The organism is Chryseobacterium gilvum (assembly GCF_025628965.1).
GTDB classification, from domain to species: domain Bacteria; phylum Bacteroidota; class Bacteroidia; order Flavobacteriales; family Weeksellaceae; genus Chryseobacterium; species Chryseobacterium gilvum.
In genome coordinates this window covers 692,056-749,726 of the sequence record NZ_JAOTEN010000001.1, presented here as the reverse complement: position 1 = coordinate 749,726, position 57,671 = coordinate 692,056, and the positions used below count along the sequence as shown (strand labels likewise).

Sequence of the window (57,671 nt, the reverse complement as noted above, 5' to 3'; positions counted from 1 at the left end):
CTGAGCTTGCATCTGCAGCGAAGTTACACCCACTCCATGATGCGCCTTGGTACGCCCTAAAGCAGCTGCCTGAATTATCATAAATAATCATTCCGCTAACAGGTGTGGTAATGGAGGCTGTATTGGCTATTCTGGTTACAAGTAATGCTTTGTCTGAACTCTCTATCTCAAGAAGTGTACTAGGCTGTATTGTTGCTATGGTAAGAGGATTATCCCCTATCTTCACCTGAGCATGTATAGAGGCCGTAAAATAAAAAGCCAGCGGCATTAATATTTTAGTTAATTTTTTTTTCATTGTATTTGTATATGTGTTTTTATTAAACTCTTAGTTATTATATCAGCTACAGCCAATCACTAAAATATAATTTATGATATGTGATTAACACATTTCATTTTCTTAAATAACACTGTAAAACAACCTTTAGACATAAGATACATAATGATACAGGCTTAAAACTAAGCCTGTATCCTGTATCATTGCATACTTTAAAAATTAAGCTGTATAGTTTTGGGAACTATTAGATCAGGATTACTTATATCCAGAAAAATGGGTTCAGCAAAATTCTTTCTCATCATTCTTGTTTTCTTTTTGTGTCTTTAGAATCTCTAACAAAAATATTACTATTACCTGTACAAACAATTTAATAAGAATAATCGTACATGATAAATACCAAAATTATCACATAAAAAAAGAAAATTAGTTTTAATAACCATTCATAATAAACCTATATCAGTGGGTTTTTACAATAATTAGTAAGGCGTAGCTTCAATTACAAATTGTTCCTACGAATACTTAAATTATCATAAATTTAAGTCAAAATAAAAATTATCATAGAACGATTTTATTTTTTTAGCATGAAATTTTACTGAATGCATTAACATATTGATTGTAAATACTACCAAATGTAATTTGATAAAAATTATTTTTTTTGAGATTCTTTCAATAAGTTTATAAATTTTGAAGGCACAATACCAATCTGTTTTGTAAATATTCTGGTAAAAACTTCATACGATGAAAACCCGCATTCTTTTGCCAGATATGCAATCTTATAATTCAGATATTCTGGGTTAGTAGAAAGCTTAAGAATAATATAATTAATTCTCAACTCATTAACGTAGGCATTGAAAGTAGTCCCTTTTTTGGTTCTGATTACATTAGACACATATGAAGCATTTGTATTTAAATTGCTGGCAAGAGAATTTAACGAAATGGATGGCGATAAAAACAGCTCATTTTTTTCAAAATCATCCAGTCCTTGTAAAATTCTTTTTTCAGCCTCATCACTTATTTTAAGTTTAGGCAAATCTGCAGAATTTTCTTGAATGGAATCTTTAATTTCTACATCAGAATGCGGTGAAGTTATATTTTCCTCTTCTGATCTGATTTCTGATATTATATTTTCGAAGAGTTTTCTTTCTTTTCTTATTTTTTTAAAATTAAAGTATATCAATCCTATAGAAATGAAAAGTAAAAAGCATATAGTATACAATAAATAATTGTTGCGCTTTTTTTCAGTTTTCAATTCGAAGTTTAAGGGCTTTACCATATCTACATCGCAAAGCTTTGCGATAAACTCAGCTTTTGACTGATAATTATATTTTTGCGCCATCTCCATATAATGATGAGCATATTTATTATACTTTTCTCTTTCTCCGAGAATTTCTGCATCGTATGCTGCAATTTTGTACAACTCAAGTTCAAAATTTGCAAAGCTGTAAACCAGCGTTTTATTCTGTAATGCTTTTTCACAGTATTTTAATGATGTCTTATAATCTTTCTTCCTTTCGTAGCATACTGCTAAATAAAACAAAGCTTTAAATTCGTCAGTTTTAGAACCACTGATATATTTTTTGTGAAATTCATCTATTTTTGCAATCGCGTCATCATATTTGTTTTTCAGTATAAGATATCCTACTTGTTGTGACCAGATTCCCGACGGCAATCTGAAGCCTTGCTCTTCGTACTTTTTAAGAAGATTGATATAATATAAGGATGAATCAAGTTTTTTCTGATAACTGTAGCAATTGATAACATCTACATAATGACTTATTTTAACTTCATTAAGATTTTTAATTTTTTCTTTGCTAAGATTTTTATTATGTAAAATATAGTAATCGATCTGTTCAGATATCTTCAAATTGTCTCTGATTACTTTTTTAAAATCTCCAACAATAATATAGATAAGATTATGTTGTTTTGTATTTATAAAATAGTCATAATTCAGTTTGGTATTCTGAGATGAAATCCTGTTCATTTCCTTATAATAACAAAAAGCTGTATTGCTCTGGTTTTTGAGTGCATACAGACAGGAAATATAATTAAGACTCATGATCTGTATTGAGGTATACTTACTTTTTTTGTGCAAATTTCACTGCATTGATATAGAAAGAGACGCCTTTATCAAAATCATATTTAGAATAATAATTTCCTAACATATAATGACCCTCGGCTTTTAAAGAATCTGAAGGCCGTTTGATAAGAGCTTCGCCATATACCAATATATTATCATAATTATAAGAACCTGCGATTTGTGCTTTTTCGAGAAGCTCTTTTCCTGAATAACTGTCTAAAGAATCAGTTTGGTGTGCAAAAGTAAATGATGAATACAGTAAGAAAACCAAGCATATATTCCGCAAGGAATAGCTTAAGATGATTGTTGTTTTGAGGAAATCAAACAAACGAATCAGGAAACATCTGATCATAATTTTTTTTCATTTGGGTTTTTGCAAATATCTGAATTTTTATTACTTATTATGCCTTTTTTGTATACTATTTTAAAATTTAACATATTATCTATAGATAATACAACAAAAAATCCTGCTATGGAGCAGGATTTAAAATTATAGGGAAGTTGAAATTCTTATGGTTTCGAAATCAGTTTACCTCCTTGTTTTTGGCCGTTTTTACTTTTCAGCTGATAAAAGTAAATACCGGCAGGAAGATTCATCTGCATTGTATTTATTTTATCCGACAGGTTCGTTTTCAAAACTTGTGTTCCTGAGGCGTTAAAAATAACTAATTCCGATCCTACAGTCTTCTCATCTAAAGCTACATGTAAAACAGATGAAAACGGATTAGGATAAAACTGAACTGTATTTTTAACTGCATTTACCGAATTTACCGCTAACGTTGCAGAACATCCTTCAGTCATTTGTGCATTAATGCTTGAAGTTGCTACAGCACCACTTGTGCTAAGAACTCGGCCTTCAATAACAACACCGGTATTAAGATTAACTGCGCCGTTATTTCCGACTACAGTACCTTTAAAGCTTGAATAATCATTTAGATTAACAGCTCCGTCTATTTTCCAGAATACATTTTTTGCCTGTGCACCATTTTGTAAAACTACAGAAGCATAGGTACTGGTAGATAAAGCTCCGTTGATTTTAATCACAAATACAGCATTTGGATTATTCTGTGCATTTAAAATTACTGCCCCGTTAAGAACTGTCGCGGCATTCAGCTGGTACGTGTGTGGAGTAAGAACCAGATTCTGACCGAATGCAGCAGGATAAAGCAATTCGATATCGGTAGGTAAAGTATTAAGATATGTGTACACATTATTTAAATCCAAAGCACACAACGCAGTAGAGCTATCCGGACTTGAATGGATAGTACCTGTTACATTATTTGCATTAAAACCAGTAGTAAGTCCTACATTAGAACCAATATCACCGGTTACTAAAGAAACACCTGAGTTGGTAACCGTACCGTTTCCTGTAAATATTGTATAACATGCAACAGAATTTAATACTGGTTTAGCCGGTCCGGTTAAAACTACTGAGCCACATCCGATTGGTTTAGTTACCGTTACACCAGAAACAGTTACCGCTCCTGTCGTTGATAAAGCACGGCCTTCAAGTGATGCCCCGCTGTTAAAAACAATCGCAGCATTATTGGCAACTATAGTTCCTTTCATTGCCGTATTTGTTGCCAGATTTACAAGACCTTCTACTTTCCAAAACACATTACATGCTAAAGCGCCGTTGGTAAGTATAACCTGCGACCCTGCTGCGGAAGATAAAGCACCCTGTATTTTAAAGATAAAAACCGAGTTTGCATTTCCACCACCGTCGAGGATCAGATTATTGTTTAAAGTTGCGCTTTGACCGATGGAATAGGTTCCAGCCGGTAAAGTTTGTCCGTTCCCTAACAGCGGTGCCGGAAAATAATTAGGAATTGCTGCATTAAGCTGATTGTATGCAATCGTTAAGGAAGCTGCGGCAGCAGCGGCGGAACCATCTGCGTCATGCATAACACCATCAACATTTCCGAAATTGGTGCTCGAACCGTTATTGGTACCTACATCACCGGTAAGGTGTGATAATCCTGTGTTACTTACCGCTCCATTAGATGAAAATAGAGCAAAGTTAGCTGCAGCACCCAATACAGGAGCCTGAGCCATTATTGCTGAATTAAAGAAGATCAAGGCAAATAACGCTGTGAATTGTAAAATTTTTGTCATTATATTAGTTTAAGTTGAAAAATAGTTATTTCAACTATATCAATCAATGCTAAAACTATACCAATAATTAAATATTTTTACAATTAATTAGTTAATAAAAAATAATTTATTAAAAAATAGTAAAAATAATTCCTTTATATTAAAAATAATTTAAAAAATTAAAAAGTTTATATATTGAATTATTTTAAAAAAAATAATGAAAAAATTAAAATAAGTTGTAATACGCGCACTTATTCAAAGAAAAAATCGTGTAGTGCTACAAGCTTGGTTGATTGCTAATACTAAAAAAAATTCCGAATTTGAGCACATGCTCAAATTCGGAATATCCGTGTGTTATTATATTTCTGTAGAGAATTATTTCACAGCTGCTTTCGCTTTTTCAGATTCCATAAGGTGATGCTCAAGAGTAGGAACTGTTTTACCTGCGAAAGATTTCAAAGAAGATTCTGTGCCGGAAGAAGCTTCTTTTTTGAATTCTGCAACATCTTTCTGATGATCACTTACCATAAGATCGGTATACATACGGTCAAATTCTGCTCCTTTTTTTGCTTTCAGATCATCATATTTTTTTTGCTTTTCAGCATCTAAAGCGGTTGGCAACGTATAATTTACAGCAGTCGCCCATTTTTTCAGTTCATCATTGGCTTTGCTGTGATCATTTACCATCATTGTTCCCAATGATTTTACTGTCGCACTGGAAGCATTGGTTGCCGCAAGTTTACCCATCATTACCTCCATCATTCCGCCTTTGGCAGCAGCATCTGCAAACTTTTTATCCTGATCGCTGAGAGAAGCTGTTCTTGCAGAAGCATTTGGTGTGGTCGCTGAATCGCCTACCATTCTTGGAGAATCCATTGCCGGTTCAGACGGTGTCGCTACTTGCTGGCTGTCTGCAGATTGATCAACAGCCGTGGTCTCGTGTTTTTTACATGCCATTAATGCAGCTACGGCAAAAATGGTTAAAATTGAATTTTTCATAATAATTATTTAAGTTGGTATAGATAAATTGCAATATATTAATGCACACACGTATTGTTAACAATTTTTCTGCCAAAGTTTTAGCAAATCACATTTTAAATAAAAAATTAAAAAATTTGGCATTATAGTAGTATGATCTGACAGCTAAATCATATCATATGAGAAATCGAAAAATTGTTATTTATCATGCTTCCGGTGCGCATACTTTAGAAATTCCTTCAGATAAATTTGAAGATGTTCATCAGAGGATTAATGAGTGTATTAAGGGGAAGAAAAAAAGTTTTATAAGTAAAAACGCAGACGGATCAACGACCATTTTCCCTTCTGAAATGCTTAAGAACAGCGTGATTACTATTGATCTTTTCCAGGATTCTGCAGAGAACAATACTAAAATATAAATTATAAACGACATTCAAACTCAGTCCGGCAATTTTAAAATCTCAAATATATATTTTTATACAATAGCCGCAATATAGCTGCGTCTTTTATAAGCCCGCATGTATGAAAGGATTTGCAATTTTTTTTATAATTATGAGATTTAAGGGATCAGTATCGATGGGTTATGGTAAGAAAAAACCCGTATTGCGAGCATGAGATCTGCATTCTCTTATTTCCTATGATATATCCTGTGAATATCCCCATTTTTCCTTTCATAATGAGCTGATGCATTTTTCTAAAATCTTTTTCATCTTTATAAAAGGCCGGAATAATGTTGTTAATTGAGGTAGGCTCATGAATGTCGAATAAGCCTGCAATATATTCAGATTTTTCGGTTATGTTTTCAAGACCCGTAATTGATCTTGGAAAATTCATCCTGTAAGACTCTCCGTCATACAGCCAAATATACCGATTATTCTTATTAAAAATATTTATTTTAAAATATTCGGAAATTTTATACTCTGCGGTCAGATTTGTTTGCATTTTTAATCTGCCTGAGATTAAAGTAAGCATGAGAACAAGAGTTTTTTCATGATATAAAATTTAGATTATTGCCCTGAACCAAATTACAACTTACAATTGTGTAAGCATAAAAAAAACCTCTTTAATCAGATTAAAGAGGCTGTGCGTTTTTTTAAGCTTTACACATGGCATCCCAAGTAGTCCAGAAGTGAGCATTGATCGCTCCCGGAGCAGGACTTGTGCTGTCAGCAACAATTCCCACCATCGAAGCGCAGTTGGAGTTGCAACCGATCTGGTTTTTGCTTCCCTGCTGTGGAGGAATTTCCCGCCACGTACCGGTAGATCCGCTTAGCATTTCTACTTTAATATCAAAAATACCCGATAGATTCGGTGTTTTAATTTGCTTGGTTGGATTTTCACTTGAAATAGAATCCATAAAATTTCCCTGCGAAAAAGTCACCCTCCATGTGGTGATCATTTTAACAGTATCATTCTGAGGGGAAATATACACCCAAAACTGAGCGCCTCCTCCTAATTGAACCTGACCTGCTGAATTGGCATTTACATTTGTTTCTTGCATACTAAATTTGTTTAATGGTTATTGGTTTTTGATATTTCAAAGGAACAAAGAAGGAAGTATGTTTTTTAGAGTATAAATCGCCAATTGAGGGCTACAGTATTTTTACGTATAAAATAAAGTGAACATCAATGAACTTTTTGAATTAGGAAGATTTTACAATACTTTTGAATATTTCAGTTAAATGACTTTCTGAATTCCAAGGGTGATATATCCGTTTTAGCTTTAAATAATTTACTAAAAGACTGAGAATGTTCAAACCCCAATTCATACGCAATTTCACTTACAGAAAGTTCTGTTGTGGAAAGCCTTTCTTTGGCTTTTTCAATCAGCTTTTCGTGAATATATTGCTGTGTAGTTTGTCCGGTCAGCGTTTTCAGGAGACTTCGCATATATAGCGGCGACATATTTAATTCATCAGAAAGATATTGAACACTTGGTAAACCTTTTGCTTTAAAATCATCTTTTTCAAAATAATCATTAAGCAAAATTTCCAACCGTTCTAAAAATTGATGATGCGCTTTGTGACGCGTAATAAACTGTCTCTGATAAAATCTTTCGGAATAATTCAAAAGAGTTTCCAGTTGAGAAATAATTATATTCTGGCTGAATTTGTCAATACTGGTCTGATATTCCTGCTTGATGTTTTCAGTGACTTGCTGGATTTTTGTTTCTTCATCTTCAGATAGAAATAAAGCTTCGTTGACCGAATAATCAAAGAATTCGTATTTCTTGATTGCGCTTGCCAATGGTGTGTTCCAAAGAAAATCCGGATGAATCATCATCATCCATCCGGAAGGATCTTTCCCTTGTTCTTCCCGTATAACACTCAGAATCTGATGAGGTGCCATACAAAACATAACGCCTTCATCAAAATCATAATCCTGTTGCCCATATCGGTATTTATGATTCATATCCCGTTTGACAGAAATCATATAAAAATCAAACATTAAACTTTGCTTTCCGCTTTCCAAAGCGGGCGCCATATCATCAAAATTAATCACACTGATGAGCGGATGTTTTGGCTTTGGCAAACCACGCAAGGTGTGAAACTGAGAAATGGTTTTTATTCTTATCAGCGAGTCAGACATTGTTTTAGGATTTAATCAAATGTAGTGAATACAAAAATACAGATTATTGTATTTCAGAGAAATAAACATCGCTTTTTAAATCTTCCATTAAAGTTGGATGTTGTGGTTCCCAACCTAAAGTTTTTTTGGTTTCTTCACTTGAAGTCAAATTGCTAAGTTTAGCAAAATGGGCAAACCAGCCAAAATGGTCTGCTGCTTCATCATTTGTAATAGAAACCAAAGGAACCTGTAATCTTTCAGCAATGAATGCAGCAATATCTTTAAACGGAATTCCCTGCTCTCCAGCGGCGTGATATCTTGTACCGCTTTCAAATGGTTTTTCTAAAGCCAACCGGTATAATTTTGCGGCATCTAATTTATGAACTGCCGGCCAGAAATTATTACCATCATTGATTACTGCAGATTTTCCTTTTTCTTTTGCAATTCTTATTAGTGTGGGGACAAAACCAATGATGTCACCTTTTCCATGAACTGATGGTGATAATCTCACAACTGCCACTTTTACGCCTTTTGCGGCGACGGCATCGGCTGCATTTTCGGTGGCAATTCTGGGATGTGGATTTACTGAGCGGTCTGTTTCTATGGTAAGTCCGTCTTTAGAAAAAAGTGCAGTTCCTGATGTGATGAGAAAAGGTTTTTCCGTCCCCACTAAAGCTTCGCCTATCGATTCAATAACTTTTCCGTCAAGTATGCACATCTCCTCAAATCTTGTAAAATCGTGTACAAATCCCAAGTGAATCACTGCATCTGAAGCGATAGCTCCCGATTTCAAACTTTCAAAATCATTTAGATCGCCGCGGTGTGCTTTTGCTCCGGCCGCAATTAATTTGTTTACTGATTCTTCCGAACGGGCCAATCCCAAAACCTGGTGCCCATTGGCTAATAATTCCTGTACTACGGCAGTTCCTACAAAACCTGTAGCGCCTGTAACAAATACTTTCATTTTGATAAAATTTAATACAGCAAAGTTCAGATTTCGTTTCTTTGCTGTTGTATCCAAAAAGTATTTTCTTGTAGCCTAAAAATTTTTAAAATCATTTCCTGAATCCTAAAGGTGCAATGTCTAATCTGATCATTAAGTTTCAGATAGATCACAAAATAGGTAATATATATATATCGTGACCTATTTTGATTTTTAATACCAACGCAAAAAAACGCTGTAAACATTGATGTTTACAGCGTTTTAGCTTATTTTTAGTATTTCTACCAGCGGAGAGAGAGGGATTCGAACCCCCGGACCTGTTACAGTCAATAGTTTTCAAGACTATCGCAATCGACCACTCTGCCATCTCTCCCAAAACTCCGATATGATCGTCATTTTTGGTGGTGCAAATATAAGATGTTTTTTTATTCCGGCAAATAATAATTGAAATTTTAAATTAGAAAGTTTAAAAGGAAAACAGCATTTCCAAATTAAAAATCCGATGACGAAGTCCTGCCTTAACAATGTTTTTAAATGACAATAGTTATATTGGTATAGAACGCATGAATAAGCTGGAAATCAGATATGATCATCATCAAGTTTTGTTGGAATGCAGGTTGATAGTATTTTCAATGACCTGATTTTTAAATAAATAAACGGGCTGTTTTAAAAATATTTAATTTTTTTTAAAGTATTAAAAACCATATCCCGATTTATCTCGTATATAGATAAAGATCCAGATTAGATGTGTTCTAAAGGATTATAGTTCTCATTCGAGAAACTTTTTGGTTATGTCTCCGGTATTAGTACCGGAGATATTTTTTTAAAATTCGCGAAAAGTTTTTAACAATCTAAAACTTTGAATCATAGCAGTTAAAAAAAGGATTGCAAATAAATTACAATCCTCTTTTTATTAAATCAATCTTCTTTGATGCCTACGATCATCATGTGAGGACTAAAAGGTAGCAAACATTCTTCATTTTCTGTAATTGATAAAAGTTCTTTGAGTATCTGCTTTGTTTTTTCGTTAATTATATTACCAAAATAATTATGATCCAGCCAGATCATTCCTTCGACAGCATACATATTTTTAACTTTCAAATTGCACTTTACAAATTCGTTTTTTAATTCTGAAGGCTTATGATAAAATGCTTCCGCTAACAGCCATGGGAAATCATCAGGAGGATTATGAATTCCTGATAATAATTCATTTTTACACATATCAAAAAAAGTGGGTCTATAAATAAGCCCATTCAATAACCCTACCAGTGTCGAAGCAGTAAAATTGATTCCGAAACCCAGTATAATCCCGCCTTTCTTTACTACTCTTTTTGCTTCGTCTATAGCCTTGATTCTTTCTTCTTCCTTTTGCAAGTGATATAGAGGGCCATGCAAAATAACAATATCTGCAAAACCATTAGGAAAATCCAAATTTCTTGCTTCGCCTTTAATAACTTTAAATGTATTCTTTAATTTTTGAGACCTTTCTTTAGCAATACGAAGATGCTTATCAATGGGGTCAACCAAGTATACCTGATGTTTTAATTTTGACAACCATTCTGAATATTTACCCGTTCCGCCTCCAATGTCAATGATAATGGATGGATCTTTTAAATGTAACTGGATCAGGTATTTTATCCTCTCAAATTCGAAAATTCCCATTCCTTTTGAAAGCCTGTCTTCTTCAGATGATTTATTATAAAAACGTTCAATTGATGAACTGATAAGTTGCTTATTTTTCATACTAAGTTTTGCGTAAACCGCGCTGTTAAATTATGTATTATACATAGGAAAATTCAACTGTAAATACAGTTGTAAAACACCTTAGAAAGTGTTGGTCATATGTCTGCTTAGTATAGAATGGTGCAAAGTTAATTATTTAAAGAAAAGAACACATATAAAAAATATCTCCGGCAACGTAGCCGGAGATATACACCAAAAAATATAATATTGAAATTACAGTCAGGTAAAGTCTCCCGAAGGAGACTCTGTGATTCACTTTAAAACACAATTATTGAATCATTTGTATCATATACGAAATGATTTTGAGAATGGATTTTGCGGAAGGCAATTGATTAAAAATTATACTCGTAGAAATGCAAACCAATTACGTATTCATATTGATCAAATGTCTGATTATATTAATTGGATATATAGTTACTAATAAAGTCAATATGTAAAAATCAAAGGTAAACACTCCAGGCAATTACCATTTTCTAAAGAAATTAATTATATAATCTTATTAAATAGTACATTTACAACGACACAAAATTTTTAACATTTATATTGTCATAAGACAATGCAATCTTTACAATAATTTGTATACAATTACTAATTTGCGGTCTTAATTGTACTTTCTATACCATGAAAAATACATTTCACTTTAAACTTATTCAGCCTGATCCGTCAATTAGTCACTTTGTTTATTGTTTTTCATCGCTGCAAAACTTTTCCAATCAGCATCATGCAGTTGTTATTCCTAATGGAAAAATTGATTTGATCTTTTCAAAAACGAAAGATCTTACAGTAAATGTTGTTTTACTGGGTCTTGAAACCAAGCCTAAATTTCCGAACCAGGACGTCACTGATTTTTGTTCGGTCAGTTTTAATCCTTTAGCTATAGAATACATTCTGGGCTGTTCGGTTGCAGATATTATTAATAATGGCAAATTGATGCCTGATCACTTTTGGGAAGTCACCACGGAAGATATTGATCATTTTGACAGGTTTTGCGATAAAATAAAAAGAAAAATCACTTCATTATTACCCGAAACTATAGATGAACGCAAGCGTCAGTTATTTGAAAAGATCTTTGCTTCCCATGGTGAAATTGCAATAGCTGAACTTTCTGAAAAGATTGCATGGAGCCAACGTCAGATCAACCGGTATTTTAACCAGCAATTCGGGTTGTCTTTAAAGGCATACTGCAAGATTCTTCGCTTCCAGGCTTCCCTGTCTCAGATAAAGGATGGAAACCTCTATCCACAGCTTAATTTTACAGACCAGTCTCATTTTATCAAAGAAATCAAGCAACTTTCAGGAGTGTCTCCCAAAGAGCTTCATAAAAATGAAAATGACCGTTTTTTACAATTTTTAGTCTATGATCAAAAGTAATTTTGTGCTCTAAATATAAAATTATGATGTTACAAAATAAACAGATTGCAATTATCGGAGGTGGCCCCGGTGGACTGACATTGGCCAGACTGTTACAGCTGAAAGGTGTGAATGTAAAAGTGTATGAAAGAGATGTCGACCGAAGTGCGCGAGTACAGGGTTCGCCTCTTGATTTACATGAAAATTCCGGATTGGCAGCAATAAGAAAAGCAGAATTGCTGGGCGAATTTAAAAACCATTATATGGAAGGCGCTGACAGAACAACAATTACCAACGAAAAAGCGGAAATCGTTTTCAGTGATCACGAAATATATAAAGAGGAAGATTTTGGGCATGAGCATTTCCGGCCGGAAATAGACAGGGGTGTATTACGTAAAATCTTATTAGCATCAATACAGCCCGAAAATCTCGTCTGGAACAGTCACTTTTTATCAATGGAAAAACATCATGATGGCTGGCTGCTTCATTTTAAAAATGGTATGAAGGCATATGCAGATATCGTAATCGGTGCTGATGGAGCAAATTCAAAAATCAGACCTTACATTACCGATATTGAAGCATTTTATTCCGGTATTACCATGCTCGAAGGCAATATCTATGACGCTGAAAAACGAGTGCCGGAAATTACCCAGATCCTTCGTGGCGGTAAATTAATGGCTTTTGGGAATGAAAAGAATATTTTGATGGGGCAAAAGGCAGACGGAGTCATCGGGTTCTATGCAAGTTTTAAAGCAGAAGAACATTGGGTTTCAAAAAGCGGTCTGGATTTTTCAGATACGTCTCAAATATTAGATTGGTTTAAAAAACACTATGCGGAATGGAGCCCCATCTGGAATCAATTGTTTGAAAATACCACCACACCTTTTATCCCAAGACCGATTAATTGCATGCCTTTAAATCAGACTTGGGAAACATTACCAAATGCAACCATAATCGGTGATGCAGCACATCTTATGCCGCCCTTTGCCGGAGAAGGAGTCAATATGGCAATGTTGGATGCACTGGAACTCAGTGAAATTCTGACAGACGTAAAGCATGCTTCAATATACAACGCCTTGGTATCATATGAAACAGCAATGCGGAAAAGAGCTTCTGTCATCGCACAGGAATCGTTGGATAATGGGAACATCATGCACCATGTTGATGCTTTGTCAACCATGTCTAATTTCTTCAGTGGACAGTAAGATAAAATTATCTTGCTTTCTACCTAATTTTGGTTTTACATTATTACTAAAAAAACATCTCAAGCCTGTCAATTTACAGAGATTGTAAAAAAAAGAGGGTTGAAAATTTAAAAAGAAGAGGGTTTGCATAATAATAATGCGAATCTTCAAGTGATCTTATTCAATTAGTATTAAATAGTGACAATGACAATACTAATAAATTGAAAAAGAAATTCGCTGCAATAAACGTATACCCTCAATTTTTATTAGAATTGCTGACACGCAAGAAGATTTTTCCTGCCAATTCTAGGTAGCTTTATAAAAAATTCAACGGCTTCAACCTAAATATACTTTTGTGTTTCGTGAAGAAGCATAATTTATGGCGATTAAATGCGAAATTATTTGTAATTTCGGTTAAATATTAGAAATTTATTCTTCATAATGAATAAGTATTTAAATATCAGGAATTAACAACATTTTTAATTGCTAAAAAATAATCTTCGATGTATGGATAAATATCCAATGCCCGCTAATGAGAACGAAAGAATCAATAAACTGAAGTTTTTTGATCTTTTAAATTTAAAAAAAGACCCCCAGTTAGATATTTTCGCAGAAGCAGCATGCCTGATTACAGACTGCCCTGCCTCTCTTATAGGCATGATGGAAAGTGATACACAAGTCATCCAGAGCTGCATAGGTCTCGCTTTTGATTCCGTAGACAGAAAAAGCACTTTATGCCAATACAGTATTGCAAGCGGAGAGGTGGTAGTGATTGAAGATACCTTATCTGACGAAAGATCATCAGACAATCCTCTGATAATAGAAGGTGGCATCCGTTTTTACGCAGGAATTCCCTTAATAGATAATGAAGGTTTTGCATTAGGAACTTTGTGTGTTATTGACTTTAGACCTAAAACATTAAGTGAAAAACAGCTCAGTACCCTTCAAAAACTCGGGAATGCTGTGACAAACCTGCTAATAGGAAAAAGAAAAAATATTGATGCCGAATACTTTCAGCAGACTTTTAATATCTCCAATAATCTAATTTGTGTCTTAGATAATAACTTGTTATTGAAGGATGTCAATCCTGCTTTTGAAAACGTTTTTAGGATTAGTAAAACTGAAACTGTCGGTAAAAATTTATTAGATATCGTAGGGCAAGAGAATATTGAGCTACAGTCACTATTAAAAAATCTGACTGATAATCAGCAGGAAATTAAATTTTCAACATCTACAAAATTTGAAGATTCATCCATTACGGTAGAATGGTATTTAAAACAGAATCAAAAAAAGTCTGAGATTTTTTGTTTTGGAATTAACATTACACGACAGTTAGAAGAAAAACAAAAACTTGAAAGTTCGGAACGTCGCTTCAGAAGCTTTTTTGAAAATGCGATAGGATTAATGAGTATGCATGACATGGAAGGAAATATCCTTGCTGTTAATGAAAAAGGGAGAAAAACACTTCAGTATTCTGCAGAAGAAGTAAAAGGATTGAATTTAAAAGATCTTGTTCCCCAAAAAAATTGGCCACTGCTTGCACACTATCTTGAAAAAATCAACAACAGTCAGGAAGATCTTGGAACCATGATTCTCAAATCCAAGGAAGGAGAAGAAATGGTCTGGATGTACCATAATCTGGTGGAAACTGATAAAGAAGGCATGCCCTATATTGTAAGTACCGCTTTGAATGTTACTGAAAGAATGACGCTGGAGAAAGACCTGCTGTACACCAAAAAAATGCTGGAACAGACCAGTGCGGTTGCACAAGTGGGAGGTTGGGAAGTCAATCTTAAAAACAACACCGTTTTTTGGTCACAATCTGCTAAAGACATCCATAAATTAGACAAATCATTTCAGCCTGATTTTGAAAATGCAACGGGATTTTATACTGAAGAGAGCAGAAAAAAAGTAGAAATATTATTTAAGAGAGCTGTAGAAAATGGTATCGGTTATGATGAAGAGTTACGCCTCATACGTAATGATGGAGCTGTAATATGGGTGAGGGTGAAGGCCATTCCTGAGTTTGAAGACGGTATCTGCACAAGAGTATATGGGATTATCCATGATATTGATAAATTCAAAAACATCTATCTCGAACTTGCTAAAAAAGAGGCTATGCTTCAGTCATTTGTCACTTATGTTCCTACTGCGGTAGCCATGTTTGATAGAGATCTCAATTATCTGTCAGTAAGCAGCAGTTGGAAAAATGAGTTCCAGATGCATGATACAGATCTTATAGGAAAAAACATGTTTACGGTATCGCAAAATGTACCGGAAGATAGAAAAAAAATATATCGGGATGCACTGGCCGGTAAAACGTACATAAATAAGGATATGACTCTGGAGGTTCCCCATAAGGAAGGATTGCAACATTATAATATTGTGGTAAGCCCTTGGTACCTCTCAGATCAAGTTATGGGTGGCGTTATTGTTTCTGCGCAAAACATTACGGAGTCAAAAAAAACCAACGAAGAGCTTAAAAATGCAAAGCAGATGGCAGATATTGCCAACAAAACCAAGTCCGAATTTTTAGCCAATATGAGCCATGAGATCAGAACTCCATTAAACGGGGTCATCGGCTTTTCTGATCTTTTGCTTCAAACTCCGTTAAATGAAATGCAGACGCAGTATCTCAATTACATTAATGAGTCTGGTGAAAACCTTTTGAATATTATTAATGACATTCTTGATTTTTCTAAAATTGAATCAGGAAAAATGGAGCTTTTAATAGAAAAAGCCAACGTTTATGATACAGTGAGCCAGGTCATCAATGTGGTTCTTTATCAGTCTCAGAAAAAAAACATCGAGCTGCTTTTAAATATTGAGCCGGGATTGCCCGATACAATATGGGTTGATGAAACCCGGTTGAAGCAAATTTTGATCAATCTTCTTGGAAATGCTGTAAAATTTACAGAAAAAGGCGAGATTGAACTTAAAGTGCAAAAACTGGATTCAGATGATAAAAATATAAAATTACGATTCTCTGTGCGAGACACAGGAATCGGTATTCCGCCAGAAAAGCAACAGCATATCTTTAACGCTTTTACTCAGGAAAACAGTTCTATCAGTAAGCGTTATGGAGGAACGGGGCTCGGACTTACCATTTCAAATAACATTTTGAAATATATGGGAAGCAATCTTACTCTGGAAAGCGAACTTGAGAAAGGGTCTGTTTTTTACTTTGATATTGAGATTCCTTACGAAATATCTGATCAAAACGAAGATGAAACACTGAAAATCAACAAGGTTCTCATTGTCGACGATAATGAAGCAAACAGGATTATTCTGCAGCATATGCTTGCATATAAGAATATAGATTCCAAACTCGCTGCCAATGGAATGGAGGCTCTTCAGCTCTTATTAGCCGGAGAGCGTTTTGATATTATTTTGATCGATTACCATATGCCGATTATATCTGGTTTGGAAACAATCGAAAAAATAAAGCAGCTTTTTAATGAACAGAATGAGGCCTCACCTCTCGTGATCCTTCACACTTCTTCAGAAGAGCATGATGTTATCAACTCATTCAGAAAGGAAGAAAGTTCCTATTTCCTGCTCAAACCTATTAAATCTGAAGAACTATACAAAACATTACGACGGGCGGTTAAAAGTTCAGAAAAAGATTTAACGGCAGCTAAACCGATGCAGAAAGAAGATTATATGTTTATGACTTCTCCCAATGTGTTGCTTGTAGATGATAATCCTGTTAATATGGTTCTGAATAACAGAATCATGCAATCGCTGATACCTGGAGCTAAACTTACAGAAGCAACTGACGGACTGCAGGCTTTAGAACATTGCCGTAATCAGCTTTTTGACATCGTACTAATGGATGTACAGATGCCTGTAATGGACGGGATTGAAGCCACAAAGCAAATCAGGCTGTTGCCAGAATATACCACAGTTCCCATCATTGGTGTTACGGCAGGAAACGTTTTAGGTGAAAAAGAAAAATGTCTGAGTTCCGGAATGGATGATTTTCTACCCAAACCCCTAAGACAGAGTGATCTTGTGGAAATATTAAAAAAGCATCTGGGCGCTGAAGTTCAGGAATTGTCAGAACCCAAACCACTACAGCCTGAGATGTATTTGGATATGGATCTCCTGGGTGAACAGATGGGTGATGATGATGATTTTAAAACAATATTTTTAAACTTAGTGATACAAGAGCTCGATCAGGCTAAAGAAAATATACAATCAGGAATACAAGAAAAAAATACCGAAGAGCTTAAGAAGATTCTTCACAAACTCAGAGGAACTGCCGGAACTGCCGGCTTGATAAAACTTATGGAGCAAACTTCCTATTGGGAAAAATCTATTGAGGAAAACATGGATTTTACATCTATGGAGCGCAACATAATACATGAAATAACGGTAGGATTACAATTAATCAAAAATTTAATAAAATAAATAATAAGACCATGGTAATTCTAATTGCTGAAGACGATGAACTTATATTAAAAACAATAGAGCACAAATTACTGAAAGAAGGGCACGAAGTAATTTTAAGCCGTAATGGCAAAGAAGCTATTGAAACCCTGAAAACGGAAAATGTAGATCTTGCGATTACAGATATTATGATGCCTTTCGCATCAGGAATAGAAATATTATCTGCAATACAGGCAATGGGTAAAAAAATACCTGTAATTATACTATCAAGTATGGGGCAGGAAGAGGTTGTACTTAATGCTTTTGATTTAGGAGCAGCAGATTTTATTGTAAAGCCTTTCAGTCCTAATGAATTGATGTTAAGAATCAAAAGATTTTCTACAAAATAAAGGGTTAAGATGATAGACTCTGTACATTTTATTTTTTTTGTTTTTCTGGGAATGCTTTCATTGGTACTCGTGATGATTATTATTGTCATCATTTATAGCATTTATCAGTACAGGTTTTCTATCCGCATTTCTGGATGGTCTGAAATAATCAATAAAAAAATAACAAAAGTAATTGTATATGAAGAAGATGGAGAGCCGGCCGATAAAGATTTTGAAAAAGCCAATAAAAATCCTCTGTTTAGAAATCTTTTTTTACAAAAACTGGTTGATTCCGAAAAGAAATTTTCAGGTGCTGCCAAAGATACGATCAAACATCTTTTTGAACAATATAAACTTCAGGACGATGCCTTTAAAAAATTAAGCCAAAAGAAACCTCATTTAATCGCACGCGGAATACAGGAACTTACTGCAATGAATGTACAAGACAGCCTGCCGGAAATCTCAAAATTTCTTGCACACGCATCACCGCAGGTGTATCAGGAAGCGCAATATACTTTGGTAAATTTTAAAGGTTTTGAAGGATTGCATTATTTAGATACCATTCAGTCTGTGCTATCGGAATGGCAACAATTGCGTCTTCTGGGTTCAATCACTCACATTCCCGAAAATTCTGATCATCTGATAAATGGCTGGCTTAAAAGTTCAAACGATTCTGTGACTATTTTTACCCTTAAGCTCATCAGAAAATTCCAGATCCTTTCAGTGTACTCTATGGTTGCCGAGCTTATGGCACATTCTTCTACAGAAGTGATAGTAGAAACCGTACAAACTTTATTATCCCTGGAGAATTCCTCTACAATTACATACCTTATTGAAGCCTACCCCAATCAGCCTATCGAGGTTCAATTCGAAATTCTTAAAGCAATAAAAAGCTCAGGAGATAAAAGCTGTATAGGTTTCCTGAAAGAGCAGCTGCTTTATACCCCCGAATCTGCTCTAAAAGTTTGCGCTGCTGAAGTTCTTTTTTCGTTGGGGCAACAGGAGTTTTTAGAGCAGATCGCACAGGATGAAACTTCTTCTGAAGAATTAATAAACATAATAAAACACGCTTTGCAGGAAAAAATATGATAGAATTCTCACATATTATATACGAAGTTGTTATATGGCTGTTTCTGCTTTATGGGCTTGGTGTTGCAGTCATTTACGGTTGGATAGGGATCTATGCATTGGGAGCTGTATTAAGATATAAAAAAGAAAATACTTTTACAGATTACAGTATTATCGCTGCCAATCCTAATGCGCCTACATTTAGTATTATCGCGCCGGCTTACAACGAAGGAATGACCATTGTAGAAAATGTGCGTTCTCTCCTATCCCTTTATTATCATAATCTGGAAATTATTATTGTCAATGACGGCAGTAAAGATGATTCTATACAAAAACTGATTGAAGCCTATAATCTGGAATCGATCACCTATTTCATACAGGGGAAAATAGAAACCAACCCTGTAAGAGGTATTTATAAAAGTAAAAACCCGGCTTTTAAAAAGCTGATTGTTGTAGATAAAGAAAATGGTGGTAAAGCAGATGCACTTAATGTAGGTGTTAATATTTCGTCCGGTCAATATCTTGTCTGTATAGATGTAGACTGTATTCTGGAGCAGGATGCGATCCTTAAACTGGCAAAGCCATTTTTGGAACAGAAAGACAAAAAGTTTATTGCCTGCGGTGGTGTGATTCGCCTGGCAAATAATTGCGTCATTGAAAACGGTAAAGTCATCAGTGTCAATATGCCGAGAACTCTTTTGGGAAGAACCCAAGCATTAGAATATATCAGAGCTTTTGTTCTCGGCCGAATGGCTTGGTCACGCGCTTCTGGGCTAATTTTAATCTCAGGAGCCTTTGGAGTTTTTGATAGAAAAATTGTGCTGGCTTGTGGTGGATATGATAAAAAGACGGTAGGAGAAGACATGGAGCTGGTCGTGCGTATGCGAAAGTATATGGAAGAAAGAAACGAAGCCTATGAAGTACTTACCATTCCTGATCCTTTATGCTGGACTGAAGCTCCGGAAACAAAAGACATCCTTAAAAAACAGAGAAACAGATGGATGCGCGGAACGATCGAGACCCTTTGGAAACACAGGAAGATGATGTTTAATCCCAAATATGGAAAGCTGGGAATGATCAGCCTTCCCTACTGGTTCTTTTTCGAACTTCTGGGCCCATTGGTAGAATTTTCCGGATATATTATTTTTATTATTTTTCTGTTATTGGGTATCATCAGTTGGCCGTTTTTCAGTGTTCTATTTGCATTGGTCATATCCATGGGTTTTCTGTATTCAATCTACGCCATATTGGTTGATCTTGTCAGTTATCAGGTGTATACCAAAAGAAAAGATTTTTTCGCACTTATTGCAACCGCTTTTTCCGAACCATTTTATTTTCACCCTATTGTTGTAAAAGCAGGGGTTAACGGATTTATTGATTATTTCAGGAATTCTCACGGATGGGGAGAAATGACACGGCAAGGCTTTAGTCAAAACACTCAAAATTTACCTTTAAAAGAGAAGATTTCAATTATCCTTCACACAGGATTAAAGCAGTGGGGAATTCTGGCCGTCGTATTCCTGATTCAATTTTTAATAGGAATAGGTGTGGAATCATTGTGGTACTGCTATTCTTTTCCCTCAATAGACGTATCACAAATAGTCGTCCACCTGTTCTTTGACAATATTTTATTTGCCTTAAAGCTGGTAGCAGTGATGGGAATTACTTATCTCATCTTGTCATTCATCAAAAAAAGCTGGGGGAAAACACTCACCATTGCTGTATTTCTCACAGCAGCTGTTTCGCATTATATTTTGTTCCTTTATTTTTCCGAAACTCATAATCTGCTTGGAGCAGAGGTTTTTTATTACAGCAAAGACGAAATAAAACAGACGTTACAGTCCAGCGGAATGCTGAACTACAAAAATTTTGCCTTGATGGGTATTTTGATGGTATTGGTATTTTTACCATTATGGATGATGGGGAAAAAAGCATTAAAATCACTATATCTTGGCATTACAGTATTGGTGATCGGATTGTTGGCTTTTTTTGTACCTTCTTCTCTATTAGACAATGAAGCTGTGCAGAATTACAACGAATTTAATAAAGACGCAGCGAAAAGCAAGTGGGTTTATTTTATTAATTCCAATGAAGACAATTTTATCAGTGATCATCCTGAAATCGTTAAACTTTGGGGTGGCAGTGATAAGTTTCAGATTACTTCCGAAATGCTGGATGAAAAATTTCCTTTTTGGAGAAAAGAGACCACACCAGACTTTTTAGGGCCGTATTTTACAAAATCTGAAAAAGCACCCAACTTAGTCTTTGTTATTATGGAAGGTTTCGGACATGCGTATACTTCACCGAAAGGCTATGTCGGTAACTTTACCCCTTTTCTGGATTCACTGTCACATAAAAGCCTCTATTGGGAAAACAGTATAAGTTCGGCAGGAAGAACATTTGGAGCATTGCCCTCATTAACGGGCTCTCTTCCTTTTGGCAAGAATGGATTTTTAGAAATCGAAAAAACGCCACAACATTTTAATTTGTATAATGTACTTAAAGCAAATGGTTTTGAAACGGGTTTTTATTATGGTGGGCATATACAGTTTGACCGGTATCGTGAGTTTTTGAAATACAGCGAAGTAGATCATATTGTTGATGAAGACCTATTCGGAAAACCCTACCGTAAGCTTCCCGCAAACAATGGAGAAAGCTGGGGATATGAAGATCAGGCAGTGTTTGATAAAATGCTTAAGATGCAAGCGTTAAACAATCGGCCTTATTTTAATATGATACTTACTTTATCAACCCATAACCCGTTCTTGATAAATAATAAAAATTATTATGAAAAGCAGTATAACAACAGATTGCAATCCACAATTCTGAATCCTCAACAGAAAAAGTGGGCGACGATCCATAAAAGAGAATTGATTTCTGTTCTGAATGCTGATGATGCTTTAAAGAAATTCTTTGAAGATTACAGTAAGCGTCCAGACTTCGCGAATACCATTTTTGTAATTACCGGTGACCACAGTATGCCGGAGATCATTTTACAATCTAAAATTGATAGATTTCATGTTCCTCTGATGGTGTATTCACCTTTACTCAAAACGCCCAAAAAATTTAACAAAATCGTTAGTCACTTTGATCTTGCACCATCCTTGTTTTCCTATTATAGAACGAATTATAACTTACATACACCTTCTACGGTTGCTTGGCTGGGAAGAGGGCTTTCAGTAGGTTCAGAGACTGTAACATCAGGTATTCCTATGATGCAGAGCAAAAACCTGCTGACTGATTTTATGTTTAAAAATTATTATCTCCATGACGGACAGCTTTTTATCACAAAAAACCTAGAAGAAAGCAACTATAATGATGAAGCAGAACTACAAAGACTTACCGTCAGATTTAATCAATTTAAAACAATGAACTCCCGCTTTTATGCTACTAAAAAACTAATGCCCGATTCGGTAATTGTTAATTTTATGAAGAGAACGAAGTAATTTTTTAGAATGAAAGCTTTGACAACTGTTTTTAAATGCACTGATATCAAAACTTAAAAGGATTTTAAATTTTAAGATAAAAAAAGTGTATTGAACCATCCTCAATACACTTTTTTTTAGTGATAATAGTACTTAAAAAATTTCGTCTATTTTTAACGATTAAATCTTTAAAATTTCCGCGTGTATCCTAATGTGATATCAAACTGATTGCCTTTTACATTTGGCAAATATTCCTGATTATAATACATCGTGCCCACCGAAAATAAATTTCTGTAGACCGCAAAATTATATGCAGCTCCTAATTTGAAAGTCTTCAGTTTAAAGGTTTCATTTTCCAAAAGATTATTACGGTTTTCTTCCGGGCTGATTCCGGTTCCTATCTGAACGGCAAAATAATCCTGGCTGCTTTTTGTATAGTATCGTACAGTTGCGGTATAAGAATGTGCTATATTCTTGCTGTCCGGAGTAATATAGGTTCTTAAGTTAAACCAAAAATTCTTATAATATTTACCTACTGATGCGGTATACAGCCAGATATTATTGGTAAAATAAAGTTGTCTGTACCCTATTTCGGCTTCAAAACTGTGTGGTAAATTCGCGTTTAGAGAAACTCCCGTGCGGTATTTTGGGAAAAGTCCAACATCCTCAGAATATCCGGCTCCTACATATAAATAAAATGTTTTAGACAATCTAGGATAAGCTTCCAGTTCTATCTGTGTGCCGTTTTGCGCAAATTTGTTGGCATAATTCCCTCTCAGGATTACTGATCCCAGAGAGGTCATTCTTTTATAACTTACTCCTATAATATGCCAATCATCATCAAATTGCTTATCAAAATGTGAATAATTATAAGTGATACCTACTTCATTTTTTGAAGAAAAATCATTTATTCTCACAGCAAAAGCTCTTGCCTCCGTATTTTTTGGATTGATGAGCAACAGATTTGTAATAGCTTGCTCTGCTTCAGCATAACTATCCGTTGCAAAATAAACTTTTGCTTTCAACAGCCATAACGCTTCAGACGAAGGATGATGTACCAATCCCTCATCAATGATCTTAATGGCATTTGCATTTTGATCGTTCCAATATTCGAGCGATGCGTATGCGACAAAATAGTCTTCATCTTTAATCCCCTTCTTTTGCAGATCTTCAAATACTGCTCTAGCAGAAACAATATCTTTGTTCCATGTATACAATCGTGCTAAAAAAATAGAAATATCTGTGTAATCAGGGGATATTTTCAGCGCTTCTTTTGCAAGAGAAATAGAGGCATTATAATCTTTTTGTTCGAAAGCCGTTGTACGTGCTTTTAAAAACAATTCATCAGCACTGGGATTTTGCTGTGCTGAAATTGCAAGGGGAAACAACAGCAGAAACAACAAGGATTGACATCTTTTCATTGAAGATTATAATTAATTATACTATATAAAACAAATATATTGAACTTTTCACAGTAAACCAAACTGAATATTATCTATAAAACAATACAGAAATATTCTTAAATGATCAATAGAATTGTTAATATGAAGTATCAGTGTTAAAATTTACGCTTTAAGATGCAAATCATCAATTGTACGTAAAAAATTGTTCAATTAATCCTGATCTGGTAATGTAAACCAAAAAGTAGTACCAACGCCTACCATGCTTTCAACTCCTATTTTCCCGCCGTGACGCTCAATAATATCTGAACTGATATAGAGGCCTAATCCTAGTCCTGAAACCTGCACACCTGATTGGTCTACTCTAAAATAACGTTCAAAAAGATACGGTAATTTGTCTGCTTTAATTCCGGGACCGGTGTCTCTAAGGGAAATTTTAACTGAGTGGTCTTTACGCTCAATCGTTAGGAATAATTGTTTGCTATCCGGAGCATATTTAATGGAATTATTAATAAAATTAGTGAGAACCTGGTGTATTCTATTCTCATCTGCAAGTATTTCAATATGTGTATCCCCTTCCACCACAAGCTCATGGCTTCCCATTTGCAAAACATAAGAACGGCACTCTTCTACCATCTGTGCTAAATGAAACTTCTGTTTACGTAGCATTACCTGCCCTTCATTTATTTTTGTCACATTGAGCAGTTCCTCAACCAGTTGGGAAATCTTTGCCATACTCCTGTTACATTGGTCGATTAACCGGGGCAGCAAAGCGGTCGGATTCGTTTTCATACGCTCAAGAAGTTGCAAAGAAGCTTTAAGGCTGGTCAATGGTGTTTTGAGCTCATGACTGGCAATTGATATGAAATCATCTTTTTGTTGTTGCAATTGTTTAAAACCTGTGATGTCGATAACCGTTCCAAGTAACTTTTTCAGGTTGCCATCGCTATCATAATGAACATTTCCATGTAAGCGGACCCACTTTAAAGAGCCGTCTGCATGTAAAATACGGGTTTCGTAAAAAAGTTTACCGGTTTTTTGGGCAACAGCATGGGCCTGATCGCTTAAATGGGCATCCAAAGGATGTAAGGTTTTAAGCACCTCAGCTCTCGAAATGGGGCTGCTTACTCCAAAAATCTCATCAAAGCGCTTTGAACCTATCAGTAAATTGTTTCTATAATTAAGTTCATACGTACCGATCTCTGCAGCTTCAAGAGCAAGGCGGTTGCGTTCTTCGGCATCTTCAATTTTATTTCTTGCGATTACTTTATCGGTCACATCATTTCCTACTACCATAATAGAGGTGACTGCACCTGTCAAATCAGTAACAGGCTCATAAACGAAATCAACAAATACGGTTTCATCGACTCCGTTTCGATTCAATACTAACTCGTGCTCTCTTCCATGAAAGGCAATACCGGTTGTAATTACTTCCTGCATCAATGGTGAGTATACTTCAGCAGCTTCTGCCACACCTTCCCAAATCATACGACCTTTCAGCTGTTTCCTGGTTTTGCCTACTAATTCTAAATAACCATTATTCACTTCTGTGACAATCAGATCTTCAGCTCGAATCACGCATATCGCAACTGGTGCCTGATTGATAAGGTTACGAAACCGGGTTTCACTGAGTTGTAACTCATCATTGGATTCTGCCAGTTCTTCATTGGTTGCGGCAAGTTCTTCATTGAGGGCAGAAAATTCTTCATTAGAGGCAGCGAGTTCTTCATTCAGATCCTGCAGCTGTTGCTCACTTAATTTCTGCTGAGTTATATCAACACAGGAACTGATATATCCCGCAAAATTTCCATCAGAAAGAAAGCGGGGTGTCCCTTTTTTCAGGAGCCAATGATAAGATCCGTCGGATCCCATAAGCCTCATCTCGGCGGTGTAGGAAACTTTGTTAGAAAACGCCTGCTGATGAATATTAAGAAATTTTTGTTTATCCTGAGGATGTATCAAATCATACCATCCTCTATTTAGTAATTGATCTGAACTTCTTCCCGTGAACTGACACCATGCCTTATTAAAATAGTTTAACTGCCCTGTATGATCACGCACAGCAATAAGGATGTCGGTATTATCAGCCATAGATTTGAATCTTTCTTCACTTTCTATCAACGCTTTTACACGATCTTCTACTGTCGATTCCAATTCAGAATTAATTCGGGTTAGCTCTTCCCTTCCTTTCTGCAACTGCTCATTAATTGCATTTAGTTTTGCATTGGATGCGGCAAGCTGTTCATTCAACAATTGTTCCTGACTGAGCAGCTTCTTGTTCAGGCTGGCTTCTTCCAATTCCCGCCTGTTCAGATAACGTTCTGTAACGTCAGTAGCAGTATGCAATATTGCTACAACGCTCCCATCATCATCTTTTATAGCACGATACTCAAAATCAAAGTAATACGTACTGAGCACTCCATCGATTAATAAGTCTGCAGGCGTGTCTTTCCCTGAAATAGTGATTCCTTCGCGCCATACTTTTGCAAACATTTCCATAAATGGCTGACCTGCCAATTCTGGCATTGCTTCATTTAATCCTTTACCTTTCACTTCGGACCCGCGTCCCCAAATGGTTAACATCGCCTTATTGGCAAATTCAATCCTTGCATTTTCACCAACATGTACAGCGGTGGCGGTGTTAACAAAGGAAAGTATATTGGTTAACTGTTCAAAATTTAGGGGCTTAACCGAATCCGTCATTTTTGATTTAGGGTTTAATTTGGCAAAATTACAAAATTGGTCTGAATAATACTGCCGACGAAATTGTAGGCAGCTATCCCGGAAAATCAAATGATAGGTATCTAAAATTCCGGATATTTAATTTATTATTTTAGCTGATTCTGCAATATAGGTGAAGTTTCTTCGGAAAACAGAAATATTAATTAAGCTTGATCGTGTTTCTTTTTCTTTATCGCAATTATATATTCTAATGATCCAGAATGTTTTTTTATGATGAAATGTATTCTCCCTCTTCATCTTTGTGCCAGAATGAAATGCGTTTGGAGGTCACTTTCAGCAGGCAAATCCCCTCTGTTTCAATACCGTCAGGAAACCATTGCTCAAGCTCTTCAACCCACTTTTCTTTTAACGTTTCTTTGTCAGTTACTACCGCTGCAGTACCATAGCAATCGATAAAAAGCATATCATCTGTCTGATAAATGAGACTGACATTATTATCCTCTTTAATTTGGCGAACTTGTTGCTGTCTTCATATGTGAAAAACCACGAGTCACCATCAAATTCTACCTTACCATTATTACTCATAGGTCTTGAGTGGTTTTGTCTTCCGTCATGCGTAATCATCATACAGAAGTCTAAATTTTTCATTTTTTGTGCAATGGTCTTAAGTGAAGCATTTTTCATTTTAATTATATTTTGTTTGGTGATGAATTATTATCGAGTGATGATCTACAATGGATACCTGTTGATATTCTTGAAGCACTTTCATGATCTTTAACCAAAATACATACCGTTTTATAAAATATAAAATTATATTATTAAAACCGGTTTTTCCAGAGGAGAAACTCTAAAAACACTATCGATTATAAAAGGATTAAGTACCTATTGAGATTAATAATAAAAGATCCAATTTGCAAACATTACAAATTGGATCATACACTATATATTGATTTTGATTTATTCTATAATGAGCTTCAGCGTAAATAGTTTTCTGGTATATACTTTAACAAAATAAACCCCTTTTGGCAAATTTTCATTCACTAAAGAGAATTTCTGCTGATTCACATTTTTAGTTTCATACAGCAATTGCCCTGCAGCCGATACCAGCTGAATTTTATCAATAGGATAATCACTTTTAATGAAAGTAGGCTGTCCTGGTTTTGCAGGATTTGGATAAAGAATGACATTTTTCTCTGTAGCACTATGGGATTCGGCGGTACCTAATGTATTTCCTACCACCTCGAAAGAAACCCTGTTCGACACTTCTGTATAAGAATCGTTGGTGAACATGACCATATAATAATTTCCGGCCGTAGTAGGTAACGCATTTACATTCCCGGTAATTGTTTTCGAACCCTGAGTGATCCCGTCAAAATAAGTGTAGGAGGTAAACTGATCATTGGGTATTGATATGCTTTGAGGATAAATTCCTAACCAGTCTTTGATAATTCCCGGAGAATCAGTCCAGGAAGCGGTAATATTTTCACCCAACGTATACACCGGTTTGTTGAGCCAGAGATCAGTAACGATATCTCCAACTTTAAAAAATACTTTTTCTCCAATTTGGGTATAACCATCTTCTAGAAGATAAGTCGCGTAATAATATCCTTTCGGTAAACCCGTAAAGTTTTTAGTTCCTGCAGCAGTGGTTACATAGCTCCACATGGCAGAAGGGTTGGCTGATCCTGGAACCTGCCCCATTTTGTAAATTCCGATCCAGTCATTCGTAAGATTAGGACCGTTGTTATAATTCACAACCACTGTTCCACCAACAGGATATGAATCTGCCGTTGTTTGAAGCACTACTTTCGGCCCTACATAGAAATTTTTTCTTGCGGTAATCTCGGTATACCCGTTATTGGCAAAAAAACCTGCGAAATATTGTCCTTTATTGGGCAATCCATTGGTAAAATTGGCAGCTCCGGAGGTTTGCCCATTGGTATACTTATATGCCTGTGAAGTTACGGAAGCAGGATTTTGACCTTTCTTATAAATTCCCACCCAGTCCTGTTGATTTCCGGGCCCGTCTGTGAAGGTGGTGAGAATTGCCTCGTTCTGAAGATATTCTGTTTTGTTTAAAACCAGTGCAGGATTAGACACGACACTTCCCGTTACCTCAAACTGTTTTACATCACTCCAGTCGCTCCATTCAAGATTCCGGTCTCTGTAACGTACTTTTACATAATATACGCCATTGGTAATAGAATTGGCTGCGATGGTTGCTTTTGTAATATCTACTCCCGCATTTAGGTTTTTAGTAACATTAGGATTTCCTGTCCCTTCTTTACCGAACCAGTTTTCATAATCACGGTAGAATTCTTTGTCGATAACCGAAAAGTCTGCGGTTTTACTAATAAGAAATTGTGTTGTATTTAAAAGTTCTGCTGTAGTGGTTGAGAAGGTGCTTCCGTTGAGTACCAAAGGCAGTGTAACGGGTGCTGTGAATACATTTGTTACTGAAGGTTTTGTGGGTTTTGCAAGGTTTTTATAGCGATGAAAACTGTCAACGGTAACACTGTTCTTCTGATTATAAATACTTCCGATTGAATAGCTTTCGACATCTACTTTGCCATTGATGACGTCTACTTCAATAATCTGGTACGTCCAGTCCGTAAGGGTTTTCTGCACATCGTCAAAATCCTGCTCATTAGACATTCCCCAATACTGATCCCACGCCGTTCCGCCGGAAATAATCTGATAGTTAGGCGAATTTTTAAGCTGTCCTCTGTGATACAGGTGATGGTGAGCGCCGATATGCATTAAATATTTATCTGAGGTTGTCAACATAGGCACTGCAGTATTTCTTACCCAGGTTGAAATATCTCCAACATATTGCTCAGCCTGATAAGGTCTGTGGCTTAAAGAAATAATCCACTGGACGGTATTATCCGTAGCAGCGGCAGTAAGAATCTGCTGAAGCCAGGTTTGCTGTGCAGCCCCGGTATGTTCTGAACTTAAACTTACAAAAAGAACATTTCCGGCTTGCTGTGCATAATAGTTTTCATTTCCTGAGCTGATATTTTTATAATTCAGTTCATCAATATAGAAATGCGCATAATAAGAGCTCATTCCTAACGTTCCGTACGTCTCATGATTACCGACGGTGGTTTGAATAGGAAGATAGGGTGAAAGCTTTTGATTTTTCTTAAAATGAACATTTTCATAATGGTCAAGCGTTCCTACATCAACCTGATCTCCCACCATAAAAGTAAGGGCCACATTATCTGAAGGATCTGCCGCCATCCCAAAGCGTTGCTTTATTTTTTTATACGCGTGAAGGTTCAGAGAATCATATCTCGGCTCATTTTTAATCTGATTATCTCCCATGATGAGAAATCTTATTTTTCCGTCTGCAGTTACGGGCTGTCCCGGTAAAGGAAGGGTGCGGAAGTTATAAACGGAAGACTCTGTACTTCCTGTTTTAATTTTATAGTAGTATTTTGTATTGGGCTGAAGGTTGGTAATCTTTGCGGTATGATAGTAATAATTATTATTGTAGCCGGTATCAGAAAAAATATTGGTGGTTCCCGTTACAGTCACGCTTAGATTATTTGATGACGTCCCATAATATACGATGGTTTCGTTATTGGAAGAGGTTTTCCAGTTCACGATCATCGAATTGGGTGTCGGATTTTGCAAATACGGAACTAAAGCTTGTCCTAAACACAATTGCGTAAAAACGCAACACAGCAGGAGTAAATAATGTTTCATAAAGAATGGTTTGGATTAGATTTTTTGATCTCCCAAAACTAAATGCTCCATATTACACTGCTGTTACTGAACTGTTACATTATGCTTAAATATTATGTTTAAAATTATTTCATTGCAGCCCTCCATACATTACTTATCAATGTAAACTTTAGATGTAAATTCAATTTGATCAACAGTTATCGTGACGACCCGGATTAAATCTAAGATTCGCCTCAATGCAAAATACTTGCTTACTTAAATACAAATATTGATACCTTAAAATTCGGACAATTTTTTCTGGAAAAACTAAATCCTTCAAAGAAAATACTAAAATAATAGGTTTAATTCTTAAATTTGACTTATGCGAAAATATCTTTATTACATTATATTGTCATGTGTTGTCACGAGCTGCTATACTTACCAACGTAAAAAGCAAGCGGATATTCCGCTCGAAAACGAGCGCTCAAAGATGAGAGCTGTTGATGGAAACAGTGCTTCGTCTCAACGCAACGATACGGCAGCCGAAACTCAAAGCAATAAATCAAAGCCAACGATTAATAAGAAACAACCTATTCCCATCAATATCCAGAATGAGCTTCAGCCAACTAAAAATTATAAAATTAAGGCCGATGGCAGAGTGTATAAAATAATCGTTGATAAATGGGTGGGTGACAGTCTGGTTGCGCATTCGGCAAATAAACCTCAGGAAGTCCTGAAATTACACAAAAATCAGATTGAAGCTGAAACCATTGCAGAAAAACGCTTTTCGCAACCCATTGCAGATATTATCACCATACTTGTTTACGCCGGCATTGGCGTTGGAATTTGGATGCTTGTTCGATGATTACAATTATTTCTTACAGTTCCCGTTCATTTCTATTTAAAGTTCTCAGCCGGATGAGATAATACAATCATTCGGCACACAACATCGGCAAAGGTTTTTTTAATATTTAACAAGAGCTTGCTTTAAAACTATTGCAGGCAGACAGTCAATATCACTGAAATTATCTCACAGTCATCCTGGATGCATTTTTCAAATTGTAAACAAAAAAATCCCGGATGAACGGGATTTTAATTTTTCTTATTTACATTTATTTGATCTCTACAGGAACTGAGATTTTATCCCAATTCATGGTAAATCCGTTATTATTTACTTTATACATTAAGGTTTCCTGTCTTTCTGGTAACGCTTTTGTTTTCACATCAACACGTAAAGCATCTTTAGCCTGTTCGTATTTATAAGCGCCCCATTGTTTTGGCTCTTTGTTAAAAATCGCAGTCCAGGTTCCGCTTTCTTTAGGGATTAAGAAAAAGCTATATTTACCTTTAGGCAGTTTTTTACCCTGAACAGTAATATCTTTATCCGTCTCGAAAGTAGTTGCTTCATTGGCACCTGCGCGCCAAACTTTATCATACGCTTCCAAACCGCCCCAGATGGTACGCCCTTTCACAGAAGGACTGCTGTAGGCAATGGTAATAGTTGCATCTTTAATCTTTCCTGTCGCAGTAGCGGGAGGACTCGCAGGTTTTTTAGTGTCCTGTGCAAAAGCGTTTACTGAAATCGTCATGGCAGCCAAAACCATAGTTACAGATTTAATCATTGTTCTCATACTGTTTTTATTTATTTGTTCTTATTTTGTTCGTTTACGAATTTACGTTTTTCGGTTTATAAAACAGTAATCCGATTGCCGAAAATATAATAACTGCCGCTGCTCCGATTACGTTAAGCCAAAGGAAAGAAACAATATCGAACTGATAAACGGCAATAACCGCGATTTCTGATAAAATTGCAGCAATGAATACATTCTTCCCATTGATTTTTTTAAAGTAAAATGCGACCAGAAAAATCCCCAATATCGGGCCGTAGAAAAGAGAACCCAATACATTGACCGCTTCAATAAGGGAACCCATCTGTGTTGCAAACATAGCGACACCGATTGAGAAAATACCCCAGGCTAAAGTATGGAGGCGGCTGTATTTCAATTCGGTTTTATCATCCGGAATTTCTTTTCTGAATATTAAATGAACATCCTTTAATGAGCAGGCGGCAAGAGAATTCAGCGCTGCGGAAATTGACCCCCAACTGGCCAGGAAAATGACAGCAAATAGTAAACCGGTTACCCCTACAGGTAAAGTATTTTTTACGAAATACAGGAAAATGTAATTGGTATCCGTTTTCTCCGCATTATAGTTTGAATGGTTGATTGCTTCCTCTACCCTTCCGTGAAGAGTTTTTACCTGGGTTTGTGTATTTTTAAAATCCTGAATTGTTTTGTTAAGTCTAGGAGATTGAGTTTCTTTTAATTGTAAAATTTCTTTCGATTCTGCATTGAATTTCATTTGTAAATCCTGATGCTCTTTTTCAAATACAGCAGCCTGTTCGGGTTTTGCTTCTTTTAAATGTTGATAAGAATGTTCGTTGAAATAAATCGGAGCCGGTTTAAGGGAAAAGAATGCGAACAGCAAAGCACCAATCAGGAGAATCGCAAACTGCATTGGGATCTTAACCAGCCCGTTCAGCAGCAAGCCCATTTTTGCATTGGTGTTGTCCTTCGCCGTAATATATCTCCCAACCTGGCTCTGGTCGGTACCGAAATAAGAAAGTGCAAGGAAAAAGCCGCCAATTAAGCCGCTCCAGATATTGTACTTATCTTTCCAGTTAAATTCTGTGGTGATTACATTGAGCTTCCCCGATTTCCCCGCCAGATAAAGCGCATCCTTAAAGCCAATTCCGTTCGGCATATTTTGAATCAGCAGATATCCTGCAAAAGCCATGGTTCCCAAAATAATGAGAAACTGTAGTTTTTGGGTATGAGCAATCGCTTTGGCACCGCCGACATAGGTATAAATCAGCAGAATGCCGCCTGTTAAAACATTGGTCGCATAAATATTCCAGTTTAAAACGCTTGACAAGATGATACTTGGAGCGTAAATGCTGATTCCGGTTGATAAGCCTCTTGAGAAAAGGAAAAGCAATGAAGTGAGTACCCGTGTTTTTTTATCGAAACGGTTTTCTAAATACTCATAGGCAGTATAAACATTCAAGCGCTGAAAAATCGGTATAAAAGTAATACAGATCACAATCATCGCCAAAGGCAAACCGAAGTAGTACTGAACGAAACGCATCCCATCTGTATAAGCCTGTCCCGGCGCTGAAAGAAATGTAATGGCACTTGCCTGCGTTGCCATAATCCCTGTAAGCACAATGTACCAAGGCATTTTATTATCGGCTTTCAGATAGGTTTCGTTGCTTTTCTGGCCACGACCGATCAAAACGCCATAGACTACTACTGCGACAAGGGTAAAAATGAGAACGGTCCAGTCTATCGTGCTCATGCCCAGAATTTAGTAAACAAATAATAAAATGCGATCTGCAATACTAATGCAACCGTTAATAATACATACCAAGTATTCCAGTTTTTAAGTTGATTGTTCATCAGTTTTTCTGTGCAGATAAAAAGTTTAAAAATAGACGTGCCGCCCCAACATTTCCCGCAGGTAGCTGTCTGAAAAATGCCAAAGAAGTATAAATAAAATTACCTTTCCCGTATGCAGCATATAAAGTGGATCCCTGCAGCGGCTCTTCACCGGTATCATACATCTCAAAAAGCGGTTCGTAGGCTGCATCCCATTTTTCAGGAAAATAGGCGCCACGCTCCTGTACCCAACCTTTAAAATCATCCGAGGTAATTTTATTCGGAAAATTCAATAATTGATGATTGGGGTTTAAAAATTTAACCTCAGCGTTTTCTTCGGTAACCCGTTTATTGGCAATGCTGAAATTGTATATTCCCAATTGCTCGACGGTTGTATCCTGATTGGTGTTATACTGCATCACCAAATTCCCTCCCGCTTTTACATAAGACCATAAAAAAGGCATCCAGCGACCCAACTTTTTTTCTGTGTTATTGGCACGAATACCCAATATGATGGCATCATATTGCGATAGCCTGTTCTGACTGCCGTTTCCGCCGGATTTATCTGCGTTGCCATAGAAATCTTCGTCTTTCAGAACCTCAACCTGGACACCTGCAATACGCAGAAACTCAGGAATAAAATCGCCTGCACCTTCTATGTAACCCACTTTTTTAACCTTCGACTGAACATCCCCTTTCATAACGATGGCCGTTGCAGGTACAAAATATTGTAAAGAAGGTAAATGCGGGTATTGAATTAACACCTGTTTTTTATTATAAGTAACTCCATCTACTATAAAATTGGCATCCAACTGCAAACGGGAGGAATTGATTGAAGCAAGCTTACTTTTAGGGATAACGTACTCGATAGTTGTATCTTTTCCATTAATAGAACTTAGATCAGCGCTGCCTAATCGTTCTCCGTTATACATCAGGTTTAACTTACCATTACTATAGCTTTTATTGGAATTAACCTTAACATTTAAATTCAAATATAAGTCTGCATTTTCTTTGACCAGATAAAGTGGTTGTGTAAATTTCAGTTCTAATGCAGGAACAATGCGCAATGCTTCTACCACGTCACCCCGCACCGGGTCTAATTTCTTGAAAGACAAAGGAAGTTTGACTTCAAACTTTTCCGTGCCTATTTTTAAACCAAGCAAAACATTTAATGGTGATTCTGCTTCCGGCAAACCGACTAAAGTATCATTTGGAACAGAGAAAGTCGCTGCATTCGTGGGAGGTTTTGCCAACCAATACGGTTCAGTCAGTGCTGCATCTGCAGGAATCTGAATTTCGTGCTGAATAGTGATCAAAGAATCTTTTGACAGTTTTTTGTTGAAGCTTTCTGATTGATTTAACCATTTTACATTTTCTAAAACAACAGGATTTTCAGTTCGTGCAATTAAATTTACCCTAAAATTATGTTTGTCTCCGGCAACAGCTTCAGCCTGGTTGGTAACTGCCTCGCCCATAAACCCGGCGCAGCTTAAAATAATATGGTCAATAGATTTAAGCTTATCACTTTTTAGGTCTGAATCTTTTAGCGCCATTATCTTTTTTCGCAAAACAAGCAAAGAAGGCAAGCTCTTGTCTGGCTCGTTGAAATTGAAAGCAGAAATAATGTTATCTAATGATTGGTCAATGTCAGCATTTCCTTGTGAAGTCCAGGTTTTAGTCACTCCGTCAAAAAGTGTTGCTTTAGCAGGCTCACCAAGAACATGGCTAAAATACTCAGTTTTAATCCCGGCTACAGACTGTGTTCCCGCACCTTGGCTTTTATGTAAGCTTCTGCTTAATCCCGCCAATTCACCATAGCCCATTCCCAACTGGGCATCATATTGTCCAACGGTAACTTTCAGCTGATTTTCGGCAGTCGTATTGACGGCACCAAACCGGAAAGTATTCCACAATATACGTTTGGGTTGCCATACGTTAACATATTTTAGTTGATTTGGAAAAGCTGTTTTATCGCCCGCCAGCTTAAATGCTTTTTCTGCAACCACCGCCGAAGCCGCATGTTGTCCGTGGCCTGCTGCTGCAGTAGGAGGAAAACGACAAATGATCACATCAGGACGGAATGTACGGATGACCCAAACCACATCTGCTGTAATGCTGTCTTCATTCCATTGTGTGAAGGTGTCGGTCGTATTTTTAGAAAAACCGAAATCAATCGCCCTGGTAAAAAACTGTTGGGCACCGTCTAACTTTCTTGCTTCCAAAAGCTCATGCGTTCTGATCAAACCTAGTGCAGCACCTTGCTCTGTGCCTAATAAATTCTGGCCGCCATCACCTCTGGTTAAAGACAAATAGCCCGTCTCTATATTCTGGTCGTTGATTAACCAGGAGAGTAATCCTGTATTTTCATCGTCGGGATGAGCTGCAAGGTATAGAACTTTAGGCAGGTGTTTAAGGGTTTTGAGTTCGCGATAAATTTCAGATGATTTTGAAGGCCGGACCTGTTGGGCCGAACAAAACCCCGTATAAAAGCTAAGAATAAATACAATGATTACTTTTTTGAACATTTGAATTTGCTTTGCGAGACAAATATAAGTAAATCGTTTTTTCTTTCAACCCTAAAAAAGCAGCCCGCTTTTTGCTGACCTTTACGTTCAGTTTTATTTTTATAACTCGTATGTCGCAAGATCGGTTCAAGGTTTGATAATTATTAGCTTAAAATTACAGAAATGGAAAAGAAGCCTCATTTTAAAGCGACCCTCATGTATCTTACCACGGAAGACGGAGGCATTGTAACCCCTGTTTCCTCAGGATTCAGAATCGTTATCAGATTTCCGTATGGTAATCAGGAATGTATGGCAAACCAAACATTTTTAGATCAAGAACTGGTATTTCCAGGTGATACGGTAGTTGCTGATCTTATATTCTTAAATGCGGATGAGATGTCAGAAAAAATATATGAAGGAATGGATTTCGAACTTCTTATCAATTCAAATATAATAGGAAGCGGTTTGGTCACTGAAAAGTATCCTACAGAAGATAAAACAGATTAAAGTCCAAGAATATAATTATTATCCTTTTCTTATTTTACTCCAATTAAGAATGGCCAACCATCAAAAATCAATTTACAGTGCTCTTGCCGCCAATCTCCTGATTGCGCTGACCAAATTCATTGCCGGAGCATTTACCAACAGTTCCTCTATGATCTCTGAAGGGATCCACTCTACCGTGGACACCGCCAACCAGCTGTTGCTTTTGTATGGGTTGAAAAGGAGTAAGAAAAAAGCAGACGAATTTCATCCTTTCGGATATGGCAAAGAGCTTTATTTCTGGTCTTTTGTCGTTTCTGTTTTGATATTTGGTCTGGGTGGTGCCCTGTCTGTTTATCAGGGAATTTCACACATTCTGGAACCTGAAGCCATGAAAGACCCTTTATGGAATTATATCGTCTTGTCACTTTCCCTTATTTTCGAGGGGTCTTCTTTATATATCGCAGTAAAGGAATTTAATAAAACCCGTAACGGAATGAAATGGTGGGATGCGATCGTTAAAAGTAAAGATCCCTCCAGCTTTCTCGTAGTTTTTGAAGATGGCGCCGCAGTTGCAGGCCTGATCGTTGTCATGATCCTGATGGGATTTAGCCATGCCTGTGAAATACCGGAATTGGACGGGCTCGCATCGGTGATTGTAGGACTAATATTGGTTTTTGTTTCTTTTATCCTGGCCAGAGAAAGCAGGAGCTTACTGATGGGAGAAGGAATCGCTCCGGAAACAAGAGAGAAAATTGCGCATCTTGCTGAAAAGGACTCCGCCGTGATCAGGACAAAAAGTATACTTTCTACATACCAGTCTCCGGAAGAAGTCGTGTTGATGCTCATCATTGGTTTTGAAGATCATCTTGATACAGAAGAGATCACTGAGGCGATACAACGCATTCGTGAAAGCATTAAAAATGAATTTCCGTTAGTCCGGTTTGTTATTATTCAGCCAGAATAAGAGTATACATTGATATTCAGTTTTGAAAATACGTTGATTAAAATTACAATATTCTTCAAAGACATAAACGCTGCATCAAGATTGTGAACATCCGCAATTGTCCGGCAAAGTATTTAAAGCACAGATTTATATCTCTCCTCCGGAATTCTGGCAAACTTTAATTGTTATAACTTTAATTATAAATACTCTTTAAAAATCAAGTTACAGCAGCATTACAATGACAAATAAAAAGTATCTTATTTTTAGAAGGAATTATGAAGATCACATTTCTAAGAAATTAGTAATTGAGAAAGAAGTGTTCGAAACAGACTTTTATGAAACCAGACAACCTTTTGGTTTGGTCATTTTCGGATTTTTAATGCTTTTATATACACTTTATATCATATTTGAAATCCATATTTTGTACGAACTTTTCATGATAATCACGGCGCTATTTTTTATGTATGGTGGATTGAAAAGAAGCAAATTGATTTTCAGAATCTCTAAAAACGGGATATGGAGCGCCGAATTTGGGTTTATTTACTTTCGGCATATTGAGCGTATTGAATTTTATCGATACATCGGAAAGCACAGCTCGGAACAAATGAAAATTTATATAAAAAATTATCAACTCTATCAAATGGAGATCCCCTTCCTGGAACAGCCCATATCTCATATCGAACATTACGGAAATCTGAAAAATCTACTTGAACATGCCTTAAAGGACACTAATAAAAGAGATAAGAATGAAAGCTACTAATAAAAGAATATGCACTGAACTGCAACGTGTAAAAAATAAATGAGAGACGGCTTAAAGCGGTTTCAAAATTGTAAATAAAGTTGGTTAAACACGTTCAAAGTAGATGCAGATTTATTATTATTTCTTTATATATTCAATAATTGTATTTAAAAATTCATCCGGCTGTTTTCGCCATTGCCAATATCTGTAAGGCCACGTTTCCACTACAGCACTCATTTACTTTGTGTAATCATATTATGTCCGCAACCTTTTATAGTGATAAGCTTGTGATCAACACCAGCTTTCGTAAGGTAATTTTCCATTTTTGTCTGGTTTTCTGCTGGTGGTACCAAAACATCCTTTTCCCCAAAAATACTTAATACAGGGCATTTTATTGCACTGAGAGCTTCTTTCGGGTCATACTTGTTTTTTCTCCACCATAAAACATCATCTCCAAATTGCGATTGGGGTATATCTACATAATCAATCCATTTCTGGCCTTTGATTTCAGAAGTATATTTTTTAAGTACATTCCAATCTTTTTCAGTATTATTTTGAATATATTTAAAGAAAAGCCGGGAATAGATAAGGGCTGAATCAATAGATTCTTTTAAGCAAAACTGTCTACTTTATACATGGCGGAATCTTATGATATCGTTTTCATGAAATCACTTTGTATAAGGAATAGAACAGCTTTAAAAATTAAAAAAAACAGGCTTATATCTGAATACCGTCTAATTTAGGAAAAAGTTATATTTTTACTTTATTAATTCAAGCAGTCACTTCATATGGCAAACTTCTCCAATAAATATACTTCTGAAAAGCAAAGATTCGCCGAAACAGAAAACCGTTTTAAAGCCTTGATTGAAGCAACTTCAGATGTCATCTATTCACTAAGTCCCGATTGGCAGGAAATGCGTGAGCTTGATGGCAGAGGTTTTCTAAAAGATGCTCATGCACCTACAAAAAACTGGAGGTCTGCTAATATATATCCTGATGATCTAGATCTTGTTAATACAAAAATACAGGAATGCATTCGTGAAAAGAAAGTTTTTCAGCTGGAGCACCGGGTTCTGCGTGTAGATGGTACACGCGGCTGGACTTTTTCAAAAGCCATCCCTATATTGGATGAGGAAGGCGAAATTATTGAGTGGTTTGGAACAGCCCAGGATATAACATTACGAAAAGATGCTGAAGAAGCGCTGCAAATAGCCAAAGCCCAATCTGACCAACAGAAAAGATTATATGAAACAGTCACGTCATCTACACCGGATTTATTATATGTATTTGACCTTAATTACCGCTTCACCTATGCAAATAAAGCATTGCTAAATATGTGGGGTAAAACATGGGAAGATTCGATCGGAAAAAGACTTTTAGACAATGGCTATGAGCCTTGGCACGCAGAAATGCACGAAAAGGAAATTGATTATATTAAAGAAACAAAACTCCCTATCCGTGGCGAAGTATCATTTCCGCATGCAGTTTTGGGCAACAGGATTTATGACTATATTTTCACGCCGGTTTTCAATGAGCAGGGTGAGGTTGAAGCAATAGCAGGTGCTACACGGGATGTAACTGATCGTAAAAAGTGGGAGGAAAATTTGGAAAACACTTCAAAAACCTTACAGGGGCTGAATGAAGAACTGGCCAATACCAATCATGAACTTGAGGCCAGTCTTGGAGAAATTGCAAAAGTTAACGAAGAGTTACTCAAAGCACATGTAAAGATTGAAGAAGGCCAGATTGCTTTCCGACTGGCTGTCAATGCGGCAAATTTTGGAACTTGGTATATACATTCTATCACCAGAGAGTTCATAACAGATGCCCGCTTAAAAGAATTGTTCGGATATTATGAAGATGAAACCTTGTCAATCGAGCAGGCATTGGCACAGATTACAGAAGAATACCGTCCGTATGTAGCGGAAAAACTAGAAAATGCAATTTCTGATAATGGTGATTATGATGTAACCTATCCTGTCATAGGATTTCATGATAACCGTCTCCGCTGGCTGCGTGCCATAGGAAATCTTAAAGCCGATCATTCAGGAGAATTTTCTGCTTTTACAGGTGTTGTGATGGACATTACTGACCAGTATCTTGCCAGTGCAGAGATCAGGAGGGCGGAAGAAAATTTAAGAATGGCAGTGGATGCGGCAGGTTTGGGAACATTTCAGATCAGTGCGCAGGATCGAATTTTTACCGCATCACCGAAGCTTAAAACGTTTTTCGGATTTCATCCGGACGAAATTATGCCATATGAAGCTGCTATTAATCAGATACATCCCGACTTTCGTGAAGCAGTAGCCAAAGGGGTTGAGCGTGCATTTTCTGAAGGTACACGTTTTGAAATGGAATATCAGATTATTGGCTATCATGACGAAAAGCTGAGGTGGGTACGTGCCATTGGTGAAGTACAGCTAAAAGAAGGTAAAGAATATTTTACAGGAGTTATTCATGAGATTACCGAAAGAAAACTAGATGAAATAAGGAAAAATGATTTTATTGCCATGGTTAGTCATGAGCTTAAAACACCTCTTACTTCCGTAAAAACTTATATACAGCTGATACATCGCAAATTAAAGGATGATGATAATCTTTCTAAAATGTTATCTAAGACAGATCAGCAAATTAATAAAATGACAGAGATGATCAATGGTTTTCTGGATATTTCAAGGCTTGAATCCGGGAAAATACATCTTAATAAAGAACTTTTTGATCTTTCTCTATTATTAAAAGATGCCGAGGAAGAAGCTGCAGCTACCATTCATAGTCATATCCTTATTTTCTCCCCTATTGAATCGGTAATTGTCAATGCAGACAAAAATAAGATCGAGCATGTGATCAGTAATCTGGTCAATAATGCTGTTAAATATTCTCCTAAAGGAAGCACTATTCATGTTTCGTGCACTTCAGATCATGAATTTGCTTATGTCAGCGTTAAAGATAATGGCCATGGAATTAAGCCTGAAGATGCACGCCATATTTTTGACCGCTATTATAGAGTAGATAGTGATAATATGCGTTCCATTTCGGGTTTTGGGATAGGACTGTATTTATGCTCAGAAATAATCAATCATCATAAAGGTACAATTTCATTAGAAAGTGAAGTTGGTAAAGGTTCAGATTTTGTATTTTCATTACCGATAAGTCCGGTCCAATTGTAGTTTGAGAAAAATCTGGGAACCGAAAAACTTGGACAAAAACTTAAATGAGTAATATCATGAAAATTCCTGAAGATGTAGAGCCAGGTACAGTATCTATAATACAATATGAGATCTTATGATACTATTTTAAAATGATATGATCCTTTCACAAAAACAAAAAACGCTGTAAACATCAATGTTTACAGCGTTTCAGCTTATTTTAGTTTCTCAACCTGCGGAGAGAGAGGGATTCGAACCCCCGGACCTGTTACAGTCAATAGTTTTCAAGACTATCGCAATCGACCACTCTGCCATCTCTCCTTAAATTCCGATATCATCGTCATTTTTAGTGGTGCAAATATAAAACTCTTTTCAATAGTAACAAAACTATTTTTAAAAATAAATATTCTAAAATGAATAATCAGCTTACAATCAGATTCTTATTTTAATGTCTTAAAGTTACTGCAGTAAAGCCGGAGATTTCATTCCCAAAAATACTGCTGCAAATCCTGCGATTACACTCATGATGACATATATAAATAGGGTCCCAAAGTGCTGATTCTGCCATAAAGAATAGTTTTCTGCTGAAAATGCAGAAAAAGTGGTGAAACCTCCGCAAAACCCTGTAATCAGCAAATATTTTAAATAATAATCATTTTTAGCAAAATAAGAAGTTAAAAACCCGATTAAAAAGCATCCTATAATATTAACCAAAAAAGTACCCATAGGAAAATAATTGATATTCCACCATTTTTGGGTATAATTTGATAAGAGATATCGCATCACGCTTCCAAAGCCGCCACCAATAAAAATGTAGAACAAATTTTTCATAATAAAAAATAAACGCACCAGAAAAGGTGCGTTTTTATAGTTTGATTTATTTTACTGTAATTCTGCTAAATATTTTTCAGCATCCATGGCAGCCATACATCCGCTTCCGGCTGCTGTAATAGCCTGTCTGTAAATATGGTCCTGAACATCGCCTGCCGCGAAAACACCCGGTAAATTGGTCTTTGCCGTTCCTTTCTCGGTTTGAATGTATCCGTTTTCGTCTAAATTGATCTGTCCGACAAAAATATCGGTATTCGGTTTATGGCCGATCGCGATAAAAATCCCATGAACATCGATCGTAGATTTTTCCTGAGTCTGATTGTTGATCACCACTGCTCTTTCAACCAGATTATTTTCCCCTTCGATGCCAATCAGCTCGTGGTGAAATTTCACTTCAATATTGGGCGTATTGTTCACCCGGTGAATCATTGCTTTTGAAGCTCTGAACTCTCCTTTTCTCACCAACATGGTCACTTTATTACACAATTTGGAAAGATAGGTTGCTTCTTCTGCCGCAGTATCTCCCGCTCCTACCACCACAACATCTTTTCCTTTGTAGAAAAAACCGTCACAGGTTGCACATGCAGAAACTCCTCCTCCATTGTATTTTTTTTCGTCATCAAGGCCTAAATATTTTGCGGTAGCCCCTGTAGAAATAATGACGGTTTTCGCAAAAAGCTCTTTATTTCCCGCATATAATTTATGAATTCCGCCAACTTGCGTAGAAAATTCTGCTTTGGTGATCATTTCATAATGCACTTTAGTATCAAATCTTTCAGCCTGTTTTTGCAGATCCATCATCATTTCCGGGCCGGTAATTCCTGAAGGATACCCCGGAAAATTATCTACTTCTGTGGTAGTGGTTAATTGTCCGCCGGGTTCCAGACCGGTATATAATTCAGGTTTCAGGTCTGCTCTTGCTGCATAAATCGCTGCTGTAAAACCGGATGGCCCGGATCCTACAATGATACAGTCTAAAATATTTTCTTCCATAATATAGTAACAGTTCAAAAAGATTAAAATTAAGTCTGCAAATTTCGTAAAATTTAATGTTTAATTAAAGAAAAATTAATGCTAGTTTTCGATATTAAATATGTCGATCGTCAATAAAGTAAATGCATCAAATAAATGAGAAACTTACACCTTCATCTTTACCTGATCTACATTGATAATTTTATAAACCAATTCCTTAATAAGCTCTGCCTCGCTCATATTGACGGCACCCAGACCTTTTCCTTTCATATCAAACTCTCTTAAAATTGAAATGACTCTGGTAGAATGTTTGAGTGGGTAAAGCCGTGCCGATTCGGCGTAATCTTTTAGAAAATAAGGATTGACGCCCATCTGTGAAGCAATGGTTTGCGGAGACTGCCCGATCATCGTCTGATACATAATCACATTAGAAAAATAATTGTATAAACTCGAAAGCATCATCACAAAAGGATTGTTCTTAGGATTTTTACCCATGTAATGGGCAATTTTATACGCCGCATTTACATTCTTGGTTCCTAAAGCTTTCTGAAGCTCAAAGACATTATATTCTTTGCTGATTCCGATATGATTTTCAATGTGGGTTCCGTCAAGAATTTCTCCGTCTTTCAAAATCATTTTTAATTTGCCCAGTTCATTGGCAATTCTCGAAAGATCATTCCCAAGATATTCAGCAAGAAGATGCGAAATGTTTGGAGCGGTTTTTATATTTAACTTTATGCATTCATCGGCAATCCATTTCGGAAGATGAGTTTCTCTGATGGTTTCACTCAGAAACAGGGCGTTAATTTTATCAAGGGACTTGGTTACCTTTTTTCGGCTGTCTAATTTTTTGTGTTTGTGCGCAAAAACCAGTACGGTGGATGGAACCGGATTGTCAACATACATTTCCAGCGCTTTACTTTCTGCTTCAGATAATTTTAAATCCTGCGCTTCTTTTACAATAATCACCTGCTTATCGCCCATCATGGGAAACTGTCTTGCCAGTGAAAGAATTTCCTGATAAGAAGTGTCTTTTCCGTATGTAACGGTTTGATTAAAGGCCTTTTCATCTTCCTCGAGGAAATTATGTTCTAATGCCTTTACGGCAACATCAATAAAATAAGGTTCATCTCCGTGGAAAAAATAAATCGGCAGAACTTCTTTATTTTTAATATTTTTGAGGATTAAATCTAATTCTTTCATCTTTTAATGGAACTTCCAAAACTTAATTTTCGGGAAACTTTTGATTTTAAATTCAAGAAAGACAAAGATAAGTTTTTTATTTATGACCTTGTCCGTAAAACTTACCTTTTGCTCACTCCCGAAGAATGGGTACGACAGCACTGGATCCATTATTATCTCATCGTAAAATCGTATTCTGCCTCTGCGCTGATCACCGAAAAAAAAATTGTCCTTAATGGTTTGACTAAAAGGATTGACCTTTTGGTAACCGAAAAAGCACAGGCTAAAATCTTGATTGAATGTAAAGCCCCGTCTATTAAATTATCAGAAAAAACATTCGAGCAAACAGCACGATACAATTCGATTGTAGGAGCAAAAGAAATTATCTTAACCAATGGTTTACACCATATTAATGCACTGTATGAAAACGGGGAATATCAATTTATTCCCTAATAAATAGATCAATTGATAATTAAAAATAAATGGAAATCAAAAACATCATATTCGACTTTGGCGGCGTTTTAGTAGACTGGAATCCAAGGTATTTTTTCAAAGATTATTTTAATGATGATGAAAGAATGGAATATTTCCTTAAAGAAATTGCCCATGATGAATGGAATATTGAACAAGACCGGGGAAGAAGCCTTCTGGAGGGGACTGATTTTCAGGTACAGCAGTTTCCGGAATGGGAAAAAGAAATCCGCGCATATTATGACAACTGGACGGTTATGCTCAAAAGTGAAATTCCGCGTCATGTTGAAATTCTCAGGAAGCTAAATAAAACTGATTATCAACTGTTTGGACTCACCAACTGGTCTGAAGAAACGTTTCCGTACGCATTAGAAAATTATGATTTTTTCCAGCTTTTTGACGGTAAAATTGTCGTTTCCGGAACCGAAAAACTCATTAAGCCTGATCCAAGAATATGGCAGCTGCTTTTGGAAAGATATCATATAAATGCTGAAGAATCTGTATTTATTGATGATAATTTTAAAAATATTGAAATGGCAAAAAGTTTAGGCTTTCATGTCATTCATATAACTCCGGAAACAGATTTAGAACAGGAACTGATTGATTTAAATGTAAAATTTTAAGCCCTGACTGTAAATAATTTTCATTAATTTTAGAAAAGAATTTATTGAAAAATATACATAATCAATAATATAACCAAATAGTACAAAATATGATACGTTCAATGTTATTAACCGCTTTTCTTATGAGTTCAGGAACCCTATTCAGCCAGAATCTTAAAACAGTTTCTTACCAGGACGGTTCGCAGAAACTGAACGGTTTAGTCACTTCCAATACAGGAAAAAAACTTCCCGGCATTCTTATTCTTCCGGCATGGAAAGGGATTGATGATGAAGCAAAAAATGCAGCGGCAGAGCTGGAAAAACAAGGGTATATTGCTTTTGTCGCAGATATTTACGGGGAAGGAAATATCCCGGCTGACGGAGATTCTGCCGCAAAAACTTCCGGATATTACAAAAAAAACTTTGAAGCTTACCAGAAAAGAATTTCTCTGGCTTTAGATCAGCTGAAGAAAAATGGCGCGATTCCCGACAAAATTGCAGTAATCGGATATTGTTTCGGCGGAACCGGTGCTTTGGAATCTGTAAGAGGAAAATTACCGGTTGTGGGCGTTGTTTCCATTCACGGGAGTCTGGCAAAAGATCAGACCAGAAAAAATGAGCCGATTGCCGCTAAAATGCTAATAGAAAATCCTGCTGATGATAAAAGTGTAACTCCGGAAGATTATAATAATTTAATCAAAGAAATGAATGATGGCAATGCTGACTGGCAAATCATCACTTATGCGCATTCTAAACATACTTTTACAGATCCGAAATCATCAGATTACAATCCGATGATGGCTAAAAGAGCATGGAACCATACCTTGATGTTTTTGAAAGAGATTTTGAAGTAAAATGTAAATGTAACAATGTACCAATGTCAAAATTGGTACATCGTTACATTATTAGACTGGTTACATTGTATTAATCTACGCCTTCCTGTTCTTTGTTTACCGATTCCATTGAGAATGCTGGAAGACAGATTGAAACGTATTCACAAGACTCTGGAAAGGGATTGCTGTAGCGCACTCTGGCTCCTTTCTGGATCATAATGCTTTGCCCTTTTTCCAATACAATCACTTCACCGTCAATCTCAAATTGTTTTTTTCCTGAAATGATTAAAGTGAATTCATCAAAATCCGGAGTCTGGTGCGGCTCGCTCCATTCGCCGGGCGCGATCATATGAGCGATGGAGATATTTGGGTTCTGAGTAGAATTTCCCCAGTGTTCTTCAATTAATTTTCCGTCTGTGGTGGGAACGATTAACGGCGATTTTTGAATTTTAAATTTTCTCATATCCAGTTTTCTTTTTTGATTTCGTATACAAAATTTGTTTTAGCCGGTTCTCCAAAATAGGCAACTTCTTCTTCAGCGATTTTTTGTCCGCCCAGTCTTTCCATCGCAATTTGAGAACGTATATTCTCTTTGCCAATATGAAAATGTACCGTATCTACAAATTGAAAAATATAGTCAAGCATTAGCTTTTTGATCTTAGGATTAACTCCTTTGCCCCAAAATTTTGTTCCATAAAAAGTATATCCTATGAAAATGCTGTTCTTTTTTTCATTAAAATCATAAAAACGGGTGCTTCCCAAAACCTCGCCCGTAATTTTATCGATAATTTTAAATGCACCGCTACTTTCTAAGGCTCCTTTGAAAAAGTTTTCAAAAACTCCTCTTTGATACCGGTCTTTATTAGGATGCTGTTTCCAGATTTCAGGATCTGATGCGACAGCGTACAGAGATTCAAAATCCCCTTGCTGTAAGGGGATTAATTGATATTCTGAATTTTCTACTATTTTCTGAATTGAAAAATCCATCTGCAGATATTTGTTTTAATAAAATCGTACAATCTGCTTAGCTTTTTGACTTCGCCGCGTCAGATTCTATTTTTTTGATTTCTTTCAGCTTTTCGGCAATTTTTGTTACAGTTTCCGGTTTTGCAGGTTTTAAAGTAACTTCAGCTTGCGCCATATCCCATTTGATGACCAGATTTCCGGAGTTTTCATCGGTTGGATTTAGTGTAATTTCGAACCATTCCTGCTTATCTGCAAGTTTGTTTACAGGCACTGTAATATCTACAACATCCTGTTTGGGATCATACGTATAAGCGCCCCATTGCTGGAAGTCTTTATTTAAAATCACTTTCCATTCTTTTTCCGTGGGAACGATAAACAATCCGTATGTTCCTGCCGCAACTGTTTTTCCGCCAAAGTTTACCGCCTGTCCGAAGGTAATTTTCGTGGAAGAATTTGCTCCGGCTCTCCAAACCTGGTTGTAAGGAACCAGTTCTCCGAAGATTTTACGGCCTTTCACGCCCGGTCTTCCGTAATCAACAATGATTTTAGACATTGAGAACTGCTGTTCCACTTTTTGACGCGGACTCACCGCAGGTACTGAATAATCCTGTGCAAAACCTAACGCTGATGCCGATATGCAAAGTGTAAATAATAACTTTTTCACTTGTAAAATTTTGTTTAAAAATACAAATTAGCAGTCAGAAAATGTATATGTGATTTTGATAAATTTTGTTAAAATATTACTGGCTATAGATTCTAGCTATTCTAAACTTCATCCTTTGCAGGTTCCCAAAGTTCCAGTTTATTTCCGTCTGCATCCATGATGTGTACGAACTTTCCGTAGTCATAAGCTGCAATTTCATCGACAACCGTCACTCGGTTTTGTTTTAATTTTTCTACCAACGCTTCAATATTCTGAACCTGATAATTAATCATAAAATCTTTTTTCGATGGCGAAAAATAGTCGCTTCCATTTTTAAAAGGCGACCACTGCAGCTGATTAATTTCCTCAGGACGTTCTATATTTCTTGATTTAAAAGTAGAACCCCAGTCATTCACGTCAAATCCTAGATTTTCAGCATACCATTTTCTGGTTTCTGCAGGATCTTCTGAAAAGAAAAAAATACCGCCAATCCCAGTCACTTTTGGGGTTTTACGGTCTTGATTATTTGAGTTGTTTGATTCTTCCATATTATTATTATATTTATTGTACCGAAAGTATTCAAATTTATAGAGATCAGCAAATAAAAACCCCGCAAGAAAACTAACGGGGATAATATTTTATTTTATTTTTTAAAACTACATTACTTCCATTTTAAAACTCATGCTTTCGATCACTTTTAAGATAGCTTCTACCGTATCCATTGAAGTTAAACAAGGTACCCCGTTTTCCACACTCATTCTTCTGATCTGGAAACCGTCTCTCTCAGACTGCTTTCCTTTTGTCATGGTATTGACAACATACTGCACCTTTCCTTTCTGGATCAGATCAATCAGGTTCACACTTTCTTCTCCAATTTTGTATCCGATTTTGCAAGGAATTCCTTGTTCTCCGAAGAATTTTGCAGTTCCTTCCGTTGCCCAGATTCTGAAACCTACCTCATGAAATCTTGCTGCCAAATCTGCCGCTTCCTGCTTGTGTTTATCAGCTACCGTGAATAATATCGAACCATGCATCGGAACTTTTCTTCCCGCTGCAACCAATCCTTTGTACAATGCTTTTTCCAAAGTGGTGTCTTTCCCCATGACTTCTCCGGTCGACTTCATTTCCGGTCCTAAAGAGATGTCAACTTTTGTTAGTTTTGAGAATGAAAATACCGGAACTTTTACAAAGACCCCTTCTTTATTGGGAACCAAGCCGTTTTTGTAGCCTAAATCTTTCAGTTTCTGGCCTAAAATAGCTTTTGTTGCTAAATTAGCCATTGGAACTTCTGTAATTTTAGATAAGAAAGGAACCGTTCTTGATGAACGCGGATTTACCTCGATCACGTACACATTTCCTTCAGAAAGAACGTACTGAATATTCATTAAGCCGATCACATTCAGTCCTTTCGCCAGTCTTTCAGTATAATCTACCAAGGTATCGATTTCTGCCTGAGAAACATTCTGTGGCGGATAAACAGCGATTGAGTCTCCTGAGTGAACTCCCGCTCTTTCGATATGTTCCATAATTCCCGGGATGATCACCGTTTCACCATCACAAATTGCATCGACTTCCACTTCTCTTCCGGTAATGTAACGGTCAACTAAAACCGGCTGATCCGGACTTGCATCTACTGCAAATTCCATGTAATGAGAAAGTTCGGCTTCGGTATACACAATTTCCATGGCTCTGCCTCCTAAAACGTAGCTTGGACGGACCAAAACAGGATAGCCGATCTCGTTCGCAATCTTTATTGCTTCTTCTTTGGACGTGGAAGTTTTCCCTAAAGGCTGCGGAATTCCCATTTCCTGAAGGGCTTTTTCAAATTTATCCCTGTTTTCAGCACGATCAAGATCTTCGAGAGAAGTCCCTAAAATTTTCACTCCGTAAGCTGCTAATTTATCGGCTAAATTGATCGCGGTTTGTCCGCCAAACTGAACCACAACTCCCATTGGTTTTTCAAGATCGATGATGTTCATCACATCTTCTTCCGTCAAAGGCTCGAAGTATAATTTATCTGAAATCGAGAAGTCTGTAGATACCGTTTCCGGGTTATTATTGATGATAATCGCTTCATAGCCCATTTCTTTAATCGCCCAAACCGAATGCACCGTTGCGTAATCGAACTCAACTCCCTGTCCGATTCTGATAGGACCCGAACCTAAAACCACCACTTTTTGTTTGTCTGAAACCACACTTTCATTTTCTTCTTCATAGGTTCCATAGAAATAAGGGGTTTCACTTTCGAATTCTGCCGCACAGGTATCGACCATTTTGTACACCGGAATCACTCCGTTTTCTTTTCTGAAAGTATATACTTCACGCTGAGTAGATTCCCATAAGTGAGCAATATTCTGATCTGAGAATCCTAATTTTTTAGCCTGAATTAAAATTTCTTTATCGAATTTATGAGCGGCAATTGTTTTTTCAAAATCTACAAGTTTCTTTAATTTCCAGATGAAGAATTTATCAATTTTACTCCATTCTACGATTTGTTCCCAATCGTATCCTCTTCTTAAGGCATCGCAAATAATGAATAGTCTTTCGTCATCACACACACGGATTCTTCTTTCGATATCTTCATCCGTTAATGCGGCTGCCTGTTTTGTTTTTAAGCCTAAATGTCTTAAACCCGTTTCCAGAGAACGAACGGCTTTTTGTAAAGACTCTTCGAAGTTTCTTCCGATGGCCATTACTTCACCCGTTGCTTTCATCTGCGTCGACAGTCTTCTGTCTGCTGTTTCAAATTTATCGAATGGAAACCTTGGGAATTTAGTGACTACATAATCCAAAGCCGGCTCAAAACAGGCGTATGTTTTGCCCGTCACCGGATTCATAATTTCGTCCAACGTTAATCCTACTGCGATTTTTGCAGCAATTTTCGCAATCGGATATCCCGTTGCTTTACTTGCCAAAGCCGACGAGCGGGAAACTCTCGGGTTTACCTCGATAATGTAATAATCAAATGAATCTGGGTCTAAAGCCAACTGTACGTTACATCCGCCTTCAATTCCCAATGCTCTGATGATTTTCAAAGATGCATTTCTTAGCATTTGGTATTCTCGGTCAGAAAGCGTCTGCGAAGGCGCCACTACAATCGAGTCACCAGTGTGAACGCCTACCGGATCTATGTTTTCCATGTTACAAACCACAATCGCATTGTCGTTTGCATCACGCATTACTTCGTATTCTATTTCTTTGAAACCTGCAATTGATCTTTCGATAAGACATTGCGTAACCGGACTGTATTTTAACCCTAATTCTGCAATTTCCTTTAATTCTGCTTCGTTGGCAGCGATTCCGCCTCCTGTTCCTCCCATGGTAAAAGCAGGACGAACGATAACCGGATAACCGATTTCTTCCGCAAATCTCAATGCGCCTTCCACGGTATTGACAATATCAGATTCCGGAACGGGCTCGTTCAGCTCTCGCATCAGCTCACGGAACAAATCTCTGTCTTCGGCTCTGTTGATGGCAGAAAGCGTAGTTCCGAGAACCTCAACTTTACACTCTTCAAGAATTCCTGATTTTTCCAGCTCTACCGCCATATTCAATCCGGTTTGTCCGCCAAGAGTCGGTAAAAGTGCATCCGGACGTTCTTTTCTGATGATGTGACTTACAAACTGAAGTGAAATCGGCTCGATATACACTTTATCTGCGATTTCAACATCGGTCATGATCGTTGCCGGATTTGAATTGATCAAAATCACCTTATACCCTTCTTCTCTCAAAGACAGGCAAGCCTGCGTTCCTGCGTAATCGAATTCTGCCGCCTGACCAATGATGATAGGTCCGGATCCGATTACTAAAATTGTTTTTATATCTGTACGTTTTGCCATTTTTTAATTTAGATGAGATGCTAGAAGCTAGATATTAGACTTTTTAGCATTGTATTTTTATTTTGACTTAATTTTCTCACACATTGTCATTCCGTAGGAATCTAAACTTTTTTGGAGATTTTTCATTACGCTTCGTTTCATTCCGAATGACAAACTAATCGTTTTATTGATTCTTCTTATTTTTAAAATCCTCCATTAAATAGATGAAATCATCAAATAAATAATTCGCATCTTCCGGACCCGGACTAGCTTCCGGGTGATACTGTACAGAGAAACAAGGATGAATTTTGTGCTTCAGCCCTTCGTTTGTTCTGTCGTTCAATGCGATATGCGTTTCGATTAAATCTGTTCCTTTCAAACTTTCCTGATCTACAGCATACCCATGATTTTGGGATGTGATCGCCACTTTATTTTTTTCTATATCTAAAACCGGGTGGTTTCCTCCTCTGTGTCCGAATTTCAACTTGAAGGTTTTCGCTCCGCAAGCCAAACCGATGAGTTGATGTCCGAGACAGATTCCGAAGATCGGAACTTTACCTAATAATCCACGGATCATCTCCAACGCTTTTGGGTTATCTTCCGGATCTCCAGGACCATTTGACAACATAATTCCGTCCGGATCCATTAATAAAATTTCTTCCGCCGTGGTATCTTGTGAAACGACAATAATGTCGCAGTTTCTTTGTGATAATTCTCTGATAATCCCAAGTTTAGAACCAAAATCTACAAGCACTACCTTAAAACCTCTTCCAGGATTTGCATAAGATGTTTTTGTAGAAACCTGCTCTACCTGATTGGTAGGGAAAGTGGTTGATTTTAATTCTTCAACAATTGAATTTTCATCTATATCACCATTGACGATTTTACCCTTCACTACTCCGGAATTACGAAGAATTCTTGTCAGTCTTCTGGTATCGATTCCTGAAATTCCTGAAAGGTTTTTCTTTTTAAATAATTCGTCTAAAGTAATCTGAGTACGGAAATTAGAAGGCAGGTCGCAAACTTCCTTTACAATAAGCCCTTTGATGGCAGGCTCGATACTTTCATAATCATCTCTGTTAATTCCATAATTACCGATCAGCGGATAAGTCATACAAACAATCTGACCGCAGTATGACGGATCGGAGATCAGTTCCTGATATCCAGTCATTCCGGTATTGAAAACCACTTCCCCTGCAGTTTCCCATTCTGACCCGAAACCTTCTCCATGAAACACTTCACCAGACTCCAGTATTAATTTTTTCTTCATTTTAACTTTTTATCTATTTCTACTTATTTTTGTATTCTGTAAGTTTTACCAATTTATTTAAAAGTAAATCCTTTTTCTTCCAAAGCGTTTTTAAGAATTGCCATTCTTGCAAAAACACCGTTCTGCATTTGTTTGAAAATTCTTGAGCGTTCACATTCAACCAAATCTGTATCGATTTCAACGCCTCTGTTGATCGGGGCAGGATGCATAATAATTGCCTCTTTTTTCATCATTTTTTCTCTCTCTTTCGTTAAACCGTATTTCCTGTGGTACTCTGAAGCCGAAAAACTCATTTGGGAATCGTGTCTCTCGTGCTGGATTCTCAATAGCATTAGTACATCAACCTCTTTTATTAATTCATCCACAGAGAGATAAGTTTCATTGATGACAGTTCCTTCGTCAAACCATTGTTCCGGACCTGAGAAATAGACTTTAGCACCTAATCTTTTTAAAGCTTCTGCATTGGAATTGGCAACGCGACTGTGTTTCACATCGCCCACAATCCCTACTTTCAACCCTTCGAATTTTCCGAACTCCTGATAAATGGTCATTAAATCGAGCATACATTGTGACGGGTGATTTCCAGTTCCGTCTCCCCCGTTAATGATCGGAATATTAATATTTTTTAAATCATCAAAATACCTGTCTTTTTTATCTCTGATTACCACGAGATTTACCCCTAAACTTTCAATTGTTTTTACCGTGTCGTATAAACTTTCACCTTTATTTACCGAGCTGTGAGAAGCATCGAAAGGAACAACCTGCAAACCTAATTTTCTCTCTGCAATATCAAAGCTCGTCTTTGTTCTCGTGCTGTCTTCAAAAAAAAGATTGGCACAGAAAACTTCACCATTAATTCTGGCCGTTTTTCCGTCAGCAAAAGCAAGGGCTTCTGTAATTATACTATTGATTCTTTCGTTGCTAAGCTCTGTAATCGTAAACATATGATCCTAATTTTTCACAAAAAAAAAGCGAAGACAAATCTTCGCTTAATAATAATAAATATCGTAAAGGGCATCGTTATAGCCCGGAAATTCTAATGATATAAATACTGTTTTATTCATTAGGCGCAAAGATATGACAAACCGCCGACATGACAAAATCTAATTTCAAAAAATAAAAACTTTAATTTATACTTCATTCTCATATTTTCTTAATATTTTAGAATACAGAATAATATTTGATTGCTGCTAATTCATTATAATTTAATTTCAGACCAAAAGTATGAGAAATTACATCATAGAAGACCTGCCCCACTACTACGAACAATATAAAAAATCAATTAAAAATCCCAAAAAATTCTGGGATGGCATTGCCGATAAAAATTTCGTGTGGTATCAAAGATGGAATAAGGTGGTAAAATATGATATGGACAAGGCAAAAATCACATGGTTCAAAAATGCGAAGCTGAATATTACCAAAAATTGCCTAGACAGACATCTTTCCATACGCGGAGAAAAAACAGCCATCATCTGGGAACCTAATGATCCTCAGGAAAAGTCACAGCATATTTCGTACAGCGAGCTTTACAGGAGAGTAAATAAAACAGCCAATGTACTGAAAGAAATGGGAATCAAAAAAGGAGACAGAGTATGCATTTATCTTCCGATGATTCCGGAACTGGCAGTTGTGATGTTGGCCTGTGCAAAATTAGGAGCGGTACATTCTGTTATTTTTGCCGGATTTTCAGCGGCGGCAGTCGCATCAAGAGTAAACGACTGCGGTGCGAAAATGATGATCACTTCAGACGGAAGTTACAGAGGAAGTAAGATCTTAGATCTGAAAAGTATTATTGATGAAGCATTGGAACAATGCCAAACCGTTGAACATGTTTTAGTGGTTAAAAGAACTGATAATAAAGTAAATATGCAGGAAGGACGGGATTTTTGGATGGAAGGCTTATTTGAAAAAACTTCTGCCGATTTTGTCACTCAAATTATGGATGCCGAAGATCCTTTATTTATATTGTACACTTCAGGATCAACCGGAAAGCCGAAAGGCATGCTGCATACCTGTGCAGGCTATATGGTGTATACAGGTTACACCTTTAAGAACGTTTTTAACTATCAGGAAAACGATGTGTATTGGTGTACCGCAGATATCGGCTGGATTACGGGACATTCCTACATTCTTTACGGGCCGCTTATCAACGGAGCTACCACTGTTATTTTTGAAGGAATACCCACTTATCCTGAGCCAGACCGATTCTGGGAAATTATTGAAAAGCATAAAGTTACACAATTCTATACCGCTCCTACTGCGATCCGTTCTTTAGCAAAAGAAAGTGCAGATTGGGTTGATAAGCATGATTTAAGCTCTTTGCGAGTCATAGGATCTGTGGGAGAACCCATTAATGATGAAGCTTGGCATTGGTTTAATGATCATGTCGGAAGAAAGAAATGCCCGATTGTCGATACATGGTGGCAAACGGAAACCGGAGGAATTATGATCTCACCGATCCCATTTGTCACCCCAACAAAACCTACATATGCGACACTTCCTTTACCGGGAGTTCAGCCCGTGTTAATGGATGACAAACGCAACGAAATCACCGGAAACCAGGTTACCGGAAATTTATGCATCAGGTTTCCGTGGCCGGGAATTGCAAGAACCATTTGGGGAGATCATCAACGTTATAAAGAGACCTATTTTACTGCTTTTCCGGGAAAATATTTCACTGGAGACGGTGCTCTGAGAGATGAAGTTGGCTATTACAGAATTACCGGAAGAGTGGATGATGTCGTGATCGTTTCGGGGCACAATTTAGGAACCGCGCCTATTGAAGACAGCATTAATGAACATCCTGCTGTAGCAGAATCTGCGATTGTAGGTTTTCCGCATGATATTAAAGGGAGCGCGCTTTACGGTTTTGTGATTTTAAAAGAAAGCGGAGAAAGCCGCCAGAAAGAAAATCTGAAAAAGGAAATTAATCAGCTGATTTCGGACCAGATCGGACCTATTGCAAAATTAGATAAAATTCAGTTTGTTTCCGGGCTGCCAAAAACGCGGTCAGGAAAAATCATGCGTAGGATTTTAAGAAAAATTGCCGAAGGAGATCTCAGTAATTTTGGTGACATCTCTACCCTTTTGAATCCTGAAATTGTTGAGGAAATTAAGATTGAAAGAATTTAGATTAATTTGAATAATTTAGAGCCTGATTAATTTTTAAACAGCCCTTTTACCAATTAAAACTTACAAATGAAATTTATTATTCTTTTGATCGGAATTATTCTCCTGCTGTCTTGTGAGAAAAAAAACCTTAATGAAAAGGAAATTTTAAAAATCATTCATTCACATGACGAATATAAAGACTTAGAATTAAAAACAGATTTCTCTTACGGGTATGATTATATTGATTCAATAAAAAGTTTTAGAGAAATCGTATATAAGGAGAATTTTAAGCCTATTTATGAGGCGGATTTCAATAATGACAGCAAGAAAGATTATTTAGTAAATCTCAGCTATTCAAAATCTAAAAATGAGGATAATATTGTGAAAATTTTTATTGAAGATGATCACAAAAATACTCTTTTGATATTGAGCAGCAAAAGAGGTTATCAAATTTTAAATCCCGGAAAGCAAAAAATTTATGATATCATTTCTGCCAAAATATTACGTCACAAAAATCGAGATTTGATTAAATTATTAAGTTTCAAAAAACATATTAATGATAGAAATGATATGTTACGATATGATACGTTAATGATTAAAAACAACCAATTGACAGAATTCACATCTACCAAAAATCATCATATTGAAAAAATAGTTTTTAATAAAAATGGCGGTTATGCACCGGGAAGAATCTACAGTTTAACATTAAAAAAGGACTCAACTATTCTTCACTCCTATTATTATAAAAATTTAAAAGGAAAATATTTGGGAAGGTATAATTTAAGTTTTAAAAATCTATCTAAATATCTAAATGAAATTAATTTCAGTAGTCTAAAAGTAATATACAGTATTGATTGTCAAGACTGTTCTTCTATTGAAACCGAAATTATTTTTGACAATGGAAAAACAACAAAAATATATGATTACGGAGAAAAAGGAACTTTAAGTCTTACAAAATTTTATGAAAAAATTGACACCATCATGAATAATCAAAAATGGGGAAAAATCAATTAATTATCCTTTAATAATTTCTATTCACGTAGATTATTAGAAAGATTTCTTAAATAATAATGGCTTTATTTAAAATAGATAATTTCTTAATTTCTACTAATTTTTTATAGATAAAATAAGAAATTGTAAAATATTTTAAATTATTATCAATATTTTTAAAAATATGAGTATCTTTAGATACCAAAACAAAATATTATGTCAAGCATTTTAGCAGGATTATTTGAGCGTCACAGTGATTATAAAAAACTTGAGTCTGATCTTGAAAATTCAGGTTTTGGAGATTCAGATTATATCGTGTATCTCAACGATGATCATCATTCTTCTTATTGGGCAAGTGTGGAAATCAAGAGCAATAACCATTCTGAAACGGCACAAGCTACTTTTGCGGATAATTTTGTTTTAAAAACATATCTGTTTGAAAATATGACGATCAATGAGGCTTCTTACACAAATCTGAAAAAATTTATCGACGCCAGAAGCAAGGCAGAAAT

At 36.4% G+C, this 57,671-nt stretch carries 45 protein-coding genes, 2 tRNA genes and 1 pseudogene (2 of these 48 only partly in view); 18 read left to right on the top strand and 30 right to left on the bottom strand.

The window, feature by feature from the left end:
- The 5 genes from N0B16_RS03410 to N0B16_RS03390 form a co-directional block, all read right to left on the bottom strand.
- Window positions 1-295, bottom strand: partial view of a phage tail-like protein gene (locus N0B16_RS03410; protein ID WP_262989320.1) — the 5' portion only. Its footprint begins 299 nt before the window's first position; only the first 295 of its 594 coding nucleotides appear in the window; the start codon lies at window positions 293-295; its stop codon lies beyond the left edge, outside the window.
- A gap of 625 nt (window positions 296-920) precedes the next feature.
- Window positions 921-2,330 (bottom strand): helix-turn-helix domain-containing protein, encoded by a 1,410-nt coding sequence (locus N0B16_RS03405; RefSeq protein ID WP_262989319.1) that lies wholly within the window; start codon window positions 2,328-2,330, stop codon window positions 921-923.
- Between the two features lie 19 nt (window positions 2,331-2,349).
- Window positions 2,350-2,703: a hypothetical protein gene (locus N0B16_RS03400; protein ID WP_262989318.1), complete on the bottom strand. Its 354-nt coding sequence runs from the start codon at window positions 2,701-2,703 to the stop codon at window positions 2,350-2,352.
- Window positions 2,704-2,861: 158 nt separating this feature from the next.
- A complete protein-coding gene (locus N0B16_RS03395; protein WP_262989317.1) occupies window positions 2,862-4,466 on the bottom strand; it encodes an ice-binding family protein in 1,605 nt (534 codons plus the stop codon).
- A 354-nt stretch (window positions 4,467-4,820) separates the two neighbouring features.
- A complete protein-coding gene (locus N0B16_RS03390) occupies window positions 4,821-5,444 on the bottom strand; it encodes a DUF4142 domain-containing protein (RefSeq protein ID WP_262989316.1) in 624 nt (207 codons plus the stop codon).
- A 158-nt stretch (window positions 5,445-5,602) separates the two neighbouring features.
- Here N0B16_RS03390 and N0B16_RS03385 point away from each other — a divergent pair, with 158 nt between their 5' ends.
- On the top strand, window positions 5,603-5,842 hold the full coding sequence (locus N0B16_RS03385) for a hypothetical protein (RefSeq protein ID WP_262989315.1): 240 nt from the start codon (window positions 5,603-5,605) through the stop codon (window positions 5,840-5,842).
- Window positions 5,843-5,990: 148 nt separating this feature from the next.
- Here N0B16_RS03385 and N0B16_RS03380 read toward each other — a convergent pair whose 3' ends face one another.
- The 6 genes from N0B16_RS03380 to N0B16_RS03355 form a co-directional block, all read right to left on the bottom strand.
- A complete protein-coding gene (locus N0B16_RS03380) occupies window positions 5,991-6,365 on the bottom strand; it encodes a hypothetical protein (protein WP_262989314.1) in 375 nt (124 codons plus the stop codon).
- Window positions 6,366-6,516: 151 nt separating this feature from the next.
- Window positions 6,517-6,924, bottom strand: a complete 408-nt coding sequence (locus N0B16_RS03375; RefSeq protein WP_262989313.1) for a hypothetical protein — start codon at window positions 6,922-6,924, stop codon at window positions 6,517-6,519.
- A 173-nt stretch (window positions 6,925-7,097) separates the two neighbouring features.
- Complete coding sequence (locus N0B16_RS03370) at window positions 7,098-8,012, bottom strand: helix-turn-helix domain-containing protein (protein ID WP_262989312.1); 915 nt, start codon at window positions 8,010-8,012, stop codon at window positions 7,098-7,100.
- Window positions 8,013-8,055: 43 nt separating this feature from the next.
- Window positions 8,056-8,955, bottom strand: coding sequence for an SDR family oxidoreductase (locus tag N0B16_RS03365; protein ID WP_262989311.1), 900 nt, complete (start codon window positions 8,953-8,955; stop codon window positions 8,056-8,058).
- A gap of 267 nt (window positions 8,956-9,222) precedes the next feature.
- A tRNA-Ser gene (locus N0B16_RS03360) sits at window positions 9,223-9,307 on the bottom strand.
- 545 nt (window positions 9,308-9,852) lie between these two features.
- Entirely contained in the window at window positions 9,853-10,677 is an 825-nt protein-coding gene (locus tag N0B16_RS03355) for a class I SAM-dependent methyltransferase (RefSeq protein ID WP_262989310.1), read from the bottom strand.
- A 621-nt stretch (window positions 10,678-11,298) separates the two neighbouring features.
- Here N0B16_RS03355 and N0B16_RS03350 point away from each other — a divergent pair.
- The 6 genes from N0B16_RS03350 (at window position 11,299) to N0B16_RS03325 (ending at window position 22,485) form a co-directional block, all read left to right on the top strand.
- A complete protein-coding gene (locus tag N0B16_RS03350; protein ID WP_262989309.1) occupies window positions 11,299-12,048 on the top strand; it encodes a helix-turn-helix domain-containing protein in 750 nt (249 codons plus the stop codon).
- 23 nt (window positions 12,049-12,071) lie between these two features.
- Window positions 12,072-13,232 carry an FAD-dependent oxidoreductase gene (locus N0B16_RS03345; RefSeq protein ID WP_262989308.1) on the top strand — a complete coding sequence of 387 codons (1,161 nt, stop codon included), beginning with the start codon at window positions 12,072-12,074 and terminating at the stop codon, window positions 13,230-13,232.
- A gap of 486 nt (window positions 13,233-13,718) precedes the next feature.
- On the top strand, window positions 13,719-17,624 hold the full coding sequence (locus tag N0B16_RS03340; RefSeq protein ID WP_262989307.1) for a response regulator: 3,906 nt from the start codon (window positions 13,719-13,721) through the stop codon (window positions 17,622-17,624).
- Between the two features lie 11 nt (window positions 17,625-17,635).
- Window positions 17,636-17,992, top strand: coding sequence for a response regulator transcription factor (locus tag N0B16_RS03335; protein WP_262989306.1), 357 nt, complete (start codon window positions 17,636-17,638; stop codon window positions 17,990-17,992).
- Between the two features lie 9 nt (window positions 17,993-18,001).
- Complete coding sequence (locus tag N0B16_RS03330; RefSeq protein WP_262989305.1) at window positions 18,002-19,060, top strand: HEAT repeat domain-containing protein; 1,059 nt, start codon at window positions 18,002-18,004, stop codon at window positions 19,058-19,060.
- Entirely contained in the window at window positions 19,057-22,485 is a 3,429-nt protein-coding gene (locus tag N0B16_RS03325; protein WP_262989304.1) for a sulfatase-like hydrolase/transferase, read from the top strand. Before N0B16_RS03330 ends, N0B16_RS03325 begins: the two co-directional genes overlap by 4 nt.
- A gap of 167 nt (window positions 22,486-22,652) precedes the next feature.
- Here the strand turns inward: N0B16_RS03325 and N0B16_RS03320 are convergent, their stop codons facing one another.
- The 4 genes and pseudogenes from N0B16_RS03320 to N0B16_RS03305 form a co-directional block, all read right to left on the bottom strand.
- Window positions 22,653-23,885 carry a YaiO family outer membrane beta-barrel protein gene (locus N0B16_RS03320; protein WP_262989303.1) on the bottom strand — a complete coding sequence of 411 codons (1,233 nt, stop codon included), beginning with the start codon at window positions 23,883-23,885 and terminating at the stop codon, window positions 22,653-22,655.
- 192 nt (window positions 23,886-24,077) lie between these two features.
- A complete protein-coding gene (locus N0B16_RS03315; protein WP_262989302.1) occupies window positions 24,078-26,567 on the bottom strand; it encodes a PAS domain S-box protein in 2,490 nt (829 codons plus the stop codon).
- Window positions 26,568-26,814: 247 nt separating this feature from the next.
- Window positions 26,815-27,170: pseudogene (locus tag N0B16_RS03310) on the bottom strand (pyridoxamine 5'-phosphate oxidase family protein).
- Window positions 27,171-27,503: 333 nt separating this feature from the next.
- Window positions 27,504-30,257: a fibronectin type III domain-containing protein gene (locus tag N0B16_RS03305; RefSeq protein WP_262989301.1), complete on the bottom strand. Its 2,754-nt coding sequence runs from the start codon at window positions 30,255-30,257 to the stop codon at window positions 27,504-27,506.
- Between the two features lie 448 nt (window positions 30,258-30,705).
- Here N0B16_RS03305 and N0B16_RS03300 point away from each other — a divergent pair, with 448 nt between their 5' ends.
- On the top strand, window positions 30,706-31,080 hold the full coding sequence (locus N0B16_RS03300; RefSeq protein ID WP_262989300.1) for a hypothetical protein: 375 nt from the start codon (window positions 30,706-30,708) through the stop codon (window positions 31,078-31,080).
- Between the two features lie 247 nt (window positions 31,081-31,327).
- On the opposite strand, the gene N0B16_RS03295 is transcribed toward N0B16_RS03300, so the two are convergent.
- The 3 genes from N0B16_RS03295 to N0B16_RS03285 all read right to left on the bottom strand — a co-directional run bounded on the left by N0B16_RS03295 (window position 31,328) and on the right by N0B16_RS03285 (window position 36,177).
- Entirely contained in the window at window positions 31,328-31,846 is a 519-nt protein-coding gene (locus N0B16_RS03295; protein WP_262989299.1) for a DUF2911 domain-containing protein, read from the bottom strand.
- A gap of 34 nt (window positions 31,847-31,880) precedes the next feature.
- Complete coding sequence (locus N0B16_RS03290; RefSeq protein WP_262989298.1) at window positions 31,881-33,572, bottom strand: sodium:solute symporter family protein; 1,692 nt, start codon at window positions 33,570-33,572, stop codon at window positions 31,881-31,883.
- A gap of 100 nt (window positions 33,573-33,672) precedes the next feature.
- Window positions 33,673-36,177 carry a PIG-L family deacetylase gene (locus N0B16_RS03285; protein WP_262989297.1) on the bottom strand — a complete coding sequence of 835 codons (2,505 nt, stop codon included), beginning with the start codon at window positions 36,175-36,177 and terminating at the stop codon, window positions 33,673-33,675.
- Window positions 36,178-36,339: 162 nt separating this feature from the next.
- Between N0B16_RS03285 and N0B16_RS03280 the strand changes: the two genes are divergently transcribed.
- The 3 genes from N0B16_RS03280 (at window position 36,340) to N0B16_RS03270 (ending at window position 38,345) form a co-directional block, all read left to right on the top strand.
- Complete coding sequence (locus N0B16_RS03280) at window positions 36,340-36,663, top strand: hypothetical protein (protein ID WP_262989296.1); 324 nt, start codon at window positions 36,340-36,342, stop codon at window positions 36,661-36,663.
- 49 nt (window positions 36,664-36,712) lie between these two features.
- Window positions 36,713-37,606 (top strand): cation diffusion facilitator family transporter, encoded by an 894-nt coding sequence (locus N0B16_RS03275; protein ID WP_262989295.1) that lies wholly within the window; start codon window positions 36,713-36,715, stop codon window positions 37,604-37,606.
- 217 nt (window positions 37,607-37,823) lie between these two features.
- The gene (locus tag N0B16_RS03270) at window positions 37,824-38,345 is read left to right on the top strand and encodes a hypothetical protein (protein WP_262989294.1); all 522 of its coding nucleotides are present in this window, start codon (window positions 37,824-37,826) and stop codon (window positions 38,343-38,345) included.
- A 212-nt stretch (window positions 38,346-38,557) separates the two neighbouring features.
- Here the strand turns inward: N0B16_RS03270 and N0B16_RS14140 are convergent, their stop codons facing one another.
- Window positions 38,558-38,797 carry a dienelactone hydrolase family protein gene (locus N0B16_RS14140; protein WP_368407547.1) on the bottom strand — a complete coding sequence of 80 codons (240 nt, stop codon included), beginning with the start codon at window positions 38,795-38,797 and terminating at the stop codon, window positions 38,558-38,560.
- A 315-nt stretch (window positions 38,798-39,112) separates the two neighbouring features.
- Between N0B16_RS14140 and N0B16_RS03265 the strand changes: the two genes are divergently transcribed.
- Window positions 39,113-41,491 (top strand): PAS domain-containing sensor histidine kinase, encoded by a 2,379-nt coding sequence (locus tag N0B16_RS03265; RefSeq protein ID WP_262989293.1) that lies wholly within the window; start codon window positions 39,113-39,115, stop codon window positions 41,489-41,491.
- 215 nt (window positions 41,492-41,706) lie between these two features.
- On the opposite strand, the gene N0B16_RS03260 is transcribed toward N0B16_RS03265, so the two are convergent.
- The 4 genes from N0B16_RS03260 to holA form a co-directional block, all read right to left on the bottom strand.
- Window positions 41,707-41,791, bottom strand: a tRNA-Ser gene (locus N0B16_RS03260).
- A gap of 138 nt (window positions 41,792-41,929) precedes the next feature.
- A complete protein-coding gene (crcB, locus tag N0B16_RS03255; RefSeq protein WP_262989292.1) occupies window positions 41,930-42,301 on the bottom strand; it encodes a fluoride efflux transporter CrcB in 372 nt (123 codons plus the stop codon).
- Window positions 42,302-42,352: 51 nt separating this feature from the next.
- Window positions 42,353-43,294: a thioredoxin-disulfide reductase gene (gene trxB / locus N0B16_RS03250; RefSeq protein ID WP_262989291.1), complete on the bottom strand. Its 942-nt coding sequence runs from the start codon at window positions 43,292-43,294 to the stop codon at window positions 42,353-42,355.
- 144 nt (window positions 43,295-43,438) lie between these two features.
- Window positions 43,439-44,476, bottom strand: coding sequence for a DNA polymerase III subunit delta (holA, locus tag N0B16_RS03245; RefSeq protein WP_262989290.1), 1,038 nt, complete (start codon window positions 44,474-44,476; stop codon window positions 43,439-43,441).
- Window positions 44,477-44,482: 6 nt separating this feature from the next.
- Between holA and N0B16_RS03240 the strand changes: the two genes are divergently transcribed.
- From N0B16_RS03240 to N0B16_RS03230, 3 genes are all read left to right on the top strand, one after another.
- Window positions 44,483-44,908: a type I restriction enzyme HsdR N-terminal domain-containing protein gene (locus N0B16_RS03240; RefSeq protein ID WP_262989289.1), complete on the top strand. Its 426-nt coding sequence runs from the start codon at window positions 44,483-44,485 to the stop codon at window positions 44,906-44,908.
- 29 nt (window positions 44,909-44,937) lie between these two features.
- Entirely contained in the window at window positions 44,938-45,549 is a 612-nt protein-coding gene (locus tag N0B16_RS03235; RefSeq protein WP_262989288.1) for an HAD family hydrolase, read from the top strand.
- A gap of 89 nt (window positions 45,550-45,638) precedes the next feature.
- Window positions 45,639-46,382, top strand: a complete 744-nt coding sequence (locus N0B16_RS03230) for a dienelactone hydrolase family protein (protein ID WP_262989287.1) — start codon at window positions 45,639-45,641, stop codon at window positions 46,380-46,382.
- Between the two features lie 70 nt (window positions 46,383-46,452).
- Here N0B16_RS03230 and N0B16_RS03225 read toward each other — a convergent pair whose 3' ends face one another.
- The 7 genes from N0B16_RS03225 to N0B16_RS03195 all read right to left on the bottom strand — a co-directional run bounded on the left by N0B16_RS03225 (window position 46,453) and on the right by N0B16_RS03195 (window position 54,002).
- A complete protein-coding gene (locus N0B16_RS03225; RefSeq protein WP_262989286.1) occupies window positions 46,453-46,824 on the bottom strand; it encodes a cupin domain-containing protein in 372 nt (123 codons plus the stop codon).
- Window positions 46,821-47,348 carry a GNAT family N-acetyltransferase gene (locus N0B16_RS03220; RefSeq protein ID WP_262989285.1) on the bottom strand — a complete coding sequence of 176 codons (528 nt, stop codon included), beginning with the start codon at window positions 47,346-47,348 and terminating at the stop codon, window positions 46,821-46,823. The genes N0B16_RS03225 and N0B16_RS03220 overlap by 4 nt, the downstream gene beginning before the upstream one ends.
- A gap of 37 nt (window positions 47,349-47,385) precedes the next feature.
- Entirely contained in the window at window positions 47,386-47,991 is a 606-nt protein-coding gene (locus N0B16_RS03215; RefSeq protein WP_262989284.1) for a DUF2911 domain-containing protein, read from the bottom strand.
- Between the two features lie 101 nt (window positions 47,992-48,092).
- The gene (locus N0B16_RS03210) at window positions 48,093-48,518 is read right to left on the bottom strand and encodes a VOC family protein (RefSeq protein ID WP_262989283.1); all 426 of its coding nucleotides are present in this window, start codon (window positions 48,516-48,518) and stop codon (window positions 48,093-48,095) included.
- 108 nt (window positions 48,519-48,626) lie between these two features.
- Window positions 48,627-51,809, bottom strand: a complete 3,183-nt coding sequence (gene carB / locus N0B16_RS03205; RefSeq protein WP_262989282.1) for a carbamoyl-phosphate synthase large subunit — start codon at window positions 51,807-51,809, stop codon at window positions 48,627-48,629.
- Window positions 51,810-51,972: 163 nt separating this feature from the next.
- Complete coding sequence (locus tag N0B16_RS03200; protein ID WP_262989281.1) at window positions 51,973-53,058, bottom strand: carbamoyl phosphate synthase small subunit; 1,086 nt, start codon at window positions 53,056-53,058, stop codon at window positions 51,973-51,975.
- A 53-nt stretch (window positions 53,059-53,111) separates the two neighbouring features.
- On the bottom strand, window positions 53,112-54,002 hold the full coding sequence (locus N0B16_RS03195; protein ID WP_262989280.1) for an aspartate carbamoyltransferase catalytic subunit: 891 nt from the start codon (window positions 54,000-54,002) through the stop codon (window positions 53,112-53,114).
- A 280-nt stretch (window positions 54,003-54,282) separates the two neighbouring features.
- On the opposite strand from N0B16_RS03195, the gene acs reads away from it, so the two are divergent.
- The 3 genes from acs to N0B16_RS03180 form a co-directional block, all read left to right on the top strand.
- Window positions 54,283-56,190, top strand: coding sequence for an acetate--CoA ligase (acs, locus tag N0B16_RS03190; RefSeq protein WP_262989279.1), 1,908 nt, complete (start codon window positions 54,283-54,285; stop codon window positions 56,188-56,190).
- Window positions 56,191-56,256: 66 nt separating this feature from the next.
- A complete protein-coding gene (locus N0B16_RS03185; protein WP_262989278.1) occupies window positions 56,257-57,183 on the top strand; it encodes a DUF6438 domain-containing protein in 927 nt (308 codons plus the stop codon).
- Between the two features lie 192 nt (window positions 57,184-57,375).
- On the top strand, window positions 57,376-57,671 hold the 5' portion of the coding sequence (locus N0B16_RS03180; RefSeq protein ID WP_262989277.1) for a hypothetical protein. It continues 67 nt past the right edge of the window; 296 of the gene's 363 nt are visible here — the first part of the coding sequence; it begins with the start codon at window positions 57,376-57,378; its stop codon lies off the right edge, out of view.

Excerpts from the sequence above, each read along its gene's own strand:
- N0B16_RS03405 (WP_262989319.1), bottom strand. The coding sequence starts at position 2,330 with ATGAGTCTTAATTATATTTCCTGTCTGTATGCACTCAAAAACCAGAGC.
- N0B16_RS03400 (WP_262989318.1), bottom strand. The coding sequence starts at position 2,703 with ATGATCAGATGTTTCCTGATTCGTTTGTTTGATTTCCTCAAAACAACA.
- N0B16_RS03395 (WP_262989317.1), bottom strand. The coding sequence starts at position 4,466 with ATGACAAAAATTTTACAATTCACAGCGTTATTTGCCTTGATCTTCTTT.
- N0B16_RS03390 (WP_262989316.1), bottom strand. The coding sequence starts at position 5,444 with ATGAAAAATTCAATTTTAACCATTTTTGCCGTAGCTGCATTAATGGCA.
- N0B16_RS03385 (WP_262989315.1), top strand. The coding sequence starts at position 5,603 with ATGAGAAATCGAAAAATTGTTATTTATCATGCTTCCGGTGCGCATACT.
- N0B16_RS03380 (WP_262989314.1), bottom strand. The coding sequence starts at position 6,365 with ATGCAAACAAATCTGACCGCAGAGTATAAAATTTCCGAATATTTTAAA.
- N0B16_RS03375 (WP_262989313.1), bottom strand. The coding sequence starts at position 6,924 with ATGCAAGAAACAAATGTAAATGCCAATTCAGCAGGTCAGGTTCAATTA.
- N0B16_RS03370 (WP_262989312.1), bottom strand. The coding sequence starts at position 8,012 with ATGTCTGACTCGCTGATAAGAATAAAAACCATTTCTCAGTTTCACACC.
- N0B16_RS03365 (WP_262989311.1), bottom strand. The coding sequence starts at position 8,955 with ATGAAAGTATTTGTTACAGGCGCTACAGGTTTTGTAGGAACTGCCGTA.
- N0B16_RS03355 (WP_262989310.1), bottom strand. The coding sequence starts at position 10,677 with ATGAAAAATAAGCAACTTATCAGTTCATCAATTGAACGTTTTTATAAT.
- N0B16_RS03350 (WP_262989309.1), top strand. The coding sequence starts at position 11,299 with ATGAAAAATACATTTCACTTTAAACTTATTCAGCCTGATCCGTCAATT.
- N0B16_RS03345 (WP_262989308.1), top strand. The coding sequence starts at position 12,072 with ATGATGTTACAAAATAAACAGATTGCAATTATCGGAGGTGGCCCCGGT.
- N0B16_RS03340 (WP_262989307.1), top strand. The coding sequence starts at position 13,719 with ATGGATAAATATCCAATGCCCGCTAATGAGAACGAAAGAATCAATAAA.
- N0B16_RS03335 (WP_262989306.1), top strand. The coding sequence starts at position 17,636 with ATGGTAATTCTAATTGCTGAAGACGATGAACTTATATTAAAAACAATA.
- N0B16_RS03330 (WP_262989305.1), top strand. The coding sequence starts at position 18,002 with ATGATAGACTCTGTACATTTTATTTTTTTTGTTTTTCTGGGAATGCTT.
- N0B16_RS03325 (WP_262989304.1), top strand. The coding sequence starts at position 19,057 with ATGATAGAATTCTCACATATTATATACGAAGTTGTTATATGGCTGTTT.
- N0B16_RS03320 (WP_262989303.1), bottom strand. The coding sequence starts at position 23,885 with ATGAAAAGATGTCAATCCTTGTTGTTTCTGCTGTTGTTTCCCCTTGCA.
- N0B16_RS03315 (WP_262989302.1), bottom strand. The coding sequence starts at position 26,567 with ATGACGGATTCGGTTAAGCCCCTAAATTTTGAACAGTTAACCAATATA.
- N0B16_RS03305 (WP_262989301.1), bottom strand. The coding sequence starts at position 30,257 with ATGAAACATTATTTACTCCTGCTGTGTTGCGTTTTTACGCAATTGTGT.
- N0B16_RS03300 (WP_262989300.1), top strand. The coding sequence starts at position 30,706 with ATGAGAGCTGTTGATGGAAACAGTGCTTCGTCTCAACGCAACGATACG.
- N0B16_RS03295 (WP_262989299.1), bottom strand. The coding sequence starts at position 31,846 with ATGAGAACAATGATTAAATCTGTAACTATGGTTTTGGCTGCCATGACG.
- N0B16_RS03290 (WP_262989298.1), bottom strand. The coding sequence starts at position 33,572 with ATGAGCACGATAGACTGGACCGTTCTCATTTTTACCCTTGTCGCAGTA.
- N0B16_RS03285 (WP_262989297.1), bottom strand. The coding sequence starts at position 36,177 with ATGTTCAAAAAAGTAATCATTGTATTTATTCTTAGCTTTTATACGGGG.
- N0B16_RS03280 (WP_262989296.1), top strand. The coding sequence starts at position 36,340 with ATGGAAAAGAAGCCTCATTTTAAAGCGACCCTCATGTATCTTACCACG.
- N0B16_RS03275 (WP_262989295.1), top strand. The coding sequence starts at position 36,713 with ATGGCCAACCATCAAAAATCAATTTACAGTGCTCTTGCCGCCAATCTC.
- N0B16_RS03270 (WP_262989294.1), top strand. The coding sequence starts at position 37,824 with ATGACAAATAAAAAGTATCTTATTTTTAGAAGGAATTATGAAGATCAC.
- N0B16_RS03265 (WP_262989293.1), top strand. The coding sequence starts at position 39,113 with ATGGCAAACTTCTCCAATAAATATACTTCTGAAAAGCAAAGATTCGCC.
- crcB (WP_262989292.1), bottom strand. The coding sequence starts at position 42,301 with ATGAAAAATTTGTTCTACATTTTTATTGGTGGCGGCTTTGGAAGCGTG.
- trxB (WP_262989291.1), bottom strand. The coding sequence starts at position 43,294 with ATGGAAGAAAATATTTTAGACTGTATCATTGTAGGATCCGGGCCATCC.
- holA (WP_262989290.1), bottom strand. The coding sequence starts at position 44,476 with ATGAAAGAATTAGATTTAATCCTCAAAAATATTAAAAATAAAGAAGTT.
- N0B16_RS03240 (WP_262989289.1), top strand. The coding sequence starts at position 44,483 with ATGGAACTTCCAAAACTTAATTTTCGGGAAACTTTTGATTTTAAATTC.
- N0B16_RS03235 (WP_262989288.1), top strand. The coding sequence starts at position 44,938 with ATGGAAATCAAAAACATCATATTCGACTTTGGCGGCGTTTTAGTAGAC.
- N0B16_RS03230 (WP_262989287.1), top strand. The coding sequence starts at position 45,639 with ATGATACGTTCAATGTTATTAACCGCTTTTCTTATGAGTTCAGGAACC.
- N0B16_RS03225 (WP_262989286.1), bottom strand. The coding sequence starts at position 46,824 with ATGAGAAAATTTAAAATTCAAAAATCGCCGTTAATCGTTCCCACCACA.
- N0B16_RS03220 (WP_262989285.1), bottom strand. The coding sequence starts at position 47,348 with ATGGATTTTTCAATTCAGAAAATAGTAGAAAATTCAGAATATCAATTA.
- N0B16_RS03210 (WP_262989283.1), bottom strand. The coding sequence starts at position 48,518 with ATGGAAGAATCAAACAACTCAAATAATCAAGACCGTAAAACCCCAAAA.
- carB (WP_262989282.1), bottom strand. The coding sequence starts at position 51,809 with ATGGCAAAACGTACAGATATAAAAACAATTTTAGTAATCGGATCCGGA.
- N0B16_RS03200 (WP_262989281.1), bottom strand. The coding sequence starts at position 53,058 with ATGAAGAAAAAATTAATACTGGAGTCTGGTGAAGTGTTTCATGGAGAA.
- N0B16_RS03195 (WP_262989280.1), bottom strand. The coding sequence starts at position 54,002 with ATGTTTACGATTACAGAGCTTAGCAACGAAAGAATCAATAGTATAATT.
- acs (WP_262989279.1), top strand. The coding sequence starts at position 54,283 with ATGAGAAATTACATCATAGAAGACCTGCCCCACTACTACGAACAATAT.
- N0B16_RS03185 (WP_262989278.1), top strand. The coding sequence starts at position 56,257 with ATGAAATTTATTATTCTTTTGATCGGAATTATTCTCCTGCTGTCTTGT.